49 protein-coding genes (1 of these 49 running past the window's edge) are annotated in these 57,671 nt (G+C 42.5%); 32 read left to right on the top strand and 17 right to left on the bottom strand.

What is annotated here, in order from left to right; translation table 11 throughout:
• Both rseP and QWZ17_RS07565 read left to right on the top strand, forming a co-directional pair.
• Window positions 1–536 carry the final stretch of an RIP metalloprotease RseP gene (rseP, locus tag QWZ17_RS07570; protein ID WP_290304495.1) on the top strand. Its footprint begins 796 nt before the window's first position, so the window shows 536 of its 1,332 coding nt (coding positions 797–1,332); the start codon falls outside the window, past its left edge; its stop codon occupies window positions 534–536.
• 190 nt (window positions 537–726) lie between these two features.
• On the top strand, window positions 727–945 hold the full coding sequence (locus QWZ17_RS07565) for a hypothetical protein (protein WP_259090031.1): 219 nt from the start codon (window positions 727–729) through the stop codon (window positions 943–945).
• A gap of 172 nt (window positions 946–1,117) precedes the next feature.
• Here QWZ17_RS07565 and QWZ17_RS07560 read toward each other — a convergent pair whose 3' ends face one another.
• On the bottom strand, window positions 1,118–1,666 hold the full coding sequence (locus tag QWZ17_RS07560; protein WP_290304529.1) for a DUF2892 domain-containing protein: 549 nt from the start codon (window positions 1,664–1,666) through the stop codon (window positions 1,118–1,120).
• Between the two features lie 71 nt (window positions 1,667–1,737).
• On the opposite strand from QWZ17_RS07560, the gene ung reads away from it, so the two are divergent.
• Entirely contained in the window at window positions 1,738–2,415 is a 678-nt protein-coding gene (gene ung / locus QWZ17_RS07555) for a uracil-DNA glycosylase (RefSeq protein ID WP_290304494.1), read from the top strand.
• 198 nt (window positions 2,416–2,613) lie between these two features.
• Here the strand turns inward: ung and QWZ17_RS07550 are convergent, their stop codons facing one another.
• Window positions 2,614–3,084, bottom strand: coding sequence for an Lrp/AsnC family transcriptional regulator (locus tag QWZ17_RS07550; protein WP_090649916.1), 471 nt, complete (start codon window positions 3,082–3,084; stop codon window positions 2,614–2,616).
• Between the two features lie 129 nt (window positions 3,085–3,213).
• Here QWZ17_RS07550 and QWZ17_RS07545 point away from each other — a divergent pair, with 129 nt between their 5' ends.
• The 4 genes from QWZ17_RS07545 (at window position 3,214) to QWZ17_RS07530 (ending at window position 6,633) form a co-directional block, all read left to right on the top strand.
• Window positions 3,214–3,867 (top strand): metal-dependent transcriptional regulator, encoded by a 654-nt coding sequence (locus QWZ17_RS07545; protein WP_290304492.1) that lies wholly within the window; start codon window positions 3,214–3,216, stop codon window positions 3,865–3,867.
• A complete protein-coding gene (locus QWZ17_RS07540) occupies window positions 3,864–5,777 on the top strand; it encodes an Nramp family divalent metal transporter (protein ID WP_290304491.1) in 1,914 nt (637 codons plus the stop codon). The genes QWZ17_RS07545 and QWZ17_RS07540 overlap by 4 nt, the downstream gene beginning before the upstream one ends.
• Before the next feature lie 98 nt (window positions 5,778–5,875).
• Window positions 5,876–6,328: an SsrA-binding protein SmpB gene (gene smpB / locus QWZ17_RS07535; RefSeq protein ID WP_259090021.1), complete on the top strand. Its 453-nt coding sequence runs from the start codon at window positions 5,876–5,878 to the stop codon at window positions 6,326–6,328.
• Window positions 6,329–6,399: 71 nt separating this feature from the next.
• Window positions 6,400–6,633 (top strand): hypothetical protein, encoded by a 234-nt coding sequence (locus QWZ17_RS07530; RefSeq protein ID WP_290304489.1) that lies wholly within the window; start codon window positions 6,400–6,402, stop codon window positions 6,631–6,633.
• A 215-nt stretch (window positions 6,634–6,848) separates the two neighbouring features.
• On the opposite strand, the gene QWZ17_RS07525 is transcribed toward QWZ17_RS07530, so the two are convergent.
• Complete coding sequence (locus QWZ17_RS07525; RefSeq protein WP_290304487.1) at window positions 6,849–7,505, bottom strand: protein-L-isoaspartate(D-aspartate) O-methyltransferase; 657 nt, start codon at window positions 7,503–7,505, stop codon at window positions 6,849–6,851.
• Between the two features lie 187 nt (window positions 7,506–7,692).
• On the opposite strand from QWZ17_RS07525, the gene QWZ17_RS07520 reads away from it, so the two are divergent.
• Window positions 7,693–8,091 carry an OsmC family protein gene (locus QWZ17_RS07520; RefSeq protein WP_290304486.1) on the top strand — a complete coding sequence of 133 codons (399 nt, stop codon included), beginning with the start codon at window positions 7,693–7,695 and terminating at the stop codon, window positions 8,089–8,091.
• A gap of 8 nt (window positions 8,092–8,099) precedes the next feature.
• On the opposite strand, the gene priA is transcribed toward QWZ17_RS07520, so the two are convergent.
• Complete coding sequence (priA, locus tag QWZ17_RS07515; protein WP_290304485.1) at window positions 8,100–10,589, bottom strand: replication restart helicase PriA; 2,490 nt, start codon at window positions 10,587–10,589, stop codon at window positions 8,100–8,102.
• 164 nt (window positions 10,590–10,753) lie between these two features.
• Window positions 10,754–11,155, bottom strand: coding sequence for a DUF423 domain-containing protein (locus QWZ17_RS07510; protein WP_290304484.1), 402 nt, complete (start codon window positions 11,153–11,155; stop codon window positions 10,754–10,756).
• 85 nt (window positions 11,156–11,240) lie between these two features.
• Here QWZ17_RS07510 and QWZ17_RS07505 point away from each other — a divergent pair, with 85 nt between their 5' ends.
• Together QWZ17_RS07505 and QWZ17_RS07500 are read left to right on the top strand one after the other, a co-directional pair.
• Window positions 11,241–12,830, top strand: coding sequence for a hypothetical protein (locus QWZ17_RS07505; RefSeq protein ID WP_290304483.1), 1,590 nt, complete (start codon window positions 11,241–11,243; stop codon window positions 12,828–12,830).
• Between the two features lie 143 nt (window positions 12,831–12,973).
• Window positions 12,974–14,419, top strand: coding sequence for a DUF5723 family protein (locus QWZ17_RS07500; RefSeq protein WP_290304482.1), 1,446 nt, complete (start codon window positions 12,974–12,976; stop codon window positions 14,417–14,419).
• Between the two features lie 196 nt (window positions 14,420–14,615).
• Here the strand turns inward: QWZ17_RS07500 and tsaB are convergent, their stop codons facing one another.
• From tsaB to rpmH, 4 genes are all read right to left on the bottom strand, one after another.
• Window positions 14,616–15,308, bottom strand: a complete 693-nt coding sequence (tsaB, locus tag QWZ17_RS07495; RefSeq protein WP_290304481.1) for a tRNA (adenosine(37)-N6)-threonylcarbamoyltransferase complex dimerization subunit type 1 TsaB — start codon at window positions 15,306–15,308, stop codon at window positions 14,616–14,618.
• Window positions 15,309–15,506: 198 nt separating this feature from the next.
• Window positions 15,507–15,749: a membrane protein insertion efficiency factor YidD gene (gene yidD, locus QWZ17_RS07490; RefSeq protein ID WP_290304480.1), complete on the bottom strand. Its 243-nt coding sequence runs from the start codon at window positions 15,747–15,749 to the stop codon at window positions 15,507–15,509.
• Window positions 15,746–16,147, bottom strand: a complete 402-nt coding sequence (gene rnpA / locus QWZ17_RS07485; RefSeq protein WP_290304479.1) for a ribonuclease P protein component — start codon at window positions 16,145–16,147, stop codon at window positions 15,746–15,748. The genes yidD and rnpA overlap by 4 nt, the downstream gene beginning before the upstream one ends.
• 79 nt (window positions 16,148–16,226) lie before the next feature.
• Entirely contained in the window at window positions 16,227–16,385 is a 159-nt protein-coding gene (rpmH, locus tag QWZ17_RS07480; RefSeq protein ID WP_110583460.1) for a 50S ribosomal protein L34, read from the bottom strand.
• 136 nt (window positions 16,386–16,521) lie between these two features.
• Between rpmH and QWZ17_RS07475 the strand changes: the two genes are divergently transcribed.
• Window positions 16,522–17,400 (top strand): ChaN family lipoprotein, encoded by an 879-nt coding sequence (locus tag QWZ17_RS07475; RefSeq protein WP_290304477.1) that lies wholly within the window; start codon window positions 16,522–16,524, stop codon window positions 17,398–17,400.
• A 98-nt stretch (window positions 17,401–17,498) separates the two neighbouring features.
• Here QWZ17_RS07475 and mscL read toward each other — a convergent pair whose 3' ends face one another.
• Window positions 17,499–17,903: a large-conductance mechanosensitive channel protein MscL gene (gene mscL, locus QWZ17_RS07470; protein ID WP_290304475.1), complete on the bottom strand. Its 405-nt coding sequence runs from the start codon at window positions 17,901–17,903 to the stop codon at window positions 17,499–17,501.
• A 149-nt stretch (window positions 17,904–18,052) separates the two neighbouring features.
• Here mscL and rpoN point away from each other — a divergent pair, with 149 nt between their 5' ends.
• The 3 genes from rpoN (at window position 18,053) to QWZ17_RS07455 (ending at window position 23,575) form a co-directional block, all read left to right on the top strand.
• The gene (gene rpoN / locus QWZ17_RS07465; RefSeq protein WP_290304473.1) at window positions 18,053–19,528 is read left to right on the top strand and encodes an RNA polymerase factor sigma-54; all 1,476 of its coding nucleotides are present in this window, start codon (window positions 18,053–18,055) and stop codon (window positions 19,526–19,528) included.
• 377 nt (window positions 19,529–19,905) lie between these two features.
• On the top strand, window positions 19,906–21,804 hold the full coding sequence (locus QWZ17_RS07460; RefSeq protein ID WP_290304472.1) for an AAA domain-containing protein: 1,899 nt from the start codon (window positions 19,906–19,908) through the stop codon (window positions 21,802–21,804).
• A 193-nt stretch (window positions 21,805–21,997) separates the two neighbouring features.
• A complete protein-coding gene (locus QWZ17_RS07455) occupies window positions 21,998–23,575 on the top strand; it encodes a T9SS type B sorting domain-containing protein (protein WP_290304470.1) in 1,578 nt (525 codons plus the stop codon).
• 302 nt (window positions 23,576–23,877) lie between these two features.
• Here the strand turns inward: QWZ17_RS07455 and QWZ17_RS07450 are convergent, their stop codons facing one another.
• From QWZ17_RS07450 to QWZ17_RS07440, 3 genes are read right to left on the bottom strand one after another with little or no spacing between them, the layout of a single operon-like run.
• Window positions 23,878–24,816 (bottom strand): sugar phosphate isomerase/epimerase family protein, encoded by a 939-nt coding sequence (locus QWZ17_RS07450; RefSeq protein ID WP_290304469.1) that lies wholly within the window; start codon window positions 24,814–24,816, stop codon window positions 23,878–23,880.
• Between the two features lie 3 nt (window positions 24,817–24,819).
• Window positions 24,820–25,674 (bottom strand): sugar phosphate isomerase/epimerase family protein, encoded by an 855-nt coding sequence (locus QWZ17_RS07445; protein WP_290304468.1) that lies wholly within the window; start codon window positions 25,672–25,674, stop codon window positions 24,820–24,822.
• 24 nt (window positions 25,675–25,698) lie between these two features.
• Complete coding sequence (locus QWZ17_RS07440) at window positions 25,699–29,142, bottom strand: ThuA domain-containing protein (protein ID WP_290304467.1); 3,444 nt, start codon at window positions 29,140–29,142, stop codon at window positions 25,699–25,701.
• 375 nt (window positions 29,143–29,517) lie between these two features.
• Between QWZ17_RS07440 and QWZ17_RS07435 the strand changes: the two genes are divergently transcribed.
• Window positions 29,518–30,321 carry an alpha/beta fold hydrolase gene (locus tag QWZ17_RS07435; protein WP_290304465.1) on the top strand — a complete coding sequence of 268 codons (804 nt, stop codon included), beginning with the start codon at window positions 29,518–29,520 and terminating at the stop codon, window positions 30,319–30,321.
• A 27-nt stretch (window positions 30,322–30,348) separates the two neighbouring features.
• Window positions 30,349–30,894 (top strand): alpha/beta hydrolase, encoded by a 546-nt coding sequence (locus QWZ17_RS07430; RefSeq protein ID WP_290304463.1) that lies wholly within the window; start codon window positions 30,349–30,351, stop codon window positions 30,892–30,894.
• 26 nt (window positions 30,895–30,920) lie between these two features.
• Here the strand turns inward: QWZ17_RS07430 and QWZ17_RS07425 are convergent, their stop codons facing one another.
• Complete coding sequence (locus QWZ17_RS07425) at window positions 30,921–32,423, bottom strand: cryptochrome/photolyase family protein (RefSeq protein WP_290304461.1); 1,503 nt, start codon at window positions 32,421–32,423, stop codon at window positions 30,921–30,923.
• Between the two features lie 58 nt (window positions 32,424–32,481).
• Between QWZ17_RS07425 and QWZ17_RS07420 the strand changes: the two genes are divergently transcribed.
• The 4 genes from QWZ17_RS07420 (at window position 32,482) to QWZ17_RS07405 (ending at window position 37,332) form a co-directional block, all read left to right on the top strand.
• On the top strand, window positions 32,482–33,210 hold the full coding sequence (locus QWZ17_RS07420; protein ID WP_290304460.1) for a DUF2625 domain-containing protein: 729 nt from the start codon (window positions 32,482–32,484) through the stop codon (window positions 33,208–33,210).
• Window positions 33,211–33,277: 67 nt separating this feature from the next.
• The gene (locus QWZ17_RS07415) at window positions 33,278–35,188 is read left to right on the top strand and encodes an AMP-dependent synthetase/ligase (RefSeq protein ID WP_290304459.1); all 1,911 of its coding nucleotides are present in this window, start codon (window positions 33,278–33,280) and stop codon (window positions 35,186–35,188) included.
• A gap of 10 nt (window positions 35,189–35,198) precedes the next feature.
• Window positions 35,199–36,083 carry a hypothetical protein gene (locus QWZ17_RS07410; protein WP_290304458.1) on the top strand — a complete coding sequence of 295 codons (885 nt, stop codon included), beginning with the start codon at window positions 35,199–35,201 and terminating at the stop codon, window positions 36,081–36,083.
• Between the two features lie 46 nt (window positions 36,084–36,129).
• Window positions 36,130–37,332: a DUF763 domain-containing protein gene (locus QWZ17_RS07405; protein WP_290304457.1), complete on the top strand. Its 1,203-nt coding sequence runs from the start codon at window positions 36,130–36,132 to the stop codon at window positions 37,330–37,332.
• A gap of 28 nt (window positions 37,333–37,360) precedes the next feature.
• Here QWZ17_RS07405 and QWZ17_RS07400 read toward each other — a convergent pair whose 3' ends face one another.
• The 3 genes from QWZ17_RS07400 to gltB form a co-directional block, all read right to left on the bottom strand.
• Entirely contained in the window at window positions 37,361–37,894 is a 534-nt protein-coding gene (locus tag QWZ17_RS07400; protein ID WP_290304456.1) for a DUF4142 domain-containing protein, read from the bottom strand.
• Between the two features lie 191 nt (window positions 37,895–38,085).
• Window positions 38,086–39,564 (bottom strand): glutamate synthase subunit beta, encoded by a 1,479-nt coding sequence (locus tag QWZ17_RS07395; protein WP_290304455.1) that lies wholly within the window; start codon window positions 39,562–39,564, stop codon window positions 38,086–38,088.
• A gap of 7 nt (window positions 39,565–39,571) precedes the next feature.
• Entirely contained in the window at window positions 39,572–44,089 is a 4,518-nt protein-coding gene (gltB, locus tag QWZ17_RS07390) for a glutamate synthase large subunit (protein WP_290304454.1), read from the bottom strand.
• Window positions 44,090–44,616: 527 nt separating this feature from the next.
• Between gltB and QWZ17_RS07385 the strand changes: the two genes are divergently transcribed.
• From QWZ17_RS07385 to QWZ17_RS07330, 12 genes are all read left to right on the top strand, one after another.
• Window positions 44,617–45,108, top strand: coding sequence for a D-glycero-alpha-D-manno-heptose-1,7-bisphosphate 7-phosphatase (locus tag QWZ17_RS07385; protein WP_290304453.1), 492 nt, complete (start codon window positions 44,617–44,619; stop codon window positions 45,106–45,108).
• Window positions 45,109–45,472: 364 nt separating this feature from the next.
• Entirely contained in the window at window positions 45,473–46,990 is a 1,518-nt protein-coding gene (locus QWZ17_RS07380) for a hypothetical protein (RefSeq protein ID WP_290304452.1), read from the top strand.
• Window positions 46,991–47,364: 374 nt separating this feature from the next.
• Window positions 47,365–48,216 carry an ATP phosphoribosyltransferase gene (gene hisG / locus QWZ17_RS07375; protein WP_290304450.1) on the top strand — a complete coding sequence of 284 codons (852 nt, stop codon included), beginning with the start codon at window positions 47,365–47,367 and terminating at the stop codon, window positions 48,214–48,216.
• A gap of 109 nt (window positions 48,217–48,325) precedes the next feature.
• Window positions 48,326–49,612, top strand: a complete 1,287-nt coding sequence (hisD, locus tag QWZ17_RS07370; RefSeq protein WP_290304449.1) for a histidinol dehydrogenase — start codon at window positions 48,326–48,328, stop codon at window positions 49,610–49,612.
• Window positions 49,613–49,783: 171 nt separating this feature from the next.
• On the top strand, window positions 49,784–50,833 hold the full coding sequence (hisC, locus tag QWZ17_RS07365; RefSeq protein ID WP_290304448.1) for a histidinol-phosphate transaminase: 1,050 nt from the start codon (window positions 49,784–49,786) through the stop codon (window positions 50,831–50,833).
• A gap of 52 nt (window positions 50,834–50,885) precedes the next feature.
• The gene (hisB, locus tag QWZ17_RS07360) at window positions 50,886–52,028 is read left to right on the top strand and encodes a bifunctional histidinol-phosphatase/imidazoleglycerol-phosphate dehydratase HisB (protein WP_290304447.1); all 1,143 of its coding nucleotides are present in this window, start codon (window positions 50,886–50,888) and stop codon (window positions 52,026–52,028) included.
• 92 nt (window positions 52,029–52,120) lie between these two features.
• A complete protein-coding gene (hisH, locus tag QWZ17_RS07355) occupies window positions 52,121–52,711 on the top strand; it encodes an imidazole glycerol phosphate synthase subunit HisH (protein ID WP_290304446.1) in 591 nt (196 codons plus the stop codon).
• 5 nt (window positions 52,712–52,716) lie between these two features.
• Entirely contained in the window at window positions 52,717–53,466 is a 750-nt protein-coding gene (locus tag QWZ17_RS07350; protein WP_290304445.1) for a 1-(5-phosphoribosyl)-5-[(5-phosphoribosylamino)methylideneamino]imidazole-4-carboxamide isomerase, read from the top strand.
• Between the two features lie 135 nt (window positions 53,467–53,601).
• On the top strand, window positions 53,602–54,357 hold the full coding sequence (gene hisF / locus QWZ17_RS07345) for an imidazole glycerol phosphate synthase subunit HisF (protein ID WP_290304444.1): 756 nt from the start codon (window positions 53,602–53,604) through the stop codon (window positions 54,355–54,357).
• Window positions 54,358–54,758: 401 nt separating this feature from the next.
• A complete protein-coding gene (gene hisIE, locus QWZ17_RS07340; protein WP_290304443.1) occupies window positions 54,759–55,346 on the top strand; it encodes a bifunctional phosphoribosyl-AMP cyclohydrolase/phosphoribosyl-ATP diphosphatase HisIE in 588 nt (195 codons plus the stop codon).
• Between the two features lie 116 nt (window positions 55,347–55,462).
• On the top strand, window positions 55,463–56,347 hold the full coding sequence (gene bla / locus QWZ17_RS07335; protein ID WP_290304442.1) for a class A beta-lactamase, subclass A2: 885 nt from the start codon (window positions 55,463–55,465) through the stop codon (window positions 56,345–56,347).
• A 254-nt stretch (window positions 56,348–56,601) separates the two neighbouring features.
• On the top strand, window positions 56,602–57,504 hold the full coding sequence (locus tag QWZ17_RS07330; protein WP_290304441.1) for a WD40 repeat domain-containing protein: 903 nt from the start codon (window positions 56,602–56,604) through the stop codon (window positions 57,502–57,504).
• The last annotated feature ends 167 nt before the right edge of the window (window positions 57,505–57,671 follow it).

Below are 57,671 nucleotides of genomic sequence, written 5' to 3'. Positions count from 1 at the left end.
CTAATAAAGGTAAACAAGCTATTTTAAGTGTAAAGCGCGATACGTCGATATTAACTTTAAAAACTCAGATAAGCCCGGATGGTGTTATAGGTTTCGGCCGCTCAAAAAAGGATTTACCGGAAATTAAAACCATCAGATACGGTTTCTTTGCCGCCTTACCTATTGGCGCGAAAAGAGCGATAAGCACCTTTACCGATAACGCTAAAGGCCTGGGTAAAATAGCCAAAGGTGATGTTAAGTTTAACAAAGCCGTAAGCGGCCCGGTAGCTATTGCCAACCTGTTTGGCGGCACTATTGATTGGGTACATTTCTGGACATTGGTTGGCTTCCTATCCATGGTACTGGCCTTGATGAACCTGTTGCCTATACCGGCGCTCGACGGCGGTCACGCGGTATTTCTCATCATTGAAATGATTAAAGGTAAACCGCTAAGCGATAAATTCCTTGAACGTGCCCAGATAGTTGGCTTTGTAATTTTGGTTACCCTGATGGTATTTGTTTTTGGGAATGATATTGTAAATAAATTCAAAAAATAAGAATACCACTTAGTTAGATATTGAAAAGCCCGTGGATTACTCCCGGGCTTTTTTTATGAGTTATTTATTGTCTGGTGGCAATTTGCCCATACCCTACCATAACAATTTGTTAATGAAAGCTTAAAGCAAATAAAACTTTGGTTATAACTTTGTTGGCTATAATTGTAATAAACAATAATATACAAATATCATGACCAATTCAATTCTGGAAATCACCGAAAGCGAATACCTGATAAAACTAAACAGGAGTAACTTTAACCTCTCGTTTATCAGGAGTTTATTAAAGATGGTTGAAGTGGCCAACCCAAGTGAAGAAAGCGATTATACTTATAGCGACCGCCAGGTAGTACACCCCTACCAAAATCACTCTGCAACTGCCGATTACTTTAGCGCCATCGACGAAAAATAAAAGGGACCCGTTTCGGGTCCCTTTTATTTTTTTCATTTTTATTTCTTTTCTCTTCTTTAAAGGCATCAACCACTCCTGCGGGAGTCTTTATTCCTTTATCTAAAAATATTTTGTCCCAAAGTCACCAAGTCCCAAAGTCCTTGCTCCTTTGTCCAAAAGTCTTTTGTCCATTTTAGAACTGACGATACCCGCCTCTTACTACCTGCTTATCCATTTGGGCTAATTGACCTTTCATCATCTTGATCTGATCAGTTAGTAATTTGTTCTTATCATCTTTTGATGCTTCAGACAAGTACATTTGTGCTTCGCGCTTGTTGCGTTTCGCCATAGAGATACCGGCAAGGCTCAATTTAGCTAAAGCTGTATTGTGCGACATTTTCATGCCTAATTGTAAGGCTTTCTTGAAATATTTTTCAGATTTCATTGGGGCTTTGCGCGATTCAATTAAACCAATTAACAGGTTGTAGTAACCATGCTGATTTTTATGTAATTGCTTTTCATAGTCGGTAATTTTCATCAACCACTCTTCAGATTTTTCTGAGTTTTCTTTGCGCAAAAAATATTGCGAAATAATCATATTCTCATTAAAAAAGAAGCTAAGCAATAAAATGCCGCCAAGTAACAGTACTAAAATACCCCAGCCCCAAAAGCTAAAAGCACAAAGTGCAACAGCTGCACCAAAGAATACACACGCTATAACTAAGCGAACAATATTTGACATAATTTGTGATACTATATATACCGCAAATATCTGTTTATTTGTACGGTAAACCAACATCTATATAAATATTTATGGCTAACGCATTACATCCATCATGGCAGGCAGTTTTACAGCAAGAATTTGATAAATCCTACATGGTAAAACTGAAACAATTTTTACTACAGGAAAAAGAAGCCGGCCAAATTGTTTACCCCAAAAATGCCGATATCTTCAACGCCTTTAACACCACACATTTTGATGATGTGAAAGTAGTGATCCTGGGGCAAGATCCCTATCACGGAGCTCACCAGGCGCATGGATTATCATTTTCAGTACAAAAGGGCATTGCTATCCCCCGCTCGCTCAGCAACATCTATAAAGAGCTAAATACCGATATCCCCGGCTTTAAAACACCAACACATGGCAACCTGGAAGACTGGGCCAAACAAGGGGTATTGCTGCTTAATGCCACCTTAACTGTTAGGGCCAGCACGCCAGGTTCGCATCAGAAACGCGGCTGGGAAGAATTTACAGACGAGGTGATCAAAACCATATCTGATAAAAAAGAAGGCATTGTGTTTATCCTTTGGGGAGCCTTCGCCCAATCAAAGGCGGCATTGATAGATCAGAAGAAACATTTCATCATCAAATCGGCCCACCCCTCGCCGTTCTCTGCAGACAGAGGCTTCTTCGGTAGCAAACCGTTTTCAAAAACAAATGAAATTTTGAGGAAAGAAGGGAAACAGGAGATTGATTGGCAGGTTCGTTAAGAAGAGTCAAGAATCAAGAGTCAAGAATCAAGATAGCTACAGTTGAAGTAGAGTCAAGCTTTTAGACTCAAGAGTTAAGAGTTAAGACAACTGCAAAAAAGAAAAGCGCAAAAGACTGAAATCTTTTGCACTTTTCTTTTTAAATCGACATGCAAAGTGCAGCTCGTCTTGATTCTTGACTCTTAATTCTTGACTCTATCAATACTCCAAAGGCACTATCGGTTCCTTTTTGCTGGTTGACATGATCATCATGGTTTGGAAGGTTTTTACCACGGTGATGCGGCTTATTTTTTCCATGATCAGTTGCTCGTATGATTTAATGTCGCGCACGTAGCACTTCAGCAAAAAATCGCATTGGCCGGTTACGTGATGGCATTCGGTAACCTCTTTAATATTTTTAATTTCATCCAAAAAAGTTTGGATAGTATTCTTCTGATGAAAATCGAGCGAGATCTGGATAAAGGTTTTGATACCTAATCCAAGCTTCTCTTCATCCACCAGGGCATGGTAGCTTTTTATGTATTCCGCGTTCTCCAATTTGCGCACACGTTCAAGCGTTGGCGCAGGCGAAAGCCCAATTTCGTTAGATAACTGAAGGTTAGTTATCCTTCCGTTTTCCTGTAAAATCTTGAGTATCTGTAGGTCTATTTTATCTAATTCGGCTCCCATAGTATGTGCAAATATAATATTTTCCGCATTTCACGAAATTAAATTTCACCTAAAACGAGTAAAACAAAAATATATTTCACAAGTCTTCATATTTTAGATAAGTCTAAATTTTTTATTAGATTTGTGTAAATGAATACATTAGCCGAGGAAAACTATTTAAAATGCATTTATCACCTGGGGATGAATGCAGCAATAGTGAGTACCAATCAAATTGCAGCATCCTTAAATACTAAAGCATCATCGGTTACCGATATGCTTAAAAAACTGGCTGATAAGGCTTTAATAAACTACACCCGTTACCAGGGCGTAACACTTACCCCTGCCGGCGAAAAAATTGCAATAGGCATTATTCGCAAACACCGCCTGTGGGAATATTTTTTGGTGGAAAAACTTAATTTTAAGTGGGACCAGGTTCATGATATGGCCGAAGAAATGGAGCATATCTCGTCGCAGGAATTGGTTGATCGCCTTGACGAGTTTATGGGCTTCCCCAAACATGATCCGCATGGCGACCCTATCCCCGATTGTAATGGCCGTTTTAAAACACCGGAGTTAATTCCATTATCAACGCTGGTGGTTAATCAGTGCGGGGTGATTTCTGGCGTGCGCGACCATACCTCGCCTTTTTTGCAATACTTAGAAAAACAACAGCTCACCATCGGCAAAAAAATCACCATTACCGATATTATTGAATACGACCATTCGGTAGCCCTTAAAATTGAAACAGACAAAGAAATTCACATCAGCCGCGAGGTTGCCAATAATTTACTGATAGCCCTATGAGCAAAACGCAAACAAACGATAGCCATTCATTAGGCAACGTACATGGCTCTGTGAACCCCGAAAATTTAACAGGCTGGAAAAAGCTAATGGCCTTTTTAGGTCCGGCGTACCTTATCAGTGTGGGCTATATGGACCCGGGCAACTGGGCTACCGATTTGGCCGGCGGCAGCGCGTTTGGTTATAAATTGATATGGGTACTATTTGCGTCAAATTTAATTGCCCTGTTGCTACAATCATTAGCGGCAAGGCTTGGCATAGTTCGCGGGTTGGATCTGGCACAGGCTTCTAAAAACGCCTATCCCCGCTTTGTAAACTTCTGGCTCTACATCCTCGCCCAAATAGCCATCATAGCCTGCGACCTGGCCGAGATCATCGGCATGGCTATTGGCTTAAAACTGCTTTTTCACTTACCGCTTATCTGGGGGGTTTCACTTACCATAACCGATACCGTGTTGATGCTTTGGTTAATGAACAAAGGCATGCGCAAGTTAGAGGGCTTTATTATATCGATGATCTTCATTATCGGTGTGTCCTTCCTGGTAGAGATGTTTATTGTTGGTCCCGATGTAATGGATGTAGCCAAAGGCTTTATCCCCAGCAACCTTTTTAAAAGCGATAAGATAAGCCAGGAGATGCTTTATATTGCCATAGGCATCATAGGGGCAACGGTAATGCCGCATAACCTTTATCTGCATTCGTCACTGGTGCAAACCCGTAAAATCAGCCGTACAGATGAGGGACTTAAATCGGCCATTAAATTCAACTTGTTTGATACTGTAATAGCGCTCAATCTGGCCTTTTTTGTAAATGCTGCTATTTTGATACTGGCGGCTACAGCCTTTTTCAAGAACGGTTATTTTAAGGTTGCAGAAATTCAGGATGCCTATAAATTATTGGAACATATTTTTGGCAAAATTGCGCCTGTGTTGTTTGCCGTGGCTTTAATAGCATCGGGCCAAAGTTCTACCATTACAGGTACCCTTGCCGGGCAAATCATTATGGAAGGTCATATTAACCTGCGGATTGAGCCATGGTTAAGGCGGTTATTGACAAGGCTATTGGCTATTGTGCCGGCGGTTTTTACCATTCTCTATTTTGGCGAAAATGCCTTAGGCAGCCTTATTTTATTAAGCCAGGTGGTATTGAGTTTACAATTAGGTTTCGCGGTAATACCGCTCATACATTTTACATCTGATAAAAAGCGGATGGGAAACTTTGCTATCGGCTTAAAAGTAAAAATATTGGCCTGGGCAAGCGCAGTGCTCATTGTGGGCCTGAATGCAAAGTTAGTGTATGATCAGATTGGCGACTGGCTGAAAGACAGCCAGCATGCCGATATTTACATCTACGTTTTTGTTGTGCCGATTGTGGTTGGTATCGCACTGCTGCTTTTATATGTATTATTCAGGCCATGGCTTTATAAACATGCCGATCAGCCGGCTTATGTACCACACGGAATTGCAGGTGCTATTACCGAGTTGGATGCCGTTACCTACAAGCGTTTAGCCATCACTATAGATTTTTCGAAAAATGATAACGACTGCCTTCGCCATGCCATTATGCAGGGTGGTAAACACGCGCATTATACCCTTATTCACGTAGTGGAAACGGCAGGTGCCCGCTACTACGGCGGCCAGGTTATGGATAGCGAAACCCAAAGCGATGCCGATAATCTGGATAAATACGTACAGGCCATGCAAAAACTGGGCTACAAAGCCGAAGCAGAAATAGGCTACGGAAGCCCCGCGGCGGCTATTGCCGACATTGTAAACAAAAACGGGATAGACTTTATTGTAATGGGTTCGCACGGGCATCGGGCATTAAAGGACCTCATATTTGGCACTACCGTAAATTCGGTAAGGCATATGGTGAATGTGCCGGTGTTGATTGTGAAACCGCAACGAAATTAGCTATAAACGCCTCATTGCTTCGTTCCTTGCAATGACGATTCTATTAAATTTAGCAATCAATTTTTTCCGTAAGTTTGCAAGCTTTACATCTTTATAAAATGGCCGAGGATAAAATATACATCAAAAATAAAAAAGCTTACTTTGAATACCACGTACTGGATAAATACACGGCGGGCATAAAATTGCTGGGTACCGAAATTAAATCCATACGTGAGGGGAAGGCCAATATTAATGATGCCTTTTGCACATTTATCAGCAACCAGCTTTATGTGCGCAACCTGCACATTTCAGAATACTCGTACGGATCATTCTACAACCATGAAGCCAAACGCGACCGTGTGCTGCTCCTCAATAAAAAAGAACTCAAAAAACTCCTTACCCGCGGCGAGGAAAAAGGATTAACCATAATCCCCCTTGCCCTATTTATCAGCGAACGCGGCTTTGCCAAACTGGAAATTGGCTTAGCGCAAGGTAAAAAGACCTTCGATAAACGTGAAACGATGAAAGAGCGGGATACTAAGATTGAGATGGATAGGGTAATGAAAAGGTAGGTAGATCATTAGCCCTCTAAAAAAGAGGTTTCAATAGTCCTTTACCCCTCAAATTTTATATCAACTATAGTATGGATAGCCAGAAACCAACCATAAAATATAAGCCTCAAACGGCGCGTGTTGTTCCATGGCAGCAAATTGAAGTATATTACCAGGATTTAATTTCTCACGATTTGCAATTACAAAGCATGCTTTCGTTAGTACAATTCATAAGGAATAGTAACCTTGAAAAAAAACTATTTGCTTATACATCGATGCATAAGTTAGTAGTTACGATATATGAGGTTCCGGAGTGGAACAGATAAGTCTTGCACATCGAATTAAATCCCGAAACAAAAAAAGTTCATTTTGCATATCATCCTAAACCCTATGAACCGATAGAGGTCGAAAGAATTTGTAATGAAGAAGATATCATTACAAAGTTCAATCAATACATGCATTGGTTAAAGTGGTAGCAATTAATTGGCAGCAAAAAGCACTGCAGATCAAAAAATTTCCCCTTCAGGGGGGTAGGGGTTCCCTACCATGCCTTATCTCCTACCAGCGGTACAAACCTAAAGGTATCTAATACAATCTTTTCATAGTCATGCTCGGCAACTTTAAGGATGGTTACCATTTTTTGGGTTTCTTCGTCGCCTACGGGAATCACGAGGATGCCGCCAACGCGGAGTTGTTTCAGTAAAATTTCGGGAACCGTTGGTGCGCCGGCAGTTACGATGATTTTATCATAAGGAGCATGTTGTGCTATGCCGATAGAGCCATCACCGCAAAAGAAATGCGCTTTATAGCCCATTTTTTCGGGCAGTACATACTTTGTTTTTTCGAAAAGCTTTTCCTGCCGTTCGATGGTGTAAACCGTTGCGCCCATTTCCAACAACACACAAGTTTGATAGCCCGAGCCTGTGCCAATTTCCAGTACTTTATCGCCTTTCCGAATGTGCAATAATTCGGTTTGATAAGCTACGGTATATGGCTGAGAGATGGTTTGCCCCTCGCCTATCGGGAAAGCGATATCCTTATAAGCCTGGTTCCAGAAAGTTTCAGCAAAAAAATAATGGCGCGGTACTGTTGCAATGGCTTTTAATACTTCCTTATCCTGGATACCCTTTTTTTCCAACAGGTCAACCAATCTTTTACGGGCACCCTTTTCGCGATAGTTATCAATGTAATTAGCCATTTGCCAACAAATTTAGCAGGATTTTAGTTATTTACCATGCTTAGCCGAAGGCATATTAGTAACCCGTTAACAGTAAGTAAGAAAAAGATTAGTAACCTCAGTCAAGTCGGATACTACTGCTTGGGCAACGAAAATATTTATCTTTGTATTTATCATCTCAATAAAACCATAACCTTAAAACAAGCATATGAATTTTTCAGCCTCAGTAAAAAGCAGTTTCCAGGATCACCAGGTTACCGTTCAAACAATGCACGATGTTAAACAGATTAACATAGTCCCCAAGGCATCGGGCTACGGATCATCTGTAAACGGAGGCGAGCTTTTATTATTGGCCTTAGCTACCTGTTTTTGCAATGATCTTTACCGGGAAGCAGATAAACTCGATATAATACTCGACGAAGTTAATGTAGAGTGTACTTGTAATTTCGGTGCAGAAGGCGAACCTGGATCGAACTTTTTATATAACGTTCAGATATCTTCCAAAGCATCTACACAGGTAATTACCGACCTGATAGCCCATACCGATAAGGTGGCAGAAATACATAATACGCTAAGAAAGGGAGTTACCGTTAGTCTGAAAAGCTAACTCGGTGTTTAATAAGGATCAACATCCGGCACCACAATACTTCCCTTACTCAACTTAGTGGTTTGAAACTGCACAATGATATCTTTCAGCACAGCTTTAGCTTTTATGATGGATATTCCATCCTTTTCAAACTTAAGCATAATGGATTTGATATAGTAGTTCCTTATCCTGCTAATGAGCGGCGTTTCGGGACCAATCACACGCTCGCCAAAATGCTTGCGGAGTTCGTTACCCAAATAAACGGCCTGGTTATATAACACCTCGGGGTTTTGATGCTTAATATCCAGGTTGATGATGCGATAGAAGGGCGGGTATTTAAAGTTTCTCCGTTCCTCCATTTCGGTATTGTAGAGATCCCTGTAGTCGTTGGCTATCACCTGTTTTATTACCCGGTGGTACGGATCATAAGTTTGAATAACAACCTTACCTTGCTTACCCCGGCGCCCGGCCCTGCCGCTTACCTGGGCCAGCATTTGAAAGCTACGCTCATTGGCACGATAATCCGGAAATTTAAGCAAACTGTCGGCATTAATTATCCCGATAAGCGTAACATCACTAAAATCCAACCCCTTAGCCACCATTTGGGTGCCTACCAATATATCTATCTTCTTTTCTTCTAAATTATTCAGTATAGTTTGCAAAGAGTTGCGGGATCTGGTGGTATCCAAATCCATCCGGGCTATCCGCGCCTCGGGCAATAAAAGAGTTAGTTCATCCTCAATTTTTTCGGTACCGAAGCCTTTATACTCCAAATGTGTGGAACCACAAGCAGGGCAAATTGATGGCGAATCTTCCCTATAACCGCAATAATGGCAATGTAGTTTGCCACTGCTTTTATGATAGGTAAGGCTTACATCGCAATTGATACACTTGGGTGTGTAAGCGCATATTTTACACATCAGTATCGGGGCATATCCACGCCTGTTTTGAAACAGAATTGCCTGCTCTTTATTGGCCAGGGCCTCGCCTATACCCGTCATCAAAACACTGGTAAAATGCGACTGGATGGTTTTTTGTTTAATTTCTGAAGAGATACTCACCACTTCCACGTCAGGCAGTTGTACGCCGCCAAAACGTTCTGTTAATTCCGCAAAACCATATTTGTGGGTTTGCGCATTATGGTAACTTTCAAATGATGGCGTAGCCGAACCAAGCAAAACCTTTCCCCGGTGCATATTGGCTAAAAAAATAGCCGCGTCGCGGGCGTTGTAACGGGGAGCAGGATCGTATTGCTTGTAAGATGTCTCGTGCTCTTCGTCAACAATAATCAACCCCAGGTCATTAAAAGGCAAAAACACGGAGGAGCGAGCACCCAAAATCACCTTATAATCGTTGTTCAGTACTTTTTGCCAAACCTCAACCCGTTCGTTATCATTAAAACGGGAATGATAAATGCCAATATCAGCCCCAAAGTAAATCCGTAAACGTTCGATGATATGAGTAGTAAGTGCGATCTCGGGCAACAGGTAAAGTACCTGCCTGTCTTCGCGCATCATTCCTTCTATCAGCCTGATATATAACTGCGTTTTTCCCGACGACGTTACCCCGTGCAGCAGCGTTACATCCTTTTCCCTAAACTGTGTACGGATACTCTCCAACACTTCGGTCTGCTGCTCGCTTAGCTCAAAATTGGTAATGGCATCCACATCCTCCTCAAACTGTAACCGGCTCACGTTCTTTTCCTCGGCAAATAAAATCTCCTTTTCTATCAGCGATTTAATACTTGATTCCCCCGCCCCGCTCTCTTCAATCAATTCATTTTTGGAGATTTTGGCTTGAGTTCGTGAAAGTTTGATGTAAGCTAATAAAGCATCGGCTTGTTTTGGTGCACGTTTCTCCAGGATTGGGAACAGATCTCTTAAATTTTCAGGGTTATTATAAACCGGGTTAAGGGTGACAAAAGTGCGTTTGCGTGGTTTATACCGTTCGCTTACTTCTTCGCTGATGTGGATGATATTTTTTTCAAACATCAGCTTTAAAATAGGCATTACCGTTTTTTGACCGAGTAATTTGGCAATATCGCTTATAGTAAGTTCTGGCTGAATTTCAAGTGCCTCCACAATTAAAAACTCCTTATCATGCAGGGCGCTTTTATCTATCCCGTAATCGGTATTTAAAATTATGCGGGTTTCACTGGCCAATTTAAGGGCAGCAGGTAACGAAGCGTTCATCACCTCGCCAATGGTACACATGTAATAATCGGCTACCCATTGCCAAAAGTGTAGTTGCTGCGGCGTAACCACCGGTAGGTTGTCCAACACTTCAATCACATATTTAGCCTCATATTTTTCAGGAGCCAGTTCGCTAATCTCCCTTACAATAGCTGTATAAAGTTTACTTTTACCAAATTGCACCACCACCCTTTTGCCAATAGCTACGGCATCGTTCATTTCAAAAGGAACCCGGTAAGTATAATTTTTTGAAATAGCCAAAGGCAAAATCACCTCAACAAAAAGTGTTTTACGATCAGCAAATTCATTTTCAGTAAACTCCAACATGTTTAAAGAGTCAAGAGGTTAGAATCAAGAGTCAAGACAAAAGCAAAAATCAACTCAGCTTCTTTTTTGTTTTATAATTTATATCTGTACACGCGGCTAAGTCCTTTGTCCAAAATCTAATAGTCCAATAGTCCTAAAATCTAAGCGTCCAATAGTCCCAAAGTCTAAGCGTCCAACAGTCCTTTGTCCCTAATAGCCCATATAAACAGCATCAGCCAGCCTAAAATAAACAACAGGCCGCCAAGTGGGGTGATGGGTCCCAGGTGAATGAGCCAGGTCCAGCCTATAATGCTGCGGCAGCTTAACAGGTACAATGAGCCCGAGAAAAACAGGATACCTAATGTAAACAGATAGTACGCCGCGTTAAGCAGTTTGCTACTTTCAGCCTTAATTGTTGAAAGAAAAAGCAATGCAAATACGTGATAAAAATTGTATTGTACAGCAGTATGCCATACTTCAAGCTCGGGTGCTGGTAATAAGGCTTTTAAACCATGTGCCCCAAACGCGCCGGTAACAACGGCAAGCATACCAAAAAACGAAGCTGTAAAAATAATATGTTTGTTCATACAGATATAAAAAGCTAAGTTAACCAAATGAAAGTATTACTTTAATGCCGCGGGGTAAAATTCTATCTTTGTAAAGCAAACCGCTATGAAACGACTGATAGTTACTACCTTAATTTTACTGGCTGCCACCGTATCCATAACAGTTCTTTATTTCAAAAATTTAAGTCCGCCCGGGGTGCGTAACAACCAGGTAATGCACAGCATTCCGGATAACGCAGTGGCGGTATTTGAGTACAATAACGAAAAAGGCTTTTACGATATTTTTAAGGGTAACACACTATTAAAAGCTGTTATTGGCGAAGAAAAACTTACCGATCTGGATACCCTGCGTAAATTGCTCCTATCGTCGTCCCTCTCCGATTTATTTTTCTCGGGGCAAAATGTTTTTATCTCTATTCATCCAACCGATGCTGATGATGTAGGTTTATTGGTTACTACTACGGCAACCAAAGGATTTGAGCCTAATGCGTTTACCCAAATAGTCGCGCAATCACAAGGGGAGCTTAGTTTATCAACCACCCATAATGCGATAGGTACCGTATACGATATTTTAGTAAAGGCCATTAACAAGCACTTTTATATAGTTAAAAAAGAGGATAACATTTTTGAGGGAAGTTTTTCAAAAGCCCTTATTGATCAAACCATACTTTACAAAAATGACAAGGGCAAAAATATATTTGTCCCCCTGCCCGATCAGCAAAACTCAAACTCGCTGGCCAACTTGTATCTTAACTATGGAGAACTATCGCCGCTGTTTGAGCAGCTGTTCAAAAATAAAAACACCGACATTTTCAAAAGCTTCAGGCTATTGCCCGCGGTTGCCGCCCTTAGTTTAAATTTTAAAAACGACGCCCTGATGTTTAACGGCCTTACTACCTTAAACAGCCATACGTATAGCTATTTAAACCTGTTTGCAAATCAGCAGCCTGTGGTTAATCACCTGAAAGATATTTTACCGGCCACTACTGCCTATAGTATAAACTTCGCGATATCCGATCCTCAAAAATTTGCAGCCGATTTAGCGGAATGGCATACCAAAGCAGGAATAAACAAAGAGAAAGACCAACTATTTTCCAAAATAAAACAGGAAACCGGCATGTTTTTAAAAACGGAGTTTGAACACCTGCTAAGCAATGAATTTGCAGTAGTAACCACCCGGTATCAAGAAAAATTTGCCATCGTATCGGTTAAAGACGGCTCAAAACTGCTCCCGTTGATAACCAATATCAGCACCATGACCAACGACAACATTGGGCAGTTTAATTACGAAAAAGTACCTTTCTTTTTATTAGGCGATGCCTTCAGCGTTTTTAGAAAACCGTATTTTATGATTATTGATAACTACCTGGTATTGGCGGCAACCGCATCTGAGCTTAAAAGTTATACAGATACCTATATCAACCGCAAATTCATCAGCAAAACAGATCAATATAACCAGTTTGACGGGCTACTGGCCGAACGCAGCAACGTAGCTTTTTTTATTAACTTTAAAAATTCGCAACAAATACTGAAACGTGACCTTAAAAACCCGTTTTATGATGCGTTTGAAGATAACCAACCAGGTTGGCGAAATTTTTATGGGGCTTCGTACCAGTTTACAGCCTCTGATAGGAATTTTTATACCAATTTTTGTATGCGTTTAAATAGCGTTGATACTACCGGGGTAAAAAAGTAATTTATTTAACCTCAATACACAACCCCTAAACCTTAAAATACGTTTAAAACAACAATTACCCTTGTTTTTTGCAAGGATAATCGTTTTTATTTTTTTATTTAAAACTCTATACGGATTAACAAGAACCGGTGAGATTAATATTTATGAATAAGATTTACATTGTTATTTGCTTTTTACTCATTTCTTTCTCCGTTTCTGCGCAGCAATTTTCTCAATATAATACCGGCACCACGTATGAGTCTTTTGAGAATACTTCAGTACGTTCATTTATCCCCGATTCAAGTAAGCAATACTCTTTCAACTTTTTAATACCAAATTTTGATGCCAACGCTTTTATTACAGGCGATATACAGGGCAGTTTAAAAAACAGGTTATTTGCTAAAAGCCCTTCTTACCAATCTGATGCGTTGAAAACGGGTTTCAATAAGCTTAACCATGTTAATGCCAATGTAAATGCCTATTTATTAATGCTAAAGGCTTTTACCAGCCTTAACGGCGATGTTGAAATGGGTTTATCCTACCAGATCAGGGGCGAATCGCGCGGCCTGGTAACCGACGAAACCTTATTATTATTTGACGGAAACACGCCAAAAAATTTCCCCAATGGCGCATACGATAATATTTTCAACAACAATTTTCAGATGCAGCTTTACAACCAGATAGGTTTTTCTTACCGCGAGCGCATCAATAAGCAACTGGCAATCGGGTTTAAATTGAGCGCCTTGTTGGGTATTAAATATTCTAAATTCAACATCGACGAATCGCACATAGCGTTTGACCAAATTAACGACGAGGCAACAATGGCTTTGCGGGGTAAATACTACTCAAGTTATGTTCCAGGGCACTTTACATCGCACGACTACCTGCCAACCTTTCGTAATCCCGGAGCATCAATAAACTTAGGTACGTCTTATTTAACCAACGATAAAATAACCCTTCAAGCTAATATCAAAGACCTGGGTTTTATACACTGGAGCAGCCGATCAACAATTAGTAATTTTGATGGGGTAACTACTATAAATGGAATTTCGACAGTACACCGGGAAGACAGTATATACAACCGAACGGTACAGCTATTCAGATCAAGCAGCGGAGATCCCCGGTCATTTACTACCAAAACCAATGCCAGGGCCGAACTGAGTGCTTCAAAAACCTATTGGTTAGATTATGATAACGATATCAAATATATACCAACACTTATTGGCTCAAAAGAGTTATGGTATACCGGTTTTACCGCCGGACTGGTCAACCACATACAATACAAAAAATATACGGGAACAGTTACTTTTACTTACGACGATTTAAAACTATTTAATGCCGGCTTACAATTCATGTATAAAACACCTGATGCCGAATTTTTCATCGGCACAGACAAACTAATCAATACCGGTAGATTGGCTTTTGCTGCAGCGGGTAATCAAACCCAAATTGACCATGTGGGTACTTATACCGGCATGGATTTATTTATGGGATTCTCTTTAAAATTTGGAGCAACGGTTGAACACCCTATGAATGCAAGCTTTATTCCGATGGGAGAAAAAGGTTTCTTTGGCCGTTTGTGGAATCGCCTGTTTAAAACTGATAAATAACGAAACAGAATCAAGAGATTAGAGTGAAGAATTAAGACTCTTTTTAGCTGACATTCCGGATTTATCTACTCTAAAAATTATCTCTAACAGGCCATCGTATTTAAATGCTGCGAGTAGAAAACAACTTCCAAAGGAGTCAATAAAATAACTAAGCGAACAGTCAAAAGTCTTAACTCTTGATTCTTGCCTCTTGACTCTATTTTTTAGATACTCCTGCTATAAAATCTTTCAAGTAGTATGGTTCAAAGTAAGCCACATCTTCAAAATTCTTTTGGGTGAATTTTTCCGCGGCCTTTTGCGTTAGATAAGTGGCTGAATTTTCGAAGTTAAGTAAAAAAGAAGCGTTGGGATTGGCGCCCAAAACAGCTTCGCATTTATCGGCACCATCACCAAAAAATAGTATTTTATTATCTTTCAATAATTCGGTAAAGCTATTTTCATCAATGATATCTGCAGCGGTTGCCCTCAACTTTTCTCCGTTGGTGTTAAAAACGGCACAATAAACCTCCATTCTGCGGGCATCAATCATAGGACATAAGAGCACATCTTCCTCCAAAGTAATAGCGGAATCATTAATTACACCATAAGCCATGGCCTCCAGGGTTTCAATGGCTATCAGGGGCTTATCCAAAGCAAAACAAAGCCCTTTAGCAGTAGATACGCCTATCCGTAAACCAGTATATGAACCCGGACCACAACTTACAGCTACGGCATCCAGATCCTGGTAAGTAAAACCATTACCAGTTATCAACTCTTCAGAGAACAGGGTAACCACTTCGGCGTGCTTGTTACGCTCGTTTATCTGCTTAAAGGCCAAAACCTTACCATCGGCGGCAAGTGCTACCGAGCAGGATGTTGTGGCGGTTTCAATCTGTAATATAAGCCCCATTGTGAGTTGTGAGTTGTGAGTTGTGAGTTGTGAGTTGTGAGTTGTGAGTTGTGAGTTGTGAGTTGTGAGTTGTGAGTTGTGAGTTGTGAGTTTTTGAACAAGTTCAAAAACCTGAAACATACGCATAGCGCAAATTTAAACTATACGGCCTCAAGTACCAAGTATACCCATCACGCAAAACTTAATACCTAAAACTAATCAAGGTACAGGATCATGCCCGTGCCCTCCCCAGGGGTTACAGCTGGCTATGCGTTTTATAGTAAGCCAACCGCCTTTAAAGGCACCATGCTTTTTTATAGCCTCAACCCCATATTGCGAACATGTTGGCGTATACCTGCACGATGCTCCGGTCATTGGTGATATAAAATACTGATAAATTTTTATCAGCAATATAAATACGCCACCAATAGCAGCTTTAAGCAATTTAACTATCCCATTCATACCTTTACCTTGCTAACGCCCGATAGTTGCTCTGCAAGCTGTGCAAGCATCTTCAGCATTTTTTTTTCCATCATGCTATAGGGCACAATTTCTTTGCCAATGTAACCTATCGATAATACAATAGTTTGATTGGCATTTAGCAGCAAATTGTATAAATGTTGTTGTTTGTGTAACCTGTAGCTTTCACGCATACAGCGTTTTACTAAATTGCGGTCGACAGCGTGCTTGTAACGTTTTTTTGAAACAGAAAATAACACCTGGGCAGGATATTGCTGTGGTTCTGTATGATACAACCACGAGGCTTTAAAGGGATAACATAAAAAAGAAGAGCCGCTATGAAAAAGCTTATCAATAAGCCTTTTATTACATAACCGTTCTTCTTTTTTAAAAGTATACATAGTTGCCTAATTGGAACCGGGATATTAGCAGATACGGTATCCATCGATACGCCCCTGCGGGCATACCCAAGCAACCGGTTTATGCTTTGTGACGACCTTCGTCAGACACCGTTAATCTTTTTCTGCCTTTTGCTCTTCTGGCTGCTAAAATTCTTCTACCGTTAGCAGTTGACATGCGTTCACGGAATCCGTGTTTATTTCTTCTTTTTCTTTGAGAAGGCTGAAACGTTCTTTTCATGGCTATATTTTATTCTAATCGTCGTTTTAAAAACAAGAGCGCAAATGTAGTAATATTTTAAAACTTTTCAAATACTATTTTTCTTATTTGTCGTTATGTTTTTGTTGATGTAAATTAAGGGTTTTAAAACTGCAAAATGAAATTATCTATCCTATTGTTTTTCATCTATTTACCTTTCGTAACGATTGCACAAGACAACCAAGAGCCTCATTATAAAATATATAATACCAATACCAAAAAATTATCAACAGTTAAAGATATTGTTAACAATATGACCAAAGCCGACGTATTATTCTTCGGCGAAGAGCATAATGATTCTACCGGGCATTTACTGGAATTGGAAATTTTTAAGCAGCTTAATGAAATCTATCCGCATAAAACAGCCTTATCTATGGAGATGTTTACCACTGATTGTCAATTGGTGCTTAACGAATACCTGGCCGATCTGATCCGCGAAAAAAACCTGGTTACCGATGCCCGTACCTGGCCGAACTATAAAGATTACCGCCCGTTGATTGAGTTGGCTAAACAAAACCAGGCGCCAGTTATAGCAGCCAACGCGCCATCGCGCTATACCAACATGGTTACCCGCGGCGGATTAGGTGCCCTGCAAGCTTTAGATGCCCAGGCCAAAAGCTATCTTGCTCCCCTGCCTATTGACACGGCTACAGGCGCTTATTATGATAAATTTGTAAAAATTATGGGCGGCCACAGCGCTATGGCCGGCATGCAGATTTATCAATCGCAAAATCTTTGGGATGCAACCATGGGATGGTCAATAGCCAAATTTTATAAAAACCATACCGATTATAAGATGATGCATCTAAACGGTGGCTTTCACAGCGAAGAAAAGCTGGGCGCGGTTGCCCAACTCAAAAAATACGCCCCCAGTGCAAAAGTACTCACCGTTGCCGCCTATGCCGATGACAGCTTTGACAACCCCGACTGGAGCAAATTCAACCAACTGGCAGATTATGTTATTTTAACAGACCCTAAATTACCAAGGAGTTTTTAGTTCATGGTTAATAGTTCATAGATCATGGTAATGTGGTGCGGTATATCACAGCTTCTTTTAACTTCCGGCCATGATCTATGAACCATCAACTATGAACATTATGCTTTCTTAGCCAATAAATCCCTTATCTCCGTTAACAAAACTTCTTCTTTTGTTGGTTCTGCCGGAGCCGCGGGTGCAGCTTCTTCTTTCTTTTTAAGGGTATTGATTCCTTTAACAATTAAAAAAATACAAAAGGCTACAATCAGGAAATCTATCACGTTGTTGATAAACAAACCGTAATTGATAGCCGTTTCCGGTACTTTACCAACTGCCGGCTTCAGTACATACTTAAGATCTTTAAAATCAATTCCGCCGGTTATCATACCAATGGGTGGCATAATGATATCGGCCACTAATGAGGTAACTATTTTGCCAAAAGCGGCGCCAATAATAACACCTACTGCAAGGTCAACAACGTTGCCGCGCATGGCAAACTCTTTAAATTCTTTTACTATAGCCATAGTTTAGTTTTTAGTTTATCTAATTAACGAATAAATTTCCGGGCCTTGCAAACAAATTATTTCATTCGGCCTTTATAGTCATTGTTCCATTTGGCATTAAGTTATTTTAAAGTTAAAACTAATTGATGTATTTTTGGACACATCTTATTATGCTTAAACAGAATCTTCAACAAAAACTTTTACAAAAGCTATCCCCGCAGCAAATACAGTTTATAAAACTGCTGCAGGTACCTACCGTATCTCTTGACACCCGCATTAAAGAGGAACTGGAAGAAAACCCAGCACTTGAAGATTTAAGTCTCACAAACCTTAATGAACCTGTTGAAGAATATCCAGACCGCGACCCCGATGAGGACAGCTACAATGGCGACGAAGAAAAGGGCGAGATGGACGAATTTAATATTGACGATTACCTGCAGGACGATAGCGTAAACGATTATGGCTCGCGCTATGATCAAAACGGCGACGATGAGGACGAACGCAAAGAGATCCCCATTGCCGTACAAAGCTCATTTTTTGAAAGCTTACAGCTACAGCTTGATCTTTTGCCACTGAGTGATAAAGATTTCAGGATAGGTAAACAGATTATAGGCAGTTTGGATGATGATGGCTACTTACGCCGCCCTATTATGTCACTTACCGACGACCTTGCTTTTTCGCAAAACGTAATGGCCGAGGACGAAGAGGTTGAAGACATGTTGAAGGTAATTCAAAGCTTTGACCCTGCCGGCGTTGGCGCCCGTAGCTTACAGGAATGCCTGCTCATCCAGCTCCGTAAAAAAGACCCTAACGATCCTATTATAAAGAAAGCCATTATTGTTGTTGAGCAATACCTTGACGAGTTTACCCGCAAACATTACGATAAGCTTGAAAAGCAACTCAACATGGATTCAAATGAATTACGTGGTGTTGTTAACGAAATTTTAAAGCTTAACCCCAAACCAGGTGATAGCAACGAGATTAACACCAAACAAATGCAGGTGATCCCGGATTTTCATATCACCAACAATGATGGTTCGCTGATACTTACCCTAAATTCCAAAAACGCGCCGGAGTTAAAAGTAAGTCGCTCCTACCAGGAAATGTTTCAGCATTATGACAAGGCATCGCAAAAAGATAAAAAATTAAAAGAAGCAGTACAGTTTGTAAAACAAAAGCTCGATTCGGCAAAATGGTTTATTGATGCTATTAAGCAACGCCAGCAAACACTGCTGAAAACCATGAATGCCATTATGCAATACCAGTACGAGTTTTTCCTTACCGGCGATGATAAAAACTTGAAACCAATGATCCTGAAGGACATTGCAGATAGGATTGGGATGGATATCAGTACCGTATCGCGCGTGGCTAACTCCAAATATGTACAAACCGAGTTTGGTACCTTCCTGTTAAAATCCTTCTTCTCCGAAGCTATCCAGACAGAAAGCGGCGAAGAAGTATCAAACAAAGAGGTTAAAAAAATACTCGAAGAGCATATAGGCAAAGAAGACAAACGCCACCCGCTGGCCGACGAAAAACTAACCGACATACTCAAAGACGCAGGCTACAACATAGCCCGCCGTACCGTAGCCAAATACCGCGAACAAATGAATATCCCGGTTGCAAGGTTAAGGAGGGAGCTGTAGATCAGTTTGCAGTTCCCAGTAAGCAGTTTGCAGTAGTGTTTAGTTGGAGGTGTTTAGGTAACAGTTTGCAGAAATAAATAAGCGGTTAAATGATTGGTTAAAAATAAATATTGGCGTTCCCTGCGGGTCGTGCTGTTCGTTCATACGCGCACGGAGCCTTAGGCGCAGGCCGGTATCCACTGCCATCACTAACGCTTTTGTCTGAACCGGGATTTATGGGATTAAAGAATTATTAAAGGCAGCAGTCAATTAGTTCATTGTATCAAAGTCTTTTATCCTTTGTCCAAAAGTCCTTGCTCTTTTTTCCAATAGTCTCACAGTCCAAAAATCCCTTAGTCCTATAATCCCATAGTCCAAACGTCTCACAGTCCCAAAGAATGACTTACTTCAAAAAGCTGCTCGATCTGTTAAACCAGGAAAAAGAAGAAGATCGCAGCGCATATCTTAAGCTTACAGAAAACACATCGGCGGCCGATAGGCGGGCGCAGGGACTTAGCTGGTACCCTATAGCTATCCGCAATACAGAACCTGGCCGTGGCGATTATATCAATGTGGAAGTGGAGCGCACTACCCACCAGGATTTATCGCATCAGCTTAGGTTTGGTGTACCTGCCGCTTTGTTCAGCAACCATGATCCTAAAAAAGATCGTGTTGAAGGTGTTATTACGTACCAGGGTGGCAATCGCCTAAAAATTACCTTATACACCGATGAACTACCCGATTGGGCGCGTGACGGCAAATTGGGCATCGACCTTCTGTTTGATAACAACAGTTATGACGAAATGTTGAAAGCCGTTAAACAGGCATCAGCATTAAGCGAAAAACCTAAAGAAGGCAGGCTCATTAATATCCTCACAGGGCAAGCCTCGCCCGTGTTTTCAGAAAGCATTACCCCTCTGCCTATTTCGCGTTTAAACAGCTCACAGTTAGCGGCTGTAAATAAAATTGTAGCGGCGCAGGATCTGGCCATTGTACATGGGCCTCCGGGTACTGGGAAAACCACCACGCTTGTGCAGGCCATTTGTTTGTTGGCCAAACAAACCCGTAAACAAATATTAGTAGTTGCGCCAAGCAATACCGCTGTTGACCTGTTAAGCGAAAAATTAGCAGATGAAGGTCTTAATGTTTTACGCATTGGCAACCCCAACCGTGTATCAGAAAAACTGGTATCGCTTACGTTGGATAGCAAAATGGCCGAACATGCGGATAATAAACTCATCCGTACTTTAAAAAAACAAGCCAGCGCCTATAAAGACATGGCGCATAAGTATAAGCGCAGTTTCGGCAAATCGGAACGTGACCAGCGCAAGGCCCTGTTTAACGAGGCGCACAAGATCATGAAAGATGTGGCACTTACCGAGCAGCATATCGTTGATGATTTGGTAAATAAGGCACAGGTTATAACAGCTACCCTGGTTGGCTCCAACCATTATACCATCCGCGAAGTACTGTTTGATACTGTTGTGATTGACGAAGCCGGGCAGGCCTTGGAACCAGCCTGCTGGATACCAATACTGAAAGCCCAGAAAGTGATCTTAGCGGGCGATCACCTGCAACTCCCTCCTACCATTAAATCAAACGAGGCGGCCCGGGCCGGACTAAGCACTACCCTGCTCGAAAAATGTGTTGCCCTGCATCCCGAAGCGGTTGTTTTATTAGACGAACAATATCGCATGAACGAGGCTATCATGGGCTTTTCATCAAGGGAATTTTATAATAGTAAATTAAAAGCAAACACATCTGTAGCAAGCCGGTTGCTGTTTAACGGCGATATCCCTGTCAGCTTTATTGATACCGCGGGTTGCGGCTTTGAAGAGCAACAGGCAGGTACAAGTACTTACAACCCCGATGAAGCGGTGTTGTTACTAAAGCACCTGACCAGGTTGGTAACCGAATTAGACCCTACAACAAAGTTCCCTTCCATAGCGGTTATATCGCCCTATAAAGAACAAATAAGAACGCTGAATGAACTTTTATTAGCAAACGATACGTTATCATCCCATGCCGCCGATATTAGCGTAAACACAATAGATAGCTTCCAGGGCCAGGAACGCGACGTGGCGTATATTAGTCTTGCGCGAAGTAATGCCAATGGCGAGATCGGCTTTTTAGCAGATATTCGCCGCATGAACGTGGCCATGACCCGTGCCCGCAAAAAATTGGTAGTTATTGGCGATAGCGCTACCCTAACCCGCCTAAAATTTTATGCTGATTTTATTGATTATACAGAACAGCTTGGCGGCTACCAAAGCGCCTGGGAATATGCAGGGGATTGACCTCCAAAGTCATCCTGAACTTGTTTCAGGAATCCACATGCTAAGTGTACTTCACGCTGGTTATCATATCTTGTGAGGTGCCGAAACAAGTTCGGCATAACTTTCGCTTTTAATGAGTCAACCAAAAACTAACGGTTGCCCCGCATAATATCCCCCGTCCTTTTGAATAATTTTAGTTACAAATTATTCGCCGATGCTCCAGAGATCCGCGCTATTGATCTTCTTTATCCTCAATTGCACGTTAGCATTTGCACAATGCACCGAAAGTTCGGGCATACCTATTGTAAATGAAACTTTTGGCGCGGGTACTAACCAATATGGGCCAGAACTTGCCGCCGGCACTACTAACCTTAAATTCGCGCAAAACAGCGCTTGTCCTTTAGACGGCTATTATTCTATTGTAAACTATACTACAGGCTGCTTTAAGCTTTGGCAAACCGTTACCGACCATACCGGCGATAAAGGCGGCTATTTTATGCTGATAGACGCGTCCCTTGAACCCAGCGATTTTTTCAAAAAAACCATAACCGGTTTGTGCGATGGCACTACCTACAATTTTTCCGCCTATCTTTTAAATATGTTTGCCATACGGGGCGGCACCAATCCAAACATCACTTTTACTATAGAAAAAACTGATGGAACAATTTTAAAAAGCTATAATACCGGCGGTATAGAAATTACCAATCCGGTAAGCTGGCAAAAATTTGGCTTTTACTTCACCACTACTCCCGGCATCACAACCGTAGTGCTCAGGATGCACAACAACGCCCCGGGCGGCACAGGGAATGACCTTGCTATTGACGATATATCCTTTACTCCCGTGGGGCCCAAAACAACTATCGCCATCAACGGCAGCCAAAGCGACTCGTTCACCAACACCTGCTTTACAACAGATATGAACCTTACATCTACCGTTGGCAAGTGTTATCTCAATAATGGCTATCAATGGCAAATTTCTACTGATAAAAGTACCTGGAACAATATCCCTTCGGCAATAGCTGCTACCTACAAATTTATGCCCACTGCAGATGGTACAAGCTATCTGCGTTTAAACGTTTTTCAACAGGGTAACGGCAATAACGCGGCCTGCGGCATTTATTCAAACGTAATAACTATTAACTATCACAACTACGGCACACCAGCCATGATTGATACTGCAGCCACCATTTGCCCCGCAAACCCATACAAATTACCATCGGGCAAGTATGTTGACTCAAGTGGATTTTACAGAGATACACTGTTTGGCGAGGGGCACTGTGTGGCAACTATTACCAACCTAAACTTAACTGTGCGCGACCGCCCGCACCTTGGCCCCGGCAAGTCCATTTGCCTGGGCGATTCTGTGATATTAAACCCAGGTACGTTTAGCCATTATCTTTGGCAGGATGGTAGTACCCACCCTACCTTCGCCGCGCGTTTTCCCGGTGCTTACCGTGTTTTCGTGACAGATAATTTTGGATGCGTAACAACAGATAGTGTTAGTGTAAAGCATGGGAGTTGTCCCTCGGTTATTAAGCCGCCCAATGTATTTAGCCCCAATGGCGATGGGGTTAATGATACCTGGGTTATTGAAGGTTTACAATATTTCACCAATTGCAAGGTTACCATATACTCGCGCCTTAGTGCCCTGGTGTTTAAAAGCATTGGCTACAACCAACCCTGGGACGGCCGGTATGAGGGCAAAAATGTACCTGCTGGTACGTATTATTATATCATCAGTCTTGGGGGAACTTCGTTGCCTATATCCGGGTATGTAGTTGTGTTGAGGTGATGCATTCTAAACCGGTAATCTCCTGGCCACCTAAACGCGGACCACAAGGCGGAGCCTTGCGGTAGCGAAAAGAAGCAAAAGTCAAAGTAAAAAGCGAGGCGTACTGAGCATTACCTATTATAAAAGCCACTGTCATCCTGAGGAACGAAGGATCTATTCTGTGCCATGCGTATTCGCCCTGTAAGTTTACGAATAGATGCTTCGTTCCTCAGCATGACAGGGTAGAGAAGCTAATTCTACGTTATTACCCTCCTCAGAATTTTCCGGATTTTACGACCCAACATGACCCCATTTGATATTTTTCATGCCGTAATCGCCTTCATCTTAGCCAATGCTGTTTTAGCTACCACTAAAGCGTCCTGGGCGTAATAACCTTTATTAAAAACCTCGCACGAGATTATCAACGGCTTATCCGGATGTTTTGCCAGTTTCAGGATCTGTTTTATAGGTGCTATGCCGTCACCAGGGTAAACCCTATCTGGTTCCGATATCTTTTCAGGACTAATGCCCGCGGGGTAATCGTTAACATGGAAAATTTCCAGCGCGCCATCACCCACAAAAGCCAAGCCATCAACCGGCGATTGGCCTTTATAAACATGGAACACATCCAGTAAAATGCGTGCATCAGCATCGCCACAAGCTGCTGCTACATATAATACATGGCTTATCTGTTTCAGGTTTACAGATCCTCCCCACATTTCCAATTGAGGCACTACCCCGCTTTGTTTACCCATCTTCAGGATCGTACTATATCGCTCAGCAATAGTATCTAAACTAATCAGCGGTAATTTGGTGGCTCCGGCAGGTGGCGCGGCTATGCGGTGGCAATTAAGTTTGGCCAACATATCCATTTCATTTTGCAGTTGCCCAAGCGCTTTTTGCCGGGTAGCATCATCATCCACAATCCATTGGGCAAAACCAATGGCGTTTTCAACTTTTAGACCCAATCCATCAATAATCTTTTTGGCGTCGGCTAATGAGCCGCCGCTTTGCAGGTAGGCTTGCAAGGTATCCAGCCAAATCTCAACCGAAGTAAAGCCTGCTTTAGCCGCAACTTCCAGTTCTTTGATGAAACCAAGATTTTGCCCACGGATGGTACTCATATTCAGTGAATACACAAAACCGGTATTCCTTTTATCTACCTTAATATTTGCCGCGGCTGCCGGGCCGCTTAAAACAGCGGCACCGACAGCAATGGCGGTGGTTTTGAGCATTTGCCGCCTGTTGAAATTTTCGGCCATAGCTTAGTATTTTAGGCTTTTGATATAAGCGATAGTAACCGGAATCTGGGTAGCATATGACGGACTTTCATCCTCAATAAAGTAATGCTTCACCCCTGCTTTGCGGGCCGCTTTCAGCACTTCAGGAATGTTAATTTGCCCGGTGCCCAAAGCCACATCATTTTTTGTATCGGTACCGCCTGTTAAATCATTGGCCACGCCTTTACGGATATCTTTTAAATGCATCAGTTTTATCCGTGTTGGGTATTTATTGATCAGCGCGGCTGGGTCCTGCCCACCGTGGAACGACCACAGCAGATCTATCTCAAAAGAAACATACTTAGGGTTGGTGTTTTTGGCTATGTAGTCAAACAAGGTACCATCCTCATACTTGCCAAACTCGTAGCCGTGGTTGTGGTAACAAAAGGTTAGTCCTGCTTCGGCCAGGATCTGCCCTACCCGGTTAAAGTCAGTCACCGCTTTTTTGGCATCCTCCAGTGTAAATTCTTTACCATGCGGAATCCAGGCTACCATCACATATTTGGCACCCAGGGTTTTGGCCTGTTTAATTACCACGCCCGGATCTTTTACAATATCGCCATAACCCGCGCCAATAGACGGGATGCTGATACCTCTTTCTTCGCACAGCTTTCTAAACTCTTCGGGTGGCATGCCTTTAGGCTCCTGTCCTTCAATTTCGGTTATACCGAATGACTTAATGGTATCCAATACCGCTATGGTAGCTTTAGGCATGCTGCTGCGAAAGGTGTAAGCCTGCACGCCAACCGGTGCAACAAAAACCGGCTTGCCGCTTTGAGCAAAGCTATTGCCGGCAAAAAGGCCCAGTAAAGCTGTAGTTAATATGATTGATCTTTTCATTTATATATTGTTAATGATGCTTAATTATTCTTCAAAACGGACACCGCTTAATTTCAGGATACCGTCGTTAGGTTTGGTACGCTTAATGGCGAAAATGAACACATTATGTTTACCGGTGATTGGCTTTTGCACATCGCCGGTTAACCAGGCCAGTTTATCCCAACTGCCTGTATCGCCGTAAACTGTTGAACAAATTACCGGCCCGGCCTGCGAATCCATGCGCACCTCTATCTCGCCATCAATACCCTTTGAAGCATATTGAAAGCTCAGCTTTTTAATGTTGGTTAAATCAAGATCGCGGTATAAGATGAATGATTTATGATTCCCCAAGGAAAGATCATCCTTAAAGCGGTTAAAGCCACTTAGCTGATCGGCATAAACCGCTTTAACATCGGCGTTGCGTAAGGTAACCACATCAGTACCTGTTAGCGGACCAACAACTTTACCGCCTTTATCCGTATACGATGCCAGCAATGTATATTGTCCACGTGGCTCGGCATCACTGAATTTAAGGTTTAAACTCCCTTTTAAAGGCAATGGCATTGCCTTACTTTTGGCATCAGTTAAAGAGAAAATATATTTAACAATCTCCTTGGTATCGGCGGCCGAAAGCTGCGGATGCGCACTCATTACATGCTCGGTTCCCCAACTGCCCGCGCCGCCGGCAATAATCTTTTTTGATAATTTATCTACCGATCCCTTTTGAGTTTTATAACGGTTAGCTATCGATATGAAGCTTGGCCCAACAGCTAATTTATTAACCGTATGACATGATTTGCAATCGCTGGCAGCCATTAAAGCCTTACCGGGGTAACTTATCTCGTTTGCAGACAAGGCAGCCAGGCTTTGCACCGTTTTACCATCTGTGGATGGCTGCGGGTTGTAAATATAAAACAGCTTTACTTTTGCAGGGTTAATTACTTTATCCTCATTATCTTTCACCACTACATGGTATTTAAATGGCTTGCCTTTCCAAATAAATGATTTGTTATCGGCACTGGCAATGGTTACCACAGGACGTGTATTGCCCACATGCACCATAACGGTATCCCGACCGATTAATCCGCCTTTATCGGTAACTTTCAATATCGTTTTGTAAACACCCGGTTTGGTAAAAGTATAACTTGCGGTGGCGGTGGTTGCGCCAATGGTTTTACCATCAAACAACCATTGGTAAGTTATCTGATCATCGTCGTCAAGGTCTTTACTGTTCTGGCTGCTAAACGTAACGGCCAATGGTGCCTGCCCGCTTATTTCCTTTTTGGCAGGTTGCTCTTTTAGTTCGGAAGTTAAATATTTGGTATGCTGATAGTAGGATTGCATGGCCGTGTCAACTATCGACGCTTTAGCTATTGGTACACGGTTGCCGGTATTGTATTCAATTTTTACCAGGCGGGCATCCTCATTTTGCGCGCCATAAACCGATCCGTATTCCAGCATATACAAAGCGCCATCCGGACCGAATTGCATATCTATCGGTCGGCGAAAATCACCATTGGATGGCATAAAGGCTTCATTGCGCAGGTAATTTTCATTTTGATCAAATTTTAAATCGATAACCCAGTTGCGCATCCAATCGGCAACAAACAGGGTGCCATCATAGTACTCAGGGAACTTGTTCGGGTTTTTAACATTGGCATCATATTCATAAAAATCGCCGCCGATGGCGCATCTGCCGCCCAGTCCTAACTCAGGAAATTCATCCGATGCCGCGTATGGGTACCAGATCATAGCCGGCATTGCTGGTGGCAGCACATTTAAACCCGTATTATTGGGCGAATTATTTACCGGCGCTTTAGGATCGAACATTGGTCCTGGCTTAGCATTCACAAAATCCCAGTGTGAGTATGGATAGTTGTTACCTACAAAATACGGCCAGCCAAAATTGCCGGCCTTGCGGGCCTGGTTAAATTCATCGTATCCACGCGGACCACGAGGCGAATCGTTACCGGCATCGGGTCCTATCTCGCCCCAGTATAAAACCGAGGTTTTAGGATTTACGGCGATACGATACGGATTACGGCAGCCCATCACATAAATTTCGGGACGGGTTTTGGCCATGCCTTTAGGGAAAAGGTTTCCTTCGGGGATGGTGTAAGTACCGTCGGCCTCCGGATGAATCCTTAGTATCTTACCTTTCAAATCATTGGTATTACCGGCACTGCGTTGTGCATCCAAACTATAATGCTCCTGCCCGGGGCGCTCATCTAAGGGTGCATACCCATCAGACGGAAACGGACTTGAACTATCACCTGTAGAAAGGTACAGATTGCCATTTTTATCCCAGGCCAACGAACCACCATGATGCGCGCCGCTAACCTTTTGCACCGGTACTTTAAAAAACACTTTTTCTGATTTCAGATCGAGCACGTTATCAGTACTCAGCTTAAACCTCGATAACTGGAAGTTTAGCGGCTCGGTAGTTTGCCCGGCGGGCATGTAATAAATATAAACAAACTGGTTACTTTCAAATTTAGGGTCGAGCGTTAAACCAATCACGCCGGTACCTCCTTCATAAGTGATGGGGAATTTATGGATCACCTTAAACTGGTTTGTTTTGGTGTTATAAACCGAAAAATTGCCCATCAGCTGCGTAAAAAATACCCGGCCATCCTTAGCGCAGGCCAGCTCCATCGGTGATGCTATGTTGCTAACCAATACCGTTTTCAAAAACCGGCTTTGATCCGGCGCTACTTTGGAGTACGATTTACTGTAATCCAAAGGCTTACCATTGCCCATGGCGTATTTAATACCGCCTAACATCTGACCTAAAAATAAGGGATCGCTGTAACTTTCATCGGTATGGCCGCAACCTGTATAAAACGACCTGCCGCCATCAAACTCATGAAACCAGGTGATGGGGTGATTGGCCCCGTTGGTACCGCCATCATAGGTATTTTCATCTAAACTGGCCAATACATGAATACCGCTGTAGATAGATTTGTAATTGTACCATTCGTCGGTACGCTCCCAACGGGCAGGCAAACCGGCGGTGATGGGGTTGGTTCGGTCGGTTACCTCAATAGTGGCCTTACGGATATTGGAATTATTAGGGTGACTTGAAAAATACGCGCCAACCAGTTTACCGTACCATGGCCAATCATACTCGGTATCGGCAGCCGAATGGAAACCAGCATAACCGCCGCCTGCCTGTATGTAACGTTCAAACGCCGCCTGTTGCACGGCATTGAGCACATTGCCGGTAGTACACATAAATATCACGGCATCGTACTTCTTTAAATTTTCGTCGGTGAAAGCTTCGGAGTTAGTAGTGGTATCTACCTCAAAATTATTTTCCTTGCCCAGCTTTTGAATGGCGGCCACACCAAACGGGATACAGGAGTGATGCCAGCCCAGTGTTTTGGAAAAAACCAGTACGTGTTGCGCGGGCACCGATTTTTTAAAGGAGTAAAGCCCAAAGCTGAGCCCTATCAATAAAATACAGGTGAGTTTTAATTTTAATGACATGAGTTGAGAGATTTAGTTGATGTTCTTGTTAAGCTGCCCCGTGATTCTTCGCTTATGCCACCTCAAAACTCGCCCATAAAATGCGGGCAAAACAATGATGATAAAAACATATCAGGTTAAGATAAAAAAGTACAGGGCAATTAATTGGTTAAACAATATTAGTGTTTTAAGCTTTCATTGTGTAATAAATACACGCTTATTTTAGCTTGTAAATAAAATGTTACGGGATATTTTAAATCGATTTATTGATTGTCGCAAACCAGCACCTAAATTGTCGGATATGCCCACTGCATGTTCAGCCTATCGGTTTAAATTTGATATATGCAAAGTTTGTTTAGCTACATCATCAAAATAAGTATTTTTACTTTAACAATTATGAGCACAACAGAAGAAAGCAACGCACAATCTGCCGGTAAATACGCCCAGGTAAACGGCATTAAAATGTACTATGAAATTCATGGCAGCGGGCAGCCGCTGGTATTGATTCATGGCGGTGGTTCAACCATGCATACGTCTTTTGACAGGATTATGCCCGAATTGGCCAAAACTCATATGGTAATTGGCGTGGACCTGCAGAATCATGGGCGTACATCGGCCAGGGATATTCCCGAAACTTTTGAACAGGACGCTGATGATGTTGCCGAATTGCTTACACAATTAAAGATTACAGGTGCCGATGTGATGGGCTTTAGTAATGGTGGCAGTACTACGCTGCAATTGGCTATAAGACACCCTAAACTGGTGCGTAAATTGGTACCTATATCTGCTATTTATAAAAGGGAAGGAATACCCTCGTGGTTTTGGGATATGATGAAAAGTGCCAGCCTAAGTAACATGCCCCAGGTTTATAAAGATGTTTATTTAGCCATACCCGGCAATACCCAGGCTGGGTTACAAAATATGCACGATAAAGATGCAGGCAGAATGCAAACGTTTAAGGATTGGCCCGATGAACAAATAAAATCAATACAAGCCCCAACCCTTGTAATTGTAAGCGATCAGGATGTAGTAACACCAGAGCATGCTATCGAAATGTCGCGTTTATTACCTCATGGCAGGCTGATTATAATGCCAGGCAGCCACGGCGCGTTTATGGGCGAAATTATGGCACCAAACCCCGATAGCAAAGTACCACTTTTATTTGTGGCGATGCTGAACGAGTTTTTGGCCGGAAAGTAATACTGATTGCTTTAATACATCGTACTTATGAAAAAGCAGATCTTATTTATACAGGGCGGCGGAGACGACGGCTATACTGCCGACCTTAAACTTGTAGATTCCCTAAAAAAAGAATTAGGAGATACTTATAATATCAGTTACCCAAAACTGCAAACCGATGAAAGCCTGCCTGATTTTGGCTGGTTAAAGCAAATAAGTGAAGAGGTTGGCAAACTTAAAAACGAAGTTATTATAGTAGCGCATTCCTTAGGAGCCTCATTGCTGCTCAAATATCTTTCTGAATATGAAGCTTCGAAACAATTGGCTGGTATCTTCCTGTTGTCGACACCATTTTGGAGCGGTGATGAGGATTGGAAACAGGGCTTAAAACTCCGGGATGATTTTGCCGAAAAACTTCCTGAAAATACGCCACTCTTTTTTTACCAGGCACACGACGACGAAGAGGTGCCATTCAAACATTTTGAAACCTACAGGCAAAAATTACCCGCTGCAACATTTCGCGAAATTAACAAAGGCGGGCACCAGCTCGGTAACAATTTAAGTTTGGTGGCCAGGGATATTAAAAACTTATAATCTATTTGGGGGCCTGTTACAACGGCTTACTTATCCAACGCTTTCAAAAATGCTTCGGCATTGCGGAGGTGATTTTTTTGTTTCTCTTTTGGCATTTTATCAAACATTGAAACAAGCATACCTAACCTTGGGTTGCTGGTAAAAAAATCGCGGTGCACGTGCATAAAACGCCAGAATAAGCCATCCCAGGTTTGCTGCCAGTCGCCTTTTTTCCAGTTGCCCATTTTCATAAGGTAATTGCTGCCGCTGATGTAGGGCTTGGTGGTCATGAGGCCACCATCTGCAAATTGGGTCATGCCATAGGTATTGGGCACCATTACCCAATCATACGCGTCAACGTACATTTCCATAAACCACAGGTAAACATCATCGGGATCAAACTCGCATAGCAGAAAAAAGTTACCCATCACCATCAGGCGTTCAATATGATGTGTGTAGCCAGTTGCCAACACCTTTTTGATAACTACATCAACAGGATGAATGCCGGTATTGCCTTGCCAGAATGATTTGGGAATTTTGCGTTTAAATCCCCAATAGTTTTTTGTGCGTTGCTTTACGCCTTCGCGTTCATACACTACGTGGATAAACTCGCGCCAGCCCACCACCTGCCTTATAAAGCCCTCCAGCGAATTGATAGGAATATCATAATCTGTAGCTGCATCTAAAGCCTTTTCAATCACCTGCTGCGGATTGAGCAAACCGATATTTAACATCGGGGTTAGTACCGAATGATACAAGAAGCTTTCTTCGGTCAGCATAGCATCCTCATAAATACCGAAATTATGTAACCGCTGTTTCAAAAAATCATCCAGCCATTTTTCAGCCTCGCTGTAAGTAGTTGGATAAAAACCACCCAAATTACCAAATGGCGATGAAGTAGTGCCATAATTTGCGCCGAAATGAGTTTCAACGTATTGCTTAGCCTCGACGACATATTTATTTTCGGCAGGAACATCTAATAAAGGTACCACTTCATTTTTTGGGAATTTAAGGCGATTATCACTATCATAGGTCCATTTGCCGCCTACAGGCGTACCGTTTGCTTCAAGCAAAATGCCGCGCTGTTTACGTTGGGCGATGTAAAAATCGGTTTGAAAATAGGTTTTCTTTTTGTCGAAAAACTCAGCCACATCTTCGGCACTATTCAGGTAATTCGGACTGCGGTACTTTACAAGATCAATTTCATTTTTCTCACAGCCCGACTTCAGCCTTTTTTCTATCCAGTTATCGGCTGTATCTACGTAGTGAATTTGTTTAACACCTTGCTTGCCCAGGGCGTTGATCAGCATACTTATATCTGCCAATTCATCCCCGGCATCAATATAAAAAACCGTTAGACCTTGTTGTGCCAGGAAATCCGCATAAAACTTCATGGAGGCCCGGTGTAATATCAGCTTCTTTTTATTAAAGTGATATTGATTAAAGTATAAAGTTTCCTCAACCAGGTACGCCGGTCGCGATTTGTTTACCGCGGGGTACTGTTCAAATAACTGGTGCGGAAAGATTAAGGTTATGCTTTGCTTATCCATGTTTGATAACTACTTAACTTTATACTTTTTGTTTGCTTAAATTTGACTACTATTCAAAATGAAAAAACAAACCCTAAGCCTTTTACTGCTTGCTTTTACACTATCCGTAAATGCGCAGATGAAATTACGCCCGATAGCGGAACTAACAGCCGACACATCTGCGTGGCCTTTGCTTTTACAGGACATTAAATCGGCAAAAAATAAAGTAGAAATTCTACCGGCTTCTAATGGCAAAGAGGCGTTGTACCAAACGCAGGTAAGTACACACTCATATATGGGCGCAGTCATTTATTTCACCGGTGGCATATTAGTTGATAATGGCTGGATAAGGATATTAGGATCGGGCAGCAAAAAATTACAGCGAAGCTTGCCCGATTGGAATAAAGGCAAAAGTTTTAATCAGTTAGGCGAACAACCTTCGTTTTTACTGATAGCAGATGATGCCGACGGTGGTTTTTTTGCAATTAACGGCGGCAAATTTGGCGACGATATGGGTAAAGTTTACTACCTGGCTCCCGAGCGTTTAAAATGGGAAGCTCTTCATATAAGTTATTCTGAATTTTTGAACTTTTGCTGGTACGGAGATATGAAGCAATTTTATGACGGACTGCGATGGACACACTGGCAAGACGATTTGAGCAAATTAAAGGCAGACGAAGTTTTTACCTTTTATCCATATTTATGGACAGCAGAAGGAAAGGACATTAATAAAGTTACCCGCAATGTAACTCCCATACAGGAAGCGTATATTTTTTCAACCGAAAACATGAAAACCATCAAACCTTAAAGTATCATTGCTTTTTGTTAGTAAAAAACATAAGTTTGATGCTTATTAAACCCAATTAATACATTTGATGAGCAAGGCAAAAGCACTTTCAACCGTACCGTCGTTTTTACGCAATGTGGTTGCCAATATCCACCCCGAAAGCCATAGTTTTATGCTGCATAAGGTTAAAGATACCTGGGTGGAAATTAGCTATGCCGAAGCCCTCGCCAGGATAGACGCCATATCGGCCTGGTTGCTTGAATTGGGCATTCAAAAAGGCGACAGGCTTTCCCTGATCATTGAAAACGGTCCTAATTATGTTTATTACGATCAGGCTTTACAGCAAATCGGGGCTATCAATACATCCATATATCCTACCCTTACCGAAAACGAGATAGAATATATCCTCAATGATTCTGGTGCTAAAACCATCATTGCCGGTAATCCTTTCCTGTTTCGTAAGGTATTAAAAGTTGCCAATAACTGCCCGGAACTTATCCGCATTATTCCTGCTTTTGACGATTTTGAAAAATTTAGCGACAAGCTTTCACTAAACGCAGGGGTAGTAGGTTTTGAGCAGGTAATTAAAGAAGGTCTTCACGTAATTGACCAATACCGCCCGGCCATCAAAGCTGCAAGGGAAGCTATTTTACCAACCGATCTATCGTGTTTAATTTATACTTCAGGAACTACCGGTATCCCCAAGGGCGTAATGCTTACCCATCACAACCTAACCGAAAACGCCCACAACAGCCTGATCCAGATTCCTTATGTAACCAAGGATGATCGCTTTTTATCGTTCCTGCCCTTATCGCACGTATTTGAACGTACCATTTACCATATAGCCATTTTAAAAGGCTCACAAATAGCTTTTGCCCAAAGCCTGGAATTATTAGCCAAAAATATGGGTGAAACCCAGCCGACTATCCTTTGCTGTGTACCCCGTTTATTGGAGCGTATTCACGATAGGGCCATTAAAAGCGGAACATCGGCAGGTGGCATTAAAACTAAAATCTTTTTATGGGCATTTGAGGTTGGTAAAAAAGTGCGCCACATACAAGAGGCCGGCAAAGCACCGGGCGCTATTTTAAAGGCCAAACATGGCATTGCCGAAAAATTGGTTTTCAGTAAGATCAAAGAAAAAACGGGCGGTAAACTCCAATTCATGGTATCGGGCGGCGGCGCTTTACCTAAAAACATTGGTGAATTTTTTGGCGATCTGGGTATTGTGATATTAGAGGGTTTTGGGTTAACGGAAACCTCGCCTGTAATGGCTGTTACTGAGCGCCATAGGGTAATTTACGGTACTGTTGGTCGTATTATACCGGGTATTGAAGTGGCTATCCAGAATGTAGAAACCAAAGAGATTTACTCGATACAAACGCACGATAACTTTAAAGAAGATACTCAAACAGAGGAGGGCGAAATCATCGTTCGCGGTCATTGCGTGATGAAAGGCTACTGGCATAAACCAGAAGAAACCGCTACGGTTATTGATAGCGATGGCTGGTTTCATACCGGTGATATCGGCCGGTTTTTTCGCGGAAACCTGCAAATTACCGATAGGCTTAAAAACATGCTGGTGAACGCCTATGGTAAAAACATTTATCCTACCCCGGTAGAGAACACCTACCTTAAAAGCCCCAAAATTGAGCAGGTATTTTTATTGGGCGATAAACGCGAATACATCACCGCCATTATAGTACCCGGCAAAGAAGGTCTGCAGGAAACATTCGGCCTGAAGAACGAATTTTTTGAAAAGCCCGAAGTTTTCATTGATGACAAAGAGATTGTAGACTGGATTAGCCAGGACATCCGCAAATTTAGCCACGAGCTGGCCAAATTTGAGCGCATCAAAGCATTCAAGGTAAAACGTAACCCTTTCAGCATGGAAGAAGGCGAAATAACCCCAACCATGAAAGCCAAACGCAAGGTAATTGAAAAGAAATACGCCGCCGATATTGACGAAATGTACGTGGGTGAAGTGGAAGCAGACTAATAATATAACAATGAGATTAAAAGAGATTTCGCAAATATTAAAAGAAAATATCGACCGTTTAAAATATACTCCCAACATCGTCGTAGCTAATAATAATTTCAGTGTTGACAATTTAATTAACATTCGAAAAGGTATCAACAATATCGCAAAAACTAACTTATTTAAATCTCAATTAAAAGAGTTTAAAACATTACCAATTTACGCAAGTACTTTAGATACTTTAACTATCTCCAATAACGAGTATTCAATTTTTTCATCAACATTAGAAGCTTTAAAAAAGGGAATAAAAAACCTTACAGAAAGTGTTGACCAAGCGTTGCCAATTAATGAATCTGAAAACTTATTAAGTATCAAACTCCCAAACGACTTGAACTTTGAAAGTTTAGGCAAAATCATTGATTTATTAAAAAAATCCTTTTCAATTCCTCTGGCAGAAATAGATGACTCTATAAAGATTGAAGCCTTTGAAAGTGGATCATTTTGGATAGATATCCTCGTTCATAGTCGTGAAGCAATTGAATTGATTGGTGCTATAACATGGGCCGGCGCTTTCATTTACAAAAAGCGATTAGAGGGTAAAATTCACGAAAAATATATCGAAACGCTTAATATAAAAAATGATGCTCTAAAGGCTATTCAGGAAGGAACGAGAGCTCAAATCGATATTCTTATTGAAGTAGAAGCTCAGAACATTCAGACAAACTACTATAATGGTGATGATCATGAAAGATTGGAAAGATTAAAACTGTCTATAAAAAGCATGTCTGAATTGGTAGAAAAAGGGACTGAAGTACACCCTAATCTTTTAGCCTCTGAAACCACTAATTCAATATTTCCATCATTTAAGAATCTAAATTTAATTGAATCCAAAACTAAGCAAATAAGTAATGAATAATTTGCCTATCCCGAAATAGCACATCTTTTTTACTAACTTTGTTAGCATGAAGCGATCTGGCAGTGCTGACATGCCCCTACATTACGGCTACGTACCAACATGGCTTGCCGAGCGTATGGCTAAACTGGGGCTTGCCGTGGTTGAAAACATCATTTTGGATTATGGCAAAGACGAAGTTTTACGCCGCCTGAGCGATCCTTTTTGGTTTCAGAGCCTTGGGACAGTGATGGGTATGGATTGGCATTCCTCTGGCATTACTACCTCTGTAATGGGCGCTTTGAAAAGGGCTGTCAATCCACTTAGCCGGGAGTTAGGCATTTACATTTGCGGCGGCAAGGGCAAACACTCCAAACAAACGCCTGCCGAGCTGATGAAAATTGGCGAACTTACCGGTCTTGATGGCGATCATTTAGTTAGATGCAGCAAACTGAGCGCCAAGGTAGATAATACTGCCATACAGGATGGTTTTCAATTATACACCCACAACTTTATTTTAAGCGACACCGGCAAGTGGGCAGTAGTACAGCAAGGCATGAGTGATGCCAGTAGCACAGCCCGGCGCTACCACTGGCATTCAGAACAATTGGACTCCTTTGTAAATGATCCGCATACTTCCATCTATGGAAAAAATAACGGATTAATTCTGAACATGGCCGATAGCCACGCAGCTGCGTCCAGAAACGGCGTAATGCAAATAGCCCACGAAAATCCCGAAACTATGATCAGGGAGATCAATAAACTGGTTATGCCCAACCACCACGAAGTAAAAGCAAAAGACATCGACCTGAAACGCCTCGGCGCGGTTTTATGGCTGGCACACGAAAAGCAACCCGCCGATTTTGAAGATTTGTTGATGTTGCAGGGTTTAGGTCCGCGTACATTACAGTCGTTGGCGCTGGTAAGTGAGGTTATTCATGGTACGCCATCAAGGTTTAAAGATCCTGCCAGGTTTTCATTTGCCCATGGCGGTAAAGATGGGCATCCTTTTCCGGTGCCAACCAAAGTTTATGACGAAACCATCAGCACTTTACAAAATGCCCTGCACAAAGCCAAAATGGGAGAATCTGAAAAGAATGAAGCCATTAAACGCCTCCATAAAATAGCCGAAAATGCCGAGAAGGATTTTACGCCTAACGCCAATTTCGACCAGGTAATAGCCAAAGAGCGGGAAGATTCCTGGAAATATGGCGGCAGAACAGTGATGGGTAAAGCGCTGCCCCCTACTCAGCAACAGTTAAAGCTATTTTAAACCACTTCTCCAAACAACTCCTGGTAGTTTATTTTAAAGTAGCGCCAATCATCTTAGCCGAATCAAGGTGCGCCTGTAGCGATGGCATTGTTTTTTGGGCAAACGCTGCCACATCGGGGCTTTTATCTTGCGCGGCGGCTTTAAACAAGGCTATATCCTGCTCATGCTGACTTACCAGCATTCCTATGTAGGCTTTATCAAAGTCGGCCGCTTTTTTCTGTTCCAGGTCGCTAATCATCTGTAAATTTTCGGGACTGATGGTATCTGTAGCCGCGACAAAATTATCTGTTTCTAACTTCTTTAAATTATCTGTCAATAAGGTATGATCATCAATCATGGCCTTGGCAAACTGGATAACCTGTTGATTTTTTGAGTTCGAGATTGCCAGACCTGATGCTTTTACAGTAACCAGGCTACTTTGTGTTCCGTTTTTAAGAAACAACAGGCCACTATCGTCAACCAGTGCTTTATTGTTGTAGTTATTGGCGCGTTTGTTACTCTGGCATGATTGCACCGCAATAAGTGCAACCACCCCTATTAAAAGGCCTGCTATTTGCTTCATTTATAAAGTAGTATTACGTGTTTGTAAAGGTTTAACAACAGAAGTGTTAACTGGTTTCCTAATATAGGATAATATTATATGGGATTATGCAAGTGCAAAATTTATTTGGCAGATAAGTAACATCAAAAAACTAAAAAGCCGGATCGTTGAATAACGTCCGGCTTGTTTATTTAGGGTTTATAAAGGGTTCTTTAAAACACCTGGTCGAATTGGTTAACGGCGTCTTTACTTTCTAATAAAGAATAGCCCATTAAAAACTCATCAACCTTGCGGGCAGTCTCGCGGCCTTCTGATATAGCCCAAACTACCAACGATTGGCCACGGCGCATATCACCTGCTGCAAATACTTTGCTTACATTGGTGCGGTAAACGCCTTCTTTGGCTTTTACATTTTTGCGCTCATCAAGCTCAACGCCTAATTGCGCCAATAAACCTGTAGGCTGCGGGTAAAGGAAACCCATAGCCAGGAATACACGCTGACAAGGAATTTCGCGCTCAGAACCTTCAACAACGTTGAATTTTACAGGGCGGCCCATAAAGTCCTGCTCCCACTCTACGTCAACCACTTTTAACGCTCTCAGATTACCTTCTTCGTCGCCTAAAAACTCCAGCGTGTTAACACCCCAGAAACGATCGGCGCCTTCCTCGTGCGAGCTGGTGGTTTTAAGCACCATTGGGTAAGTTGGCCATGGCATATGCTGTGTGCGCTGTGCTGGCGGTTGAAACATCACCTCAAACTGCTTAACAGAACTTGCACCCTGGCGGTTTGATGTACCTACACAATCACTGCCGGTGTCGCCACCGCCAATTACTACTACATCTTTACCTGTAGCAATAATATCATCGCCGGTTACGTCAATATTGCTTACGCGTTTGTTTTGCTGTTTTAAAAAGTCCATCGCGAAATGGATACCTTTTAATTCCCTGCCGGGGATCATCAGATTACGTGGGATGGTTGAACCACCTGCGAGGATAATGGCATCATTATTACGCACCAATTCATCAGCAGCCACATTTACGCCTACTTCGCTGTTCAGCTTAAATACTACACCGTCTTTTTCCATCACCTCAATACGACGCTCTACAACGGTTTTCTCTAATTTAAAATCAGGAATACCGTAGCGTAATAAACCTCCCGGTTTATCGTCGCGCTCGTAAACGGTTACCGCGTGGCCAACTTTGATAAGCTGAGCCGCAGCAGCTAAACCAGCCGGACCAGAGCCTATTACAGCTACCTTTTTGCCTGTTTTAACTAAAGGCGCGGTTGGCTTTACCAGGTTTTTCTGGTAAGCGATCTCGATGATATGTTTTTCAATTTCCTCGATGGCTACCGGTGGCTTGTTGATACCCAACACACATGCAGATTCGCACGGAGCAGGGCAAATACGGCCGGTAAACTCGGGGAAATTATTGGTTGACGATAATATGTGGTAAGCTTCTTCCCAATTTTGACGATACACGGCATCGTTAAACTCCGGAATAATGTTACCCAATGGGCATCCCGAATGGCAAAACGGAATACCGCAATTCATACAACGGGCCGATTGCTGGTTAAGCTTCTCATCGCTATATAAATTAACAAACTCTTTATAGTTTTTTACGCGTTCAGTAGCTGGGGTTTTGCTTGGTAACTCCCTGTTAAACTCCTGAAATCCTGTTGGTTTTCCCATCTGAAATTTAGCCTATTGTTTGATATTGTAACTTCTCTATAACTTTTTTGTACTCTTTTGGATATACCTTCACAAACTGTGTAGATGCTTCGGTCCAGTTGCTTACTATTTGCTGTGCAAGCTTGCTGCCGGTAAGGCTGATATGCTTACGTAACAAGGTAAGGATCTGCTCTTCATCCTGTAATGATAGCGGATCAAGATCAACCATCTCGGTATTACAGTTCTCGGCAAAGCTGTTATCCGGATTGTAAACCCAGGCTAAACCACCACTCATACCCGCGGCAAAGTTTCTGCCTGTTTTACCCAGGATTAACGCGCGGCCACCGGTCATATACTCACAACCATGATCGCCAATGCCTTCAACAACTGTAGTAGCACCAGAGTTACGTACCGCGAAACGTTCGCCGGCCATACCGCCTACAAACAGTTCACCAGATGTTGCACCGTACAGGGCAACGTTACCAATGATGATATTATCCGCAGGTGTAAAGGTTGAGTTCGCAGCCGGATAAATGGCTAATTGCGCACCCGATAAACCTTTACCTACATAGTCGTTAGCTTCGCCTTCCAGTTCAAATGATAAACCTTTGGTAGCAAACGCGCCAAAGCTTTGGCCTGCCGAACCTTTGAATTTATAGTTGATAGTATTATCGGGCAAACCAGCCGAACCGTATTTTTTAGATACCTCGTTTGATAACAAAGTACCAATAGTACGGTTAACGTTAATCACATCAAACGATGCAAATACCGGGGTTTTATCTTCTAAAGCGGCTTGCGCGCTTTCAACTAATTTCCAGTCAATGATCTCGCTCATGCCGTGATCCTGGCTTTCGCTGTTGTAAAGCGTCATGCCTTTGGTATTGGTTACCGGGTGTAGTATGCCGCTCAGGTCAATCTTTTTAGCTTTCCAGCTATCCAAATGATCTTTCACTTTCAGGAACTGAACACGCCCAACCATTTCATGAATGGTACGGAAACCAAGCTCGGCCATAATTTCGCGAAGCTCTTCGGCCATAAAGCGGAACAGGTTCACTACGTGATCTGGCTTACCGCTAAACAGCTTCCTTAATTCAGGATCTTGCGTGGCCACACCTACAGGGCAGGTATTCAAGTGACATTTACGCATCATGATACAGCCACCTGCAACAAGGGCAGCAGTTGCTACACCCCATTCTTCGGCACCCATTAAGCAGGCAATAGCTAAATCACGGCCGGTTTTTAACTGACCATCTGTTTGCAATACCACGCGGCTGCGCAGTTTGTTACGCACCAGTGTTTGGTGAGCCTCGGTTAAACCAAGTTCCCAAGGTAAACCGGCATGTTTGATAGAGCTTATTGGCGATGCGCCTGTACCACCATCGTAACCTGCAATCAGGATCACATCAGCGTGGGCTTTAGCCACACCGGCAGCGATAGTACCTACACCCGCTTTTGAAACCAGTTTTACGTTGATGCGGGCAGCACGGTTGGCGTTCTTTAAATCGAATATAAGCTGTGCTAAATCCTCAATAGAATAAATATCGTGGTGTGGTGGCGGCGAAATTAAACCTACACCCGGTGTTGAGTGACGGGTTTTTGCAATCCAGTCGTCAACCTTATGGCCCGGCAGTTGTCCGCCTTCGCCAGGTTTTGCACCTTGCGCCATTTTAATTTGCAACTCATCGGCATTGGTCAAATAGTTTGACGTTACACCAAAACGAGCCGAAGCGATTTGTTTAATAGCCGAACGCATAGAATCGCCGCTGGCCATTTGCTCGTAACGCATTTCGTCCTCACCACCTTCGCCGGTATTACTTTTACCACCAATGCGGTTCATAGCAATAGCCATGGTACTGTGCGCCTCGTGCGAGATTGAGCCGAACGACATGGCACCTGTGGCAAAACGCTTCATGATGTTTTCTGCCGGTTCAACCTCATCTATGCTGATAGACTCGCGGTGATGAGCGAAATCAAGCAAACCACGAATGGTAAAATGCTTTTCTGTCTGATCGTTAACCGCTTTAGCGTAGTTTTTGTAAATGTTGTAATCGTTACTACGTGTGGCGTGTTGTAATAAGTGAACCGTAGTTGGGTTAAACAAGTGGGCTTCGCCGCGGCGTTTCCACTGGTAAATACCACCTTCCGGCAATAAATTATCGGCAGCTTTAGCATTGAAGCCCATGCGGTGCTTGGTTAAAGCTTCGCGGGCAATTTCATCTAAACCTAAACCGCCAATACGGGTAACCGCACCACAGAAATAATTATCTACAACAGATTTGTTCAAACCTAATATTTCAAACACCTGCGAACCATGGTATGATTGCAATGTAGAGATTCCCATTTTGGAGAAGATCTTCAACAAGCCATCGTTAACCGATTTTACGTAGTTGTTTTGTAATTTCTTAAGATCATAGCTGGTTTCAAGGCTACCGTTATTTTTCAATATCTCGATAGTTGAAAGCGCCAGGTACGGGTTAATAGCTGTTGCACCAAAGGCTAACAAACAGGCAAAGTGATGTACCTCCCATGCATCGCCGGTTTCAACAACCAAACCTACCGAACCACGACGGCCTTTTTTCACCAGGTAATGATGAACAGCCGATACGGCCAATAAAGTTGGAATAGGCGCATGCTCAGAATCCACGGCGCGGTCTGAAAGGATCAATACCTCAAACCCATCATCAACTGCATCTTCGGCATAGCGGCATAAACGTGCCAAGCCTTTTTCTAACGAGCCAGGCAAGCCATCAGCCTTAAAGTAAGTTTGCAGCGTTTTAGCATGAAACATGCCGGTATCAATACTACGCAGTTTTTCTAACTGGTGGTTTTTTAATATCGGGTGTTTTAAAACCACGCAATGGCAATGCATTTTATCTTCATCAAGCAGGTTTCCGTTGTTACCGATAAAGGTAGCTAAACTCATTACCAAACGCTCGCGAATCGGGTCGATAGGCGGATTGGTTACCTGGGCAAAAAATTGCTTAAAGTAGCTTGATAAATGCTGAGGCTTATCAGATAAGATAGCCAAAGGCACATCTGTACCCATAGAACCAATTGGTTCTTTGCCATCAATAGCCATCGATTTAATGATGGTATCAATGTCCTCGCGGCTATAACCGAATACCTGCTGATAACGATACACGGCAGATTCGGCCAGGCTGGCGAATGCCAAACGAGGCTCGGCAAGTTCGCTCAGGTTAATTTTATAATTCTCTAACCAACGGCCATAGGGCTGTTGTGAGGTAATTTGTTTTTTAATTTCGTCGTCGGTGATGATCCGCGCGTGTTCGGTATCAATCAACAACATTTTACCCGGCTGTAAACGGCCTTTGCGCACTACAGTACTTTCGTCAATTGCCAAAGTACCAGCCTCAGAAGCTGCGATAACTCTGCCATCATTGGTGATTACATAACGCAATGGACGTAAACCGTTACGATCAAGCACCGCGCCTACCAATTTACCATCAGTAAAGCTGATGGCGGCCGGTCCGTCCCATGGCTCCATTAAGGTAGCATGGTACTCATAAAACGCTTTTTTAACCGGGTCCATTTGCTCGTTACCATCCCATGCTTCAGGGATCAGCATCATCATTACGTGTGGTAATGAACGACCAGAATGTAATAAAATCTCGATGATGTTATCCAAACAGGCAGAATCCGACTGGTTGTTATCAATCACCGGCATAATCATTTCCATCTCTTCAGATGTGAAGTATGATGAAGCGTATGATTTTAAACCCGCGTAAAACCAGTTTAAGTTACCTGTTAACGTATTAATCTCGCCGTTGTGCGCAATTAAGCGGAATGGCTGGGCAAGTTTCCATGAAGGGAAAGTATTGGTTGAAAAACGTGAATGGATTAAGGCAAAGCCCGAAGCCACGCGCGGATCAACTAAATCAGCATAGTATTTACGCAGCTGGTAAGTAGTTACCTGGCCTTTGTAAATAATAGTTTTGCTGCTTAATGATGTAAAATAAAAATGCTCACCAGCACCGGGAATGGTATCGGCAATGGTTTTATTAATATATCTTCTGAGGATGAAAAGCTTACGCTCAAAATCATCGTTTTTGGTAATATGATGCGGACGGGCAATAAAAATTTGCTCAACATCCGGCTCGGCCTGACGGGCGGTTTCGCCTACGGCCATCGAATCAACAGGAACTTTACGGTAACCTAATTTTACTAAACCCAGCTTTTCAATAGCAGCGGTGATAGTTAAACGACAAGCCTTCTTCTGAGCCGAATCCTTAGGAAAAAAAATCATACCTACGCCGTACTCGCCGGGTTCGGGCAGGCTAATCTCCAGGTTTGAGCATTCTTCCATGAAAAACTCATGGGGCAGCTGTATCAATATACCGGCACCATCGCCAGTTTCGGGGTCACATCCGCACGCGCCGCGGTGTTCCATGTTCTCGAGCATTGTAAGGGCATCATCAACAATCTTATTTTCTTTATGACCGTTGATGTTGGTTATAAACCCAGTTCCGCACGAATCGTGTTCAAATTCTGGCCTGTAAAGGCCCTGGTTGCTATCAGTTTGATTCATCTTTAGAGTAAACCGTTTATAAAAGGGTGTAACAACGAAGTTACCAATTACTAAATAATTTATAAAATCAATCAGAATTTTTAAAGATTTCTAAAAAAACGATTATTTAAATCATATTTATTTAACACTTTGGCAACATTAATTAATATTTATTATGATTTACAAAATGAAGTTAGTGATTTTTTTATTTAGAATCAATATAAAGTTAGCCAATCTGAAAGCTTTTCAGTTATACAAGCAGTATAAATAGCCAAAACAGAATAAAATTTTGCGGGCAAAATCTATGTGAAGGGTAGACATTTTTGATAGAAGGTTGGGAAGTCCGAAAGTCGGGAAAGTCCGGAAGATGAAAAGAACTATATTTTCCAAAAAGCTTTAAACTCCTGCAAACAAAAAAAAACTTTCGGCCTTTCCCGACTTTCGGACTTTACTGACTCCCCGACTTTTCCGACTTTCGGACTTTACTGACTTCCGGACTTTACCGACTCCTCCCCAAATTCACTATCTTCGCCAAAAATTTAAAATAGATGTCTGCAAAAGTTAAAGCTGTTTTTTTAGATCGGGATGGGGTGTTAAACCAGGAAATGGGCGATTACGTGCGCCGGTTTGAGGATTTTCATGTGCTTGATAATTTTGACGCGCTTAAAACTTTACAGGATAAAGGCTATATGTTATTAGTAGCCACCAACCAGGGCGGCCTGGCCAAAGGCTGGTATACCGAAGATGAACTGGCAAAAATGCATAATCACCTACGTGAGGTTTATGCCGACCACGGCGTAACCATCACCGACTTTTTTTACTGCCCACACCACCCTAACTTTACCGGCGACTGCGATTGCCGCAAACCAAAACCAGGTTTATTATTACAAGGCATAACCAAATACAACATTGACCCTGCCCTCTCCTATTTTATAGGCGACCGGGAACGCGATGTAGAAGCAGGCACAGCGGCGGGCGTTAAAGGAATTTTGATAGATAGTGATCAGCCGATAAGCACGGTTTTGGATCAGATAGTGTAAACTAACCAAGGAACGACTCACCCGGACGAGGCTGCGCCCGTCTTCCCCTCTCTCCGACTACGTCGCATAGAGGGGCAAAAAAAAACAAAAAATGGAGTTTACCCTCTATGCGGCTTTAGCCGGAGAGAGGGTCGGCCAGCGAAGCGTTGCCGGGGTGAGTCGTAGCCAGCGTTCAAACAAGAATTGAAAACGAAACCGTCATTATAAGGTACGAAGCAATCCCAGATAGGCAGATCGGCCTTGTAAATAGGCTCTGTAATTGGGAGATTGCTTCGTCTCTCGCAATGACAATTAAACAGAAATTTGCGTTACAAGCAAACATTTCGCCCTAAATAACCTTTACAACAATTAAAAGTAAAACCACATGCAAGTAAGCCGTTACCTTAAAAACTACGACTCATTTATAGCCGCCGTGCTGGGTTTTATTGCTATACAAATGTTTTGCAGCTACAGCGGCATCGGCATTTCGCCCGATTCTATTATGTATACCAGTGCTGCCCGCAGTTTAAACACCAACGGGACCCTGCAAACATTTAACCATATCCCTATTGTTGATTTCCCGGTATTTTATCCTGTTTACCTGGGCAGCATCATGTTTGTTACCCGCATTGATCCCGTTGTTTTTGGCGCGGTGTTAAATGGACTGATGTTTGCCAGCCTCATTTTCATTGCCGGGTGGATAATGCAAAACTTTGTACCTGCGTCTCGACCATACAAATGGTTAATGTTGGTAGCTATTATATTGAGCCCGGCATTGTTGCAGGTGTACTCCTATTTATGGTCGGAGACTTTGTTTATCCTCGAGACTTTAATTTTTATGTTGGCCTTTAGACAATACCTGCTTAAACATACGGTTAAAGCCTTGGTTTTGGCAGCGTTTATAGCGGCTGTAGCCTGCATTACCCGCTATGCCGCGGTTACTATTGTTGGCACCGGCGGGCTATTGCTGCTGTTAGATAGATTTTTGCCCCTTAAAGAAAAAATTAAACACATTATTATTTACGGATTAACCTGTATATCATTGCTGGTTGCCAACCTGTTGTTTAACCGTTTTATGTCGGGCACGGTTACTGGTCCACGCGAACCGTCGATAACTTCGTTCGGTAAAAACCTGTATTACTTTGGTAATGTGGTGTGCGATTGGATGGGGTTAACACCAAACCAATACTGGCTATCAATCCCTTTAGCCTCGCTGATATTCATTGGTTTTATTGCAGCATTGGCCTATAACTATTACCGCAGGCATTTAACCAGCTTTGAAAACATGGCCATAACATTCGCTTTAGTTTATGGGGCGTTTATTGTGATATCATCTACTTTTTCCCGTTACGAACGTATTAACCATCGTTTATTAGCGCCTATATATATACCCGCGCTTTGGGGCTATACCAGCTGGGGATTATTGCTGCTTAAAAAGATTGTGAACAATAATACCCGCAAAATTGTGGGCGCTGTTATGATTGTAGCCATGCTGGGTTTTGTAACCAAGGAGTTTTTTATTGATAAGGCCCGTTACGTTGACCAGATTGTTGGCGAATACGGCAACCCTGGCTATACCGACGAAAGCTGGCAGGACTCAGATTTTGCGGCTTACCTAAAAACAATCGACAAAAAACAATTCGATCCAAAAGCGACCATCTATACTGATGCTCATGAGGCCGTTTACTTCTTCTCGGGCATGTCATCATACCTGGTGCCACATCGTTTTTTCAAAAAAGATATAGCCAAATTTTACACCTATAAACATTATTACCTCATTTGGTTTAACGTACTGGAAAATCCGGAATTGATCAATTTAAAGGATATTCAAAAGATAAAACACCTGAAATTGATTAAAGATTTTGGTGCCGAGGGCGGGATTTATGAGTACAAGGAAGAGTAAATCTTTCTGAATCAGAATTTTCAGAATTAGAGAATTTACAGAATAAAAACCCATCTATTACTTAACTAATTTATGGCCCAACATCCAAATAAAATCCAGAAATCTAAAAAATCTGCTTAATCGTGGTTCAGACAAAATTCTGTCAATTCTTTAATTCTGTAAATTCTGATCACTTTTAATTTTGATTTAACAATCATCTATCTATATTTGCGCCAGACTTACCCGTAGTATACTATAAAAAAATGAACGGTATCGCTTTACATCATCTTCATCTGCATCACCACCATGTGGTGATCAGCTAATATGTATGTTTCTACGCGAAATAACAACCTCCGTTTATATTCTTTTTTATTATAGTTCCAAAAACTCATTCTGTGAAAACACTTAAAATAGCGATCCAGAAATCTGGTCGCCTCAACGAAAAATCTGTTGAATTATTAAAAAATTGCGGCTTAAACTTCGAAAATTATAAAAGCTCGCTCATCTCCCCGGTATCCAACTTCCCTTTAGAAATTCTTTTTTTGCGCGATGACGATATTCCTGAATACGTACAGGACGGTATTGCCGACTTAGGTATTGTTGGCGAAAACGTAATTGAAGAAACTGAAGTTGAAGTGAGCTACCTGCAACGCCTTGGTTTTGGTAAATGTTCACTTAAAATTGCTGTTCCAAATAATAATGATATCGCTTCGCTTGAAGATTTAAACGGCAAGGCAATAGCTACAACCTACCCGGTTATTTTAGGTAAATTTTTAAAAGAAAAAGGCATTCAATCTGATATCCGCACCATATCTGGTTCGGTAGAGATTTCGCCGGGCCTGGGTTTATCAGATGCTATTTGCGATTTGGTATCAACCGGGGGTACTTTAAAAAGCAACGGACTGAAGGCTTTTGCCGATGTAATGTCGTCCGAAGCGATCCTGATTAGCAGCAAAGCAACCGAAAACAACGATTTGGTACAGGAATTGATCCAGCGCATCCAGTCGGTTTTACGTGCCAAAGAAACTAAGTACGTAGTACTTAACGTTAAAAAAGAAAACCTTGAAGCGGTAACCGCTTTACTACCAGGCGTAAAAAGCCCATCGGTAGTTCCATTGGCCGAGGCTGATTGGGTGGCAGTACATACCGTAATTCCCGAACGTGATTTTTGGGACAGGATAAGCCTGCTAAAACAAGCCGGCGCACAAGGCATTGTAGTAATGCCAATTGAGAAGATAATTTTATAGGGCGGCGAGCCCCCTACCCCCCTGAAGGGGGGAACAAGAGGGTTTAGCTTAGTCTGTTTTAACAACTATAATTTTCAAAAAACTCCCCCTTTAGGGGGCTGGGGGGCTCATGAAACTATTTAATTATTCAGAACTTACAGCAACAGATATCCAGAAACTGGTTCAGCGGAATGTTGACCCGGCGAATGAGATCCGTTCGGTTGTGGAGGAAGTGATTACCAATGTGCAACAGCACGGCGATAATGCTTTGATTGATTATGCCCAAAAGTTTGACAAGGTATCATTAAGCAAGCTTTATTTAGATAAAGCCGAACTGGAGGAACTTGCTACCGCCATCACGGATGAACAAAAGGCTGCACTTGAAACGGCATATAATAATATCTATAAATTTCACCAAACCCAGCTAAAAACCGAGGATAAGGTAGAAACCATGCCCGGCGTTACCTGCTGGCGCGAATTACGACCGATTGAAAAAGTTGGTTTGTATATACCAGGTGGTTCGGCGGTTTTACCGAGTACATTTTTGATGCTGGGTATTCCTGCACGCATAGCGGGTTGTCATGAAATTGTGATTTGTTCTCCTCCGCAAAAAAGCGGCAAGGTGAATGCCTTTATCGCCTATGTGGCATTGCTATTGGGAATAGATAAAATATACCTTGCAGGCGGGGCGCAGGCCGTTGCAGCCATGGCTTACGGTACCGAAAGCATTACTAAGGTTGATAAAATTTTCGGGCCAGGTAACCAGTTTGTAACCAAGGCTAAAACCATTATTCAATCAACCACCACAACAGCTATTGATATGCCCGCGGGTCCATCAGAAGTTTTGGTTTTGGCCGACGATACCGCCATACCGGCTTATATAGCAGCCGATTTACTGGCACAGGCCGAACATGGTATTGATAGCCAATCTGTTTTGGTTTGCACATCGGTAGCTATTGCAGAAGCGGCTTTGGCAGAAATCGAAAAACAACTCCCGGTTTTACCTCGTGCCGAAATTGCCAAACTGGCTTTAGATAACTCCTACATTGTAGTTACTTCAAGCCTGGCCGAGGCGATGGATTTCAGCAACAAATATGCGCCAGAGCACTTGATTTTAGCTACAAATAGCTGGGAGCAAATTACCGGGAGCATCATTAACGCGGGCTCTGTTTTCCTTGGTAATTTAACCCCCGAAAGCGCCGGCGACTATGCATCTGGCACCAACCATACCCTGCCAACCAGCAGTTATGCCAGGGCTTACTCGGGCGTATCGGTTGATTCTTTTGTTAAGAAAATCACCTTTCAGTATATCACCCGTGAAGGCATCCAGAATATTGGCCATACAGTAGAGGTTTTGGCGGAGATGGAAGGGTTGCACGCGCATAGGAATGCGATATCAATCAGGAGTAATAATTAACAGGCGAAAGACTTACGAAGTTTTAAAAACTTCGTAAGTCTGGTATCAATAAGAAAAGTTAATAATTAACCGTCATTGCGAGGTACGAAGCAATCCCCACGATACAGAGCGGATTTGCAAATCGGGGATTGCTTCGTACCTCGCAATGACGGGATCAATGAGACATAACAGATGTACAACATAAATAACCTACTACGCGAAAACATTAAAAAGCTTACCCCCTACTCCTCCGCGCGTGATGAGTACCAGGGCGAGGCCAATGTTTTTTTGGATGCTAATGAAAACGCCTTTGGTTCGCCGTTGGCACAGCAGTTTAATCGCTACCCCGATCCGCTACAATACGAATTAAAAAAGCGCATTACCGAAATTAAAGGTGTACCTCCGCGCAATATCTTCATTGGCAATGGCAGCGATGAGGCTATCGATATCCTCTTCCGCAGTTTTTGTAACCCGGGTGTAGATAACGTAATCCTTGTGCCTCCTACCTATGGCATGTACGAAGTATCGGCAAATATCAATGACATTGAAGCCCGCAAGGTTTTGCTCACCGAAGATTATCAGCTTAATTTAGAAGGCATTGCCGAAGCTATTGATGAGCGCACCAAACTTATCTTCATTTGCTCGCCAAATAACCCTACAGGTAATTCTATTAACCGCGAGGATATTGAAACCCTGCTGGCTAACTTTAACGGTATTGTGGTGGTTGATGAGGCATATATCAATTTCAGCCGCCAAAAATCATTTATACAGGAGCTTACCGAGTACGCCAACCTTGTGGTGATGCAAACCCTATCCAAAGCCTGGGGACTTGCCGGCTTACGTGTAGGTATGGCCTTTGCCAGCGAAGAGATCATCCGCGTAATGAACAAGGTAAAACCTCCATATAATGTTAACGAGTCGTCTCAGCAATTGGCTTTAGAGGCTTTGGCTAATGTTGCGCAGGTTAATAACTGGATAAAAGAAACCCTTACCCAGCGCGATAGATTAGTACTGGCATTAAAAGAGTTTGATTTTGTGGTAGATATTTACCCATCAGATGCCAACTTTATACTGGTAAAAACTACCGATGCCAACGGCATTTATGATTACCTGGTATCAAAGGGCATCATTGTGCGCAACCGTTCAAAGGTTGAGCTATGCGAGGGTAGTTTACGTATTACAGTAGGCACCCCTGAAGAAAATACCGTTTTATTAGATACCTTAAATAATTTTGGTAACTAATAGACAAGCGAAATCAATAATTCACTAATTCAATAAATCAATAATTATATTGATGAGCAAGCTGCAAAAAATACTCTTCGTCGACCGTGACGGCACCCTGATCAACGAAACGCCGGATGAGCAGATCGATTCGTTCGAAAAACTTACTTTTTATCCCGGCGCGTTAACCTATCTGCCCAAAATAGCTAAAGAGCTTGATTTTGAACTGGTAATGGTTACCAATCAGGATGGTTTGGGTACAGCCGTTTACCCCGAGGATACTTTTTGGCCGGTGCATAACCTTATCCTTAAAACTTTTGAGGGCGAGGGCGTAACGTTTGCCAACCAAATCATCGACCGTACTTTTGCTGCCGATAAAGCGCCAACCCGCAAACCGGGCACCGCGTTGTTAACCCAATATTTTGATACTGAAAAGTACGATCTGAAAAACTCTTTCACCATTGGCGATAGAAAGAATGATGTATTGCTTGGCAAAAATTTGGGTGCTAAGGCCATCTTTTTAAACAATCAATCTAACTTAGGTGGCGGCGAATTTACTGAGGCCGATCATATTGGCGATACCATCGCCCTTGAAACTACCGACTGGCAACAGATTTACGAGTTTTTGAAGTTAGGACAGCGTGTTATTGAGCACCGCCGCACTACTAAAGAAACCGATATCTACATTAAAATAAACCTGGATGGTACCGGCAATGCCAAAGTATCAACCGGCTTGAACTTTTTTGACCATATGCTTGATCAGATTGCCCGCCACGGCAGTATCGATCTGGAAATTGAAGCTAAAGGCGATCTGCATATCGACGAGCACCATACCATTGAAGATACCGGTATTGCCCTGGGCGAGATTTTCGCGTCGGCCTTAGGTAACAAAATGGGCATTGAGCGTTATGGTTTTTGCCTGCCCATGGACGATTGCCTGGCCCAGGCAGCTATCGACTTTGGTGGACGCAACTGGCTGGTTTGGGATGCCGATTTTAAACGCGAAAAAGTTGGCGATATGCCAACGGAGATGTTTTACCACTTCTTCAAATCGTTCAGCGACGCGTCGAAAAGTAATTTGAACATAAAAGCCGAAGGACAAAACGAACATCACAAAATAGAAGCTATATTTAAAGCCTTTGCCAAAGCAATAAAAATGGCGGTGAAGCGTGATGTAAATAAGATGGTTTTACCGTCGACTAAAGGACTTCTTTAATAGAGCCAAGAAGTTAGAATCAAGAGTCAAGACTTTTTAGGACTTCTCTTGATTCTTGATTCTTGATTCTTGATTCTTGATTCTAACTAAAAATGATTGGTATAATAAGATACGGAGCGGGGAACATATTTTCCCTTACTGCAGCACTTGACAGGTTAGGCATTCCCTATGGCATGGTGAATACTGTTGAAGACCTGGAGTTGTATGACAGGTATATTATTCCTGGTGTTGGTCATGCCGGGGCTGCTATGAAAAAACTGGAATCAACCGGTTTAGTACCAGCCATTAAGGAATTAAAGAAACCTACTTTGGGTATTTGTGTGGGCATGCAGCTGCTTACCTCCTATTCTGAAGAGGGCGACTCTACCCTGCTCGGCTTGTTTCCTATTAAAACGTTGAGGTTTAAGGATAGTAATTTATACAAAGTACCGCATACCGGATGGAACCAGGTTTTCCCCGAAAAGGAAAATCCCTTATTTAAAGATATACCGTCGGGATCACATTTTTACTTTGTACATTCATATTTTATTGAGTATGATAAAGCATACACCCTGCTATCGGCCGAATACAACAACGAATTTTCGGCATCAATTTGGCGGGATAATTTTTACGGCGTACAATTCCATCCCGAAAAATCGGGCGCTTATGGTGAAACACTTTTAACAAACTTCTCTAAAATATAACAAAGATGTACATAATACCTGCTATCGATATTCTGAATAAAAAAGTAGTTCGGCTACGTGAAGGCGATTACCAACAGGTAACAGAATATGACGTAACGCTTGAAGAAATGATTGAGCGCTACCAAAGTAACGGCACCAATTTCATCCATATTATTGATTTAAACGGCGCTAAAAACGATTTCAGTAACCAGCAATACCTGTTTGATGTAATCCGCAAAACCGACATGAAGGTACAGTATGGCGGCGGTATCCGCAGTATTGATAAAGTGAAGGAATTGATTGATTCTGGCGTACACCGTGTTATTGTAGGTACACAAGCCATTACCAACCCAGATTTTTTGCCTGAATTAGGCAAAGAAATTTGCGGTAAAGACAAATGCTCTGACCAGGTTGTTATCGCTATCGACGTGTTAGACGAGGTGATCAAATACTCGGGCTGGATGGAAAGCTCGCCTATAAAACTGATGGATTATGTTGACAAATGCCTTGCCTTAGGCTTTTTCCGTTTTTTATGTACCGATATTGATAAAGACGGCAAGCTTGGTGGCGCAGGTATCGATCTGTACGAAAAACTGCTTGACCATTCACCGTTTATTAAATTAATCGCTTCAGGCGGCGTAAGTTCTATGGATGATGTAGAAAAACTGAACCGTTTAAAAGTAGAATCTGTAGTAGTCGGCAAAGCCATTTACGAAAACCGCATCACGATTGAAGACGTGAAAAACTGGAATCTGGACGCGCTGATATCGATATAATTCGGGCGAAGCCCAATAAAAACAACGTCATTGCGAGGAACGAAGCAATCCCCGATATACAGAGCAGTTTGCAAAGCGGCTCTGCCTTATTTGGGATTGCTTCGTTCCTCGCAATGACGATCTCCAAAAAGCAGCATGCTAAGTAAAAGAATTATCCCCTGTCTTGACGTTAAAGACGGACGCACTGTAAAAGGTGTAAACTTTGTAGACCTGCGCGACGCAGGCGACCCGGTTGAGCTGGCTTGGAATTACTCGCGCCAGGGTGCCGATGAACTGGTATTTCTGGATATTACTGCTACAGTGGAGCGTCGTAAAACCATGGTGGAATTGGTTAAGGCCGTAGCAAGGCAAATCAACATTCCGTTTACCATTGGTGGCGGCATCAACGAAATTGCTGATGCCGACGCGCTTTTAAACGCTGGCGCCGATAAAATCTCTATCAACTCGGCAGCGGTGCGTAACCCAGCCTTAATTGACGAACTGGCCAAAGCATTTGGCGTTCAGTTTGTGGTGATAGCTGTTGATACCCGCCGCATAGGCGATAAAAATGTTGTACACTTAAACGGCGGAAGGCTACCTACCGAGCGTGAAACCCTTGAATGGATTTTGGAGGCAGAAAACCGCGGCGCAGGCGAAATCCTGCTCACTTCTATGGACCATGACGGCACCAAAGCAGGTTTCGATAACAAACTATTAAAAATAGTTAACGATGCGGTACACATCCCGGTAATTGCCTCTGGCGGAGCCGGATCGGTACCACACTTTGTTGATGTATTTGAAAAAACAAATGTAGATGCTGCTTTAGCGGCCTCGGTATTTCACTACGGCGAAATATTGATACCCGATTTGAAGGCGGTATTGAAGAGTAATAATATTGAGGTGAGGATATGATGTGATGCGGGGAGCGGGTTGCGAGAATCGGGGTGCGTTTCCGGATGCTTAAAGCACAACTTTGTCATGCCTAACTTGTTTCGGCACCCCACAGCACAAGTAGCCCGCATCATGTGAACCTTATGGGTGAGATGCTGAAACAAGTTCAGCACGATATTAGTTTAAGTAACGGATGTCCGCGTTAGGGATTGAAGCGGATACCGGCCCGTGGTTAAAGCCTGTGCAGTATGAGCGTAAAGCCCGGGCCAAAGGCAACGCCCTGATAAGCATGGTGAATAACACACCCCTGCAACCGCACATCCCGACACTCCCCTCTCAAGAGGGGAACAAAAGAAAGCCCCTCCAATAAACTGGTTACGGGCAAATGATAAACAACACGAACCTGGCAATAGGCAACACATATGAATATAGATTTCAACAAAACAGACGGCTTAGTGCCGGTTATTATACAGGACGAGCAAACTTTAGAGGTTTTAATGCTGGGTTACATGAACCAGGAAGCATATGATAAAACCGTTGCCGAAAATGTAGTTACTTTCTTCTCGCGCTCAAAAAACCGCTTGTGGACCAAAGGCGAAACCAGCAGTAACTTTTTGCATGTAAAAAACATCAGCATTGATTGCGATAACGATACCCTGCTGATAAAAGTAAAAGCCGACGGCCCAACCTGCCACACCGGCTCACGCAGCTGTTTCCAGACTGAGTACAATCAAAACTTTATTCTCGAACTGGAAAACATTATTGCCGATAGGTATGAAAATCCGGTTGAAGGATCGTACGTAAACAAGCTCCGCAATAAAGGCTTAAACAAAATTGCTCAAAAAGTAGGTGAAGAAGGCGTTGAAACCGTAATTGCTGCCCTGGCAGAAACGGAAACAGACCTCATCAACGAATCATCTGATCTTGTGTTTCACCTGTTGGTTTTGCTTCGCGAAAAAGGACTCTCTTTAGAAACTATAGCTAAGAATTTAGAGAAAAGGCACAAATAANGGACTTTCGGACTTTCGGACTTTCGGACTTTCGGACTTTCGGACTTTCGGACTTTCGGACTTTCGGACTTTCGGACTTTCGGACTTTCGGACTTTCGGACTTTAAAACAATTGCGATGAGAAAGTTTTGTTTGATTTTTGCTTTATTTTTTTGCCTTGGGTATACTTCTCATGCCCAAACGAATGACTTAAGAGTTAAGATCGCGGAAATAGCCAAAGAAAGTAAAGGCATCGTTGGTGTTTCGATACTAAATTTAGATACACGGGATACATTGACCTATAACGGGCACCTACATTTGCCCATGCAAAGTGTAATGAAGTACCCAATAGCTATTACGGTTTTGCACGAGGTTGATAAAGGTCGTTTTAAATTAGATCAACTTATTCACGTTGATAAAAGCGATTATTGGGATACTTATAGTCCGCTAAAAGATGAGCACCCGAATGCTAATTTTGAGGTTAGTATAAAAAAGTTATTGAGCTATATGGTATCGCAAAGTGATAATGTAGCTTGTGATGTATTGGTTAAAACGCTTGGGGGCATGGATAAAGTAGATACCTACATCCATAGCATTGGCGTGCAAAATGTAACTTTTAAAGCTACAGAATTCCAGATGGCGCAGGCCTGGGATGTACAATACACTAATTGGGCGGAGGTTGCCGGGCTTACCAATCTTTTAGATATTACCTTTAAAGCTAATTTCCTATCCCCGGCAAGCCATGCTTATTTATGGCAAATTATGAAGGAAACCAGTACCGGACCAAAACAGATAAAGGGTTTATTACCTGCTGGTACAGTAGTATATCATAAAACCGGCCGATCTGGCACAAATGAACAGGGCATTACAGCGGCTACAAACGATATTGGTATCATCACCCTCCCAAATGGTAAACATTTAGCCATTGCTGTTTTCGTATCTGACACACCGGTTGATATGCCCGCCCGCGAATCGATTATAGCACGAATCGCAAGAACTGCCTATGATGAGGCGGTGAAATAGGATAATCTACGCAGACATCCCCACAAAAAAACTATTTTTGCATGCCGATAAGGCGTCATTGCGAGACACGAAGCAATCCCCAACTATGCAGATCCGCTCTGTGATGTAGGGATTGCTTCGTCGTTCCTCCTTGCAATGACGGATATTTAGCTTGATATGGGAATTATGAAGTAAAGTCAGATCGCAAAGTCCTAAATGGCTTTTAAAGCGCTAAAATCTTACTACTTGATACTTACCACTTACTACTAAAAAAAATGACCGCAGAAAAAATAGCCGAACTTACTGGGCATGGCAATCCCATTTTTACTTTAGAATTATCGCAAAAACCGGGCATACTATTTACCGGTGGAAACGACAAAGGACTGGTTGAATGGAACCTGCATACCAACACATTTATTAAAGTGATGTTCCCGGTAAAGGCTTCAATCTATGCTATTCACGGCCCTGTTGATTACCCATTATTATTTACCGGTTTGCGCAGCGGGCAGGTGCTTGTATTTGATTTTATCGCACAAAAAATAAGCAAATCGCTGAATCATCACCTGAAGCCTATTTTCGATATCAAATCGGTTAAACACAAAAGTGAATTATTGATCGCCTCTGAAGATGGTACGGTATCGGTTTGGAGTATGAATACTTTAGAGTTGGTGCATACCATAAAAATATCTACCGATACGGTGCGTTGTATAGCCATTTCGCCCGATGAAAAACAGATAGCTTTTGGCTGCAGGGATAATTCTATACAGGTTTATGACCTGGAAGATTATACCCTCATCAAATCGGTACATGGTCATACCATGTCGGTATTTGCTTTAACTTATAGTAACGATGGCAGAAACCTTGTTTCGGGCGGGCGCGACGCGCAGGTAAAAATCTGGGATGCTGCAAACTATCAACCCATACAAAACATTCCGGCGCATTTATTCGCGGTTAATCATATCCTTTTCCATCCTACCCGGCCGTATTTCGCCACGGCCAGCATGGATAAAAGCATTAAAATTTGGGGCGCGGATGATTTTAAATTGTACAAGATCATCAGTCGCGAAAAGGGTTACCCTGCCCATCCCCTATCTATCAACAAACTGGCCTGGAACGGCGATCAGTTGTTATCGGTAAGTGATGATAAAAACGTGATGATTTGGGATATTGGGTTTTAAGAAAAACGTTTTTTCCTATGAAATTTTTAAAAACATATAAAAGCCGTCATTGCGAGGTTTAAAATCCAGGGCCTCTGAAAGTGAAAATGACGTAGATCACCTGGCGGCGAAGACTCACCCGCCAGCGCTACGCGCGGCACCCTCTCTTCGGCTTCGCCGGAAAGAGG

This window comes from Mucilaginibacter flavus (assembly GCF_030409315.1).
GTDB classification, from domain to species: domain Bacteria; phylum Bacteroidota; class Bacteroidia; order Sphingobacteriales; family Sphingobacteriaceae; genus Mucilaginibacter; species Mucilaginibacter flavus.
The sequence above is the reverse complement of the archived record's forward strand: the minus strand, read 5'-3'. Positions and strand labels throughout refer to the sequence as shown.

Bases quoted from the DNA above. Each gene is read 5' to 3' on its own strand.
- gltB (WP_290304454.1), bottom strand. From the start codon at position 44,089: ATGAATCAAACTGATAGCAACCAGGGCCTTTACAGGCCAGAATTTGAA.
- QWZ17_RS07395 (WP_290304455.1), bottom strand. From the start codon at position 39,564: ATGGGAAAACCAACAGGATTTCAGGAGTTTAACAGGGAGTTACCAAGC.
- QWZ17_RS07475 (WP_290304477.1), top strand. From the start codon at position 16,522: ATGAAATTATCTATCCTATTGTTTTTCATCTATTTACCTTTCGTAACG.
- smpB (WP_259090021.1), top strand. From the start codon at position 5,876: ATGGCCGAGGATAAAATATACATCAAAAATAAAAAAGCTTACTTTGAA.
- QWZ17_RS07440 (WP_290304467.1), bottom strand. From the start codon at position 29,142: ATGTCATTAAAATTAAAACTCACCTGTATTTTATTGATAGGGCTCAGC.
- QWZ17_RS07435 (WP_290304465.1), top strand. From the start codon at position 29,518: ATGAGCACAACAGAAGAAAGCAACGCACAATCTGCCGGTAAATACGCC.
- QWZ17_RS07405 (WP_290304457.1), top strand. From the start codon at position 36,130: ATGAAGCGATCTGGCAGTGCTGACATGCCCCTACATTACGGCTACGTA.
- QWZ17_RS07550 (WP_090649916.1), bottom strand. From the start codon at position 3,084: ATGGGAGCCGAATTAGATAAAATAGACCTACAGATACTCAAGATTTTA.
- hisC (WP_290304448.1), top strand. From the start codon at position 49,784: ATGTACAACATAAATAACCTACTACGCGAAAACATTAAAAAGCTTACC.
- priA (WP_290304485.1), bottom strand. From the start codon at position 10,589: ATGTTGGAGTTTACTGAAAATGAATTTGCTGATCGTAAAACACTTTTT.
- tsaB (WP_290304481.1), bottom strand. From the start codon at position 15,308: ATGGGGCTTATATTACAGATTGAAACCGCCACAACATCCTGCTCGGTA.
- yidD (WP_290304480.1), bottom strand. From the start codon at position 15,749: ATGAATGGGATAGTTAAATTGCTTAAAGCTGCTATTGGTGGCGTATTT.
- hisD (WP_290304449.1), top strand. From the start codon at position 48,326: ATGAAACTATTTAATTATTCAGAACTTACAGCAACAGATATCCAGAAA.
- QWZ17_RS07510 (WP_290304484.1), bottom strand. From the start codon at position 11,155: ATGAACAAACATATTATTTTTACAGCTTCGTTTTTTGGTATGCTTGCC.
- hisB (WP_290304447.1), top strand. From the start codon at position 50,886: ATGAGCAAGCTGCAAAAAATACTCTTCGTCGACCGTGACGGCACCCTG.
- QWZ17_RS07350 (WP_290304445.1), top strand. From the start codon at position 52,717: ATGTACATAATACCTGCTATCGATATTCTGAATAAAAAAGTAGTTCGG.
- QWZ17_RS07430 (WP_290304463.1), top strand. From the start codon at position 30,349: ATGAAAAAGCAGATCTTATTTATACAGGGCGGCGGAGACGACGGCTAT.
- QWZ17_RS07450 (WP_290304469.1), bottom strand. From the start codon at position 24,816: ATGGCCGAAAATTTCAACAGGCGGCAAATGCTCAAAACCACCGCCATT.
- QWZ17_RS07545 (WP_290304492.1), top strand. From the start codon at position 3,214: ATGAATACATTAGCCGAGGAAAACTATTTAAAATGCATTTATCACCTG.
- QWZ17_RS07560 (WP_290304529.1), bottom strand. From the start codon at position 1,666: ATGTCAAATATTGTTCGCTTAGTTATAGCGTGTGTATTCTTTGGTGCA.
- ung (WP_290304494.1), top strand. From the start codon at position 1,738: ATGGCTAACGCATTACATCCATCATGGCAGGCAGTTTTACAGCAAGAA.
- rpmH (WP_110583460.1), bottom strand. From the start codon at position 16,385: ATGAAAAGAACGTTTCAGCCTTCTCAAAGAAAAAGAAGAAATAAACAC.
- hisF (WP_290304444.1), top strand. From the start codon at position 53,602: ATGCTAAGTAAAAGAATTATCCCCTGTCTTGACGTTAAAGACGGACGC.
- QWZ17_RS07410 (WP_290304458.1), top strand. From the start codon at position 35,199: ATGAGATTAAAAGAGATTTCGCAAATATTAAAAGAAAATATCGACCGT.
- QWZ17_RS07455 (WP_290304470.1), top strand. From the start codon at position 21,998: ATGCTCCAGAGATCCGCGCTATTGATCTTCTTTATCCTCAATTGCACG.
- QWZ17_RS07530 (WP_290304489.1), top strand. From the start codon at position 6,400: ATGGATAGCCAGAAACCAACCATAAAATATAAGCCTCAAACGGCGCGT.
- rpoN (WP_290304473.1), top strand. From the start codon at position 18,053: ATGCTTAAACAGAATCTTCAACAAAAACTTTTACAAAAGCTATCCCCG.
- QWZ17_RS07540 (WP_290304491.1), top strand. From the start codon at position 3,864: ATGAGCAAAACGCAAACAAACGATAGCCATTCATTAGGCAACGTACAT.
- QWZ17_RS07565 (WP_259090031.1), top strand. From the start codon at position 727: ATGACCAATTCAATTCTGGAAATCACCGAAAGCGAATACCTGATAAAA.
- QWZ17_RS07420 (WP_290304460.1), top strand. From the start codon at position 32,482: ATGAAAAAACAAACCCTAAGCCTTTTACTGCTTGCTTTTACACTATCC.
- QWZ17_RS07385 (WP_290304453.1), top strand. From the start codon at position 44,617: ATGTCTGCAAAAGTTAAAGCTGTTTTTTTAGATCGGGATGGGGTGTTA.
- QWZ17_RS07500 (WP_290304482.1), top strand. From the start codon at position 12,974: ATGAATAAGATTTACATTGTTATTTGCTTTTTACTCATTTCTTTCTCC.
- QWZ17_RS07330 (WP_290304441.1), top strand. From the start codon at position 56,602: ATGACCGCAGAAAAAATAGCCGAACTTACTGGGCATGGCAATCCCATT.
- mscL (WP_290304475.1), bottom strand. From the start codon at position 17,903: ATGGCTATAGTAAAAGAATTTAAAGAGTTTGCCATGCGCGGCAACGTT.
- QWZ17_RS07525 (WP_290304487.1), bottom strand. From the start codon at position 7,505: ATGGCTAATTACATTGATAACTATCGCGAAAAGGGTGCCCGTAAAAGA.
- QWZ17_RS07380 (WP_290304452.1), top strand. From the start codon at position 45,473: ATGCAAGTAAGCCGTTACCTTAAAAACTACGACTCATTTATAGCCGCC.
- QWZ17_RS07460 (WP_290304472.1), top strand. From the start codon at position 19,906: ATGACTTACTTCAAAAAGCTGCTCGATCTGTTAAACCAGGAAAAAGAA.
- rnpA (WP_290304479.1), bottom strand. From the start codon at position 16,147: ATGTATACTTTTAAAAAAGAAGAACGGTTATGTAATAAAAGGCTTATT.
- QWZ17_RS07445 (WP_290304468.1), bottom strand. From the start codon at position 25,674: ATGAAAAGATCAATCATATTAACTACAGCTTTACTGGGCCTTTTTGCC.
- hisH (WP_290304446.1), top strand. From the start codon at position 52,121: ATGATTGGTATAATAAGATACGGAGCGGGGAACATATTTTCCCTTACT.
- QWZ17_RS07505 (WP_290304483.1), top strand. From the start codon at position 11,241: ATGAAACGACTGATAGTTACTACCTTAATTTTACTGGCTGCCACCGTA.
- QWZ17_RS07425 (WP_290304461.1), bottom strand. From the start codon at position 32,423: ATGGATAAGCAAAGCATAACCTTAATCTTTCCGCACCAGTTATTTGAA.
- QWZ17_RS07520 (WP_290304486.1), top strand. From the start codon at position 7,693: ATGAATTTTTCAGCCTCAGTAAAAAGCAGTTTCCAGGATCACCAGGTT.
- QWZ17_RS07415 (WP_290304459.1), top strand. From the start codon at position 33,278: ATGAGCAAGGCAAAAGCACTTTCAACCGTACCGTCGTTTTTACGCAAT.
- hisIE (WP_290304443.1), top strand. From the start codon at position 54,759: ATGAATATAGATTTCAACAAAACAGACGGCTTAGTGCCGGTTATTATA.
- QWZ17_RS07400 (WP_290304456.1), bottom strand. From the start codon at position 37,894: ATGAAGCAAATAGCAGGCCTTTTAATAGGGGTGGTTGCACTTATTGCG.
- bla (WP_290304442.1), top strand. From the start codon at position 55,463: ATGAGAAAGTTTTGTTTGATTTTTGCTTTATTTTTTTGCCTTGGGTAT.